This is a genomic window from Plantactinospora sp. KLBMP9567, from assembly GCF_033446045.1.
GTDB lineage: Bacteria > Actinomycetota > Actinomycetes > Mycobacteriales > Micromonosporaceae > Plantactinospora.
In genome coordinates, this window is the sequence record NZ_JAWQRR010000046.1 from 115,160 (window position 1) to 172,830 (window position 57,671).

At 69.8% G+C, this 57,671-nt stretch carries 41 protein-coding genes (2 of these 41 running past the window's edge); 26 read left to right on the plus strand and 15 right to left on the minus strand.

The features are described 5' to 3' along the window. Positions 1-131 carry the 5' portion of a CehA/McbA family metallohydrolase gene (locus tag R6Y94_RS35160; RefSeq protein WP_318400749.1) on the minus strand. It extends 1,102 nt beyond the left edge of the window, so 131 of the gene's 1,233 nt are visible here — the first part of the coding sequence; its start codon is at positions 129-131; its stop codon lies off the left edge, out of view. Between the two features lie 305 nt (positions 132-436). Here R6Y94_RS35160 and R6Y94_RS35165 point away from each other — a divergent pair, with 305 nt between their 5' ends. From R6Y94_RS35165 to gatB, 8 genes are all read left to right on the plus strand, one after another. Continuing rightward, positions 437-754, plus strand: a complete 318-nt coding sequence (locus R6Y94_RS35165; protein ID WP_318400750.1) for a hypothetical protein — start codon at positions 437-439, stop codon at positions 752-754. A gap of 60 nt (positions 755-814) precedes the next feature. Then, on the plus strand, positions 815-1,741 hold the full coding sequence (locus tag R6Y94_RS35170; RefSeq protein WP_318400751.1) for a WXG100 family type VII secretion target: 927 nt from the start codon (positions 815-817) through the stop codon (positions 1,739-1,741). Positions 1,742-1,803: 62 nt separating this feature from the next. Beyond that, on the plus strand, positions 1,804-2,133 hold the full coding sequence (locus R6Y94_RS35175; protein ID WP_318400752.1) for a YbaB/EbfC family nucleoid-associated protein: 330 nt from the start codon (positions 1,804-1,806) through the stop codon (positions 2,131-2,133). Between the two features lie 3 nt (positions 2,134-2,136). Beyond that, positions 2,137-2,754 carry a hypothetical protein gene (locus tag R6Y94_RS35180; RefSeq protein ID WP_318400754.1) on the plus strand — a complete coding sequence of 206 codons (618 nt, stop codon included), beginning with the start codon at positions 2,137-2,139 and terminating at the stop codon, positions 2,752-2,754. An 8-nt stretch (positions 2,755-2,762) separates the two neighbouring features. Next, positions 2,763-3,500 (plus strand): hypothetical protein, encoded by a 738-nt coding sequence (locus tag R6Y94_RS35185; protein ID WP_318400756.1) that lies wholly within the window; start codon positions 2,763-2,765, stop codon positions 3,498-3,500. Positions 3,501-3,870: 370 nt separating this feature from the next. After that, positions 3,871-5,139, plus strand: coding sequence for a sensor histidine kinase (locus R6Y94_RS35190; protein ID WP_318400758.1), 1,269 nt, complete (start codon positions 3,871-3,873; stop codon positions 5,137-5,139). After that, on the plus strand, positions 5,136-5,819 hold the full coding sequence (locus R6Y94_RS35195) for a response regulator transcription factor (RefSeq protein WP_318400760.1): 684 nt from the start codon (positions 5,136-5,138) through the stop codon (positions 5,817-5,819). The genes R6Y94_RS35190 and R6Y94_RS35195 overlap by 4 nt, the downstream gene beginning before the upstream one ends. Positions 5,820-5,944: 125 nt before the next feature. Beyond that, positions 5,945-7,462, plus strand: a complete 1,518-nt coding sequence (gene gatB, locus R6Y94_RS35200) for an Asp-tRNA(Asn)/Glu-tRNA(Gln) amidotransferase subunit GatB (protein ID WP_318400762.1) — start codon at positions 5,945-5,947, stop codon at positions 7,460-7,462. 25 nt (positions 7,463-7,487) lie between these two features. Here gatB and R6Y94_RS35205 read toward each other — a convergent pair whose 3' ends face one another. Together R6Y94_RS35205 and R6Y94_RS35210 are read right to left on the minus strand one after the other, a co-directional pair. Further along, on the minus strand, positions 7,488-9,143 hold the full coding sequence (locus R6Y94_RS35205) for a metallophosphoesterase (protein WP_318400763.1): 1,656 nt from the start codon (positions 9,141-9,143) through the stop codon (positions 7,488-7,490). A 200-nt stretch (positions 9,144-9,343) separates the two neighbouring features. Beyond that, positions 9,344-10,525: a PQQ-dependent sugar dehydrogenase gene (locus tag R6Y94_RS35210; protein ID WP_318400765.1), complete on the minus strand. Its 1,182-nt coding sequence runs from the start codon at positions 10,523-10,525 to the stop codon at positions 9,344-9,346. A gap of 404 nt (positions 10,526-10,929) precedes the next feature. Here R6Y94_RS35210 and R6Y94_RS35215 point away from each other — a divergent pair, with 404 nt between their 5' ends. Continuing rightward, a complete protein-coding gene (locus tag R6Y94_RS35215) occupies positions 10,930-12,600 on the plus strand; it encodes a hypothetical protein (protein WP_318400767.1) in 1,671 nt (556 codons plus the stop codon). A 93-nt stretch (positions 12,601-12,693) separates the two neighbouring features. Continuing rightward, complete coding sequence (locus R6Y94_RS35220; RefSeq protein WP_318400769.1) at positions 12,694-13,620, plus strand: 2-hydroxyacid dehydrogenase; 927 nt, start codon at positions 12,694-12,696, stop codon at positions 13,618-13,620. A 10-nt stretch (positions 13,621-13,630) separates the two neighbouring features. Here the strand turns inward: R6Y94_RS35220 and R6Y94_RS35225 are convergent, their stop codons facing one another. Beyond that, complete coding sequence (locus tag R6Y94_RS35225) at positions 13,631-14,029, minus strand: PH domain-containing protein (protein WP_318400771.1); 399 nt, start codon at positions 14,027-14,029, stop codon at positions 13,631-13,633. A gap of 364 nt (positions 14,030-14,393) precedes the next feature. Here R6Y94_RS35225 and R6Y94_RS35230 point away from each other — a divergent pair, with 364 nt between their 5' ends. Beyond that, on the plus strand, positions 14,394-17,039 hold the full coding sequence (locus tag R6Y94_RS35230) for an EAL domain-containing protein (RefSeq protein WP_318400773.1): 2,646 nt from the start codon (positions 14,394-14,396) through the stop codon (positions 17,037-17,039). A 115-nt stretch (positions 17,040-17,154) separates the two neighbouring features. Here the strand turns inward: R6Y94_RS35230 and glyA are convergent, their stop codons facing one another. Together glyA and R6Y94_RS35240 are read right to left on the minus strand one after the other, a co-directional pair. Further along, a complete protein-coding gene (gene glyA / locus R6Y94_RS35235) occupies positions 17,155-18,423 on the minus strand; it encodes a serine hydroxymethyltransferase (protein WP_318400775.1) in 1,269 nt (422 codons plus the stop codon). 195 nt (positions 18,424-18,618) lie between these two features. Then, a complete protein-coding gene (locus R6Y94_RS35240) occupies positions 18,619-19,638 on the minus strand; it encodes a LacI family DNA-binding transcriptional regulator (protein ID WP_318400777.1) in 1,020 nt (339 codons plus the stop codon). A gap of 465 nt (positions 19,639-20,103) precedes the next feature. On the opposite strand from R6Y94_RS35240, the gene R6Y94_RS35245 reads away from it, so the two are divergent. Both R6Y94_RS35245 and R6Y94_RS35250 read left to right on the plus strand, forming a co-directional pair. Next, positions 20,104-22,572, plus strand: coding sequence for a glycoside hydrolase family 2 protein (locus R6Y94_RS35245; protein ID WP_412102955.1), 2,469 nt, complete (start codon positions 20,104-20,106; stop codon positions 22,570-22,572). A gap of 74 nt (positions 22,573-22,646) precedes the next feature. Then, a complete protein-coding gene (locus tag R6Y94_RS35250) occupies positions 22,647-24,644 on the plus strand; it encodes a cellulase family glycosylhydrolase (protein ID WP_318400781.1) in 1,998 nt (665 codons plus the stop codon). Between the two features lie 79 nt (positions 24,645-24,723). Here R6Y94_RS35250 and R6Y94_RS35255 read toward each other — a convergent pair whose 3' ends face one another. Then, entirely contained in the window at positions 24,724-28,050 is a 3,327-nt protein-coding gene (locus tag R6Y94_RS35255; protein WP_318400782.1) for an endo-1,4-beta-xylanase, read from the minus strand. Between the two features lie 420 nt (positions 28,051-28,470). On the opposite strand from R6Y94_RS35255, the gene R6Y94_RS35260 reads away from it, so the two are divergent. Further along, a complete protein-coding gene (locus tag R6Y94_RS35260) occupies positions 28,471-28,938 on the plus strand; it encodes a hemerythrin domain-containing protein (protein ID WP_318400784.1) in 468 nt (155 codons plus the stop codon). Between the two features lie 31 nt (positions 28,939-28,969). On the opposite strand, the gene R6Y94_RS35265 is transcribed toward R6Y94_RS35260, so the two are convergent. Further along, positions 28,970-29,395, minus strand: coding sequence for a hypothetical protein (locus R6Y94_RS35265; RefSeq protein WP_318400786.1), 426 nt, complete (start codon positions 29,393-29,395; stop codon positions 28,970-28,972). A 346-nt stretch (positions 29,396-29,741) separates the two neighbouring features. On the opposite strand from R6Y94_RS35265, the gene R6Y94_RS35270 reads away from it, so the two are divergent. The 5 genes from R6Y94_RS35270 to R6Y94_RS35290 all read left to right on the plus strand — a co-directional run bounded on the left by R6Y94_RS35270 (position 29,742) and on the right by R6Y94_RS35290 (position 41,168). After that, positions 29,742-30,923 carry a hypothetical protein gene (locus R6Y94_RS35270; RefSeq protein ID WP_318400787.1) on the plus strand — a complete coding sequence of 394 codons (1,182 nt, stop codon included), beginning with the start codon at positions 29,742-29,744 and terminating at the stop codon, positions 30,921-30,923. Positions 30,924-30,972: 49 nt separating this feature from the next. Beyond that, positions 30,973-32,133 carry a serine/threonine-protein kinase gene (locus R6Y94_RS35275; RefSeq protein ID WP_318400789.1) on the plus strand — a complete coding sequence of 387 codons (1,161 nt, stop codon included), beginning with the start codon at positions 30,973-30,975 and terminating at the stop codon, positions 32,131-32,133. A gap of 69 nt (positions 32,134-32,202) precedes the next feature. Then, positions 32,203-35,019, plus strand: a complete 2,817-nt coding sequence (locus R6Y94_RS35280) for an SNF2-related protein (RefSeq protein WP_318400791.1) — start codon at positions 32,203-32,205, stop codon at positions 35,017-35,019. Then, complete coding sequence (locus tag R6Y94_RS35285; protein ID WP_318400793.1) at positions 35,016-39,953, plus strand: class I SAM-dependent DNA methyltransferase; 4,938 nt, start codon at positions 35,016-35,018, stop codon at positions 39,951-39,953. Before R6Y94_RS35280 ends, R6Y94_RS35285 begins: the two co-directional genes overlap by 4 nt. 537 nt (positions 39,954-40,490) lie before the next feature. Further along, positions 40,491-41,168, plus strand: a complete 678-nt coding sequence (locus R6Y94_RS35290) for an adenylate/guanylate cyclase domain-containing protein (protein ID WP_318400795.1) — start codon at positions 40,491-40,493, stop codon at positions 41,166-41,168. A gap of 113 nt (positions 41,169-41,281) precedes the next feature. Here the strand turns inward: R6Y94_RS35290 and R6Y94_RS35295 are convergent, their stop codons facing one another. Next, positions 41,282-41,647, minus strand: a complete 366-nt coding sequence (locus R6Y94_RS35295; RefSeq protein ID WP_318400797.1) for a hypothetical protein — start codon at positions 41,645-41,647, stop codon at positions 41,282-41,284. A gap of 855 nt (positions 41,648-42,502) precedes the next feature. After that, positions 42,503-42,724 (minus strand): winged helix-turn-helix domain-containing protein, encoded by a 222-nt coding sequence (locus R6Y94_RS35300; protein WP_318400798.1) that lies wholly within the window; start codon positions 42,722-42,724, stop codon positions 42,503-42,505. Between the two features lie 361 nt (positions 42,725-43,085). Here R6Y94_RS35300 and R6Y94_RS35305 point away from each other — a divergent pair, with 361 nt between their 5' ends. After that, on the plus strand, positions 43,086-43,418 hold the full coding sequence (locus R6Y94_RS35305) for a DivIVA domain-containing protein (protein ID WP_318400800.1): 333 nt from the start codon (positions 43,086-43,088) through the stop codon (positions 43,416-43,418). Beyond that, positions 43,370-45,634 carry a hypothetical protein gene (locus R6Y94_RS35310; protein WP_318400802.1) on the plus strand — a complete coding sequence of 755 codons (2,265 nt, stop codon included), beginning with the start codon at positions 43,370-43,372 and terminating at the stop codon, positions 45,632-45,634. The genes R6Y94_RS35305 and R6Y94_RS35310 overlap by 49 nt, the downstream gene beginning before the upstream one ends. Positions 45,635-45,793: 159 nt before the next feature. Here R6Y94_RS35310 and R6Y94_RS35315 read toward each other — a convergent pair whose 3' ends face one another. Together R6Y94_RS35315 and R6Y94_RS35320 are read right to left on the minus strand one after the other, a co-directional pair. Then, a complete protein-coding gene (locus R6Y94_RS35315; protein ID WP_318400804.1) occupies positions 45,794-46,201 on the minus strand; it encodes a hypothetical protein in 408 nt (135 codons plus the stop codon). A 49-nt stretch (positions 46,202-46,250) separates the two neighbouring features. Beyond that, the gene (locus tag R6Y94_RS35320; protein WP_318400806.1) at positions 46,251-46,820 is read right to left on the minus strand and encodes a hypothetical protein; all 570 of its coding nucleotides are present in this window, start codon (positions 46,818-46,820) and stop codon (positions 46,251-46,253) included. Positions 46,821-46,937: 117 nt separating this feature from the next. Here R6Y94_RS35320 and R6Y94_RS35325 point away from each other — a divergent pair, with 117 nt between their 5' ends. From R6Y94_RS35325 to R6Y94_RS35340, 4 genes are read left to right on the plus strand one after another with little or no spacing between them, the layout of a single operon-like run. Beyond that, a complete protein-coding gene (locus R6Y94_RS35325) occupies positions 46,938-47,291 on the plus strand; it encodes a hypothetical protein (RefSeq protein ID WP_318400808.1) in 354 nt (117 codons plus the stop codon). Then, positions 47,288-47,947 carry a hypothetical protein gene (locus R6Y94_RS35330; RefSeq protein ID WP_318400810.1) on the plus strand — a complete coding sequence of 220 codons (660 nt, stop codon included), beginning with the start codon at positions 47,288-47,290 and terminating at the stop codon, positions 47,945-47,947. The genes R6Y94_RS35325 and R6Y94_RS35330 overlap by 4 nt, the downstream gene beginning before the upstream one ends. Before the next feature lie 8 nt (positions 47,948-47,955). Further along, positions 47,956-48,339 (plus strand): YbaB/EbfC family nucleoid-associated protein, encoded by a 384-nt coding sequence (locus R6Y94_RS35335; protein WP_318400812.1) that lies wholly within the window; start codon positions 47,956-47,958, stop codon positions 48,337-48,339. Then, on the plus strand, positions 48,332-48,898 hold the full coding sequence (locus R6Y94_RS35340; protein ID WP_318400814.1) for a hypothetical protein: 567 nt from the start codon (positions 48,332-48,334) through the stop codon (positions 48,896-48,898). Before R6Y94_RS35335 ends, R6Y94_RS35340 begins: the two co-directional genes overlap by 8 nt. 24 nt (positions 48,899-48,922) lie before the next feature. On the opposite strand, the gene R6Y94_RS35345 is transcribed toward R6Y94_RS35340, so the two are convergent. The 3 genes from R6Y94_RS35345 to R6Y94_RS35355 all read right to left on the minus strand — a co-directional run bounded on the left by R6Y94_RS35345 (position 48,923) and on the right by R6Y94_RS35355 (position 52,307). Then, a complete protein-coding gene (locus R6Y94_RS35345; RefSeq protein WP_318400815.1) occupies positions 48,923-50,317 on the minus strand; it encodes a CBS domain-containing protein in 1,395 nt (464 codons plus the stop codon). A 101-nt stretch (positions 50,318-50,418) separates the two neighbouring features. Continuing rightward, positions 50,419-51,069, minus strand: coding sequence for a hypothetical protein (locus R6Y94_RS35350; RefSeq protein ID WP_318400817.1), 651 nt, complete (start codon positions 51,067-51,069; stop codon positions 50,419-50,421). After that, complete coding sequence (locus R6Y94_RS35355; protein ID WP_318400819.1) at positions 51,066-52,307, minus strand: AAA family ATPase; 1,242 nt, start codon at positions 52,305-52,307, stop codon at positions 51,066-51,068. The genes R6Y94_RS35350 and R6Y94_RS35355 overlap by 4 nt, the downstream gene beginning before the upstream one ends. 193 nt (positions 52,308-52,500) lie before the next feature. Between R6Y94_RS35355 and R6Y94_RS35360 the strand changes: the two genes are divergently transcribed. Further along, on the plus strand, positions 52,501-57,671 hold the 5' portion of the coding sequence (locus R6Y94_RS35360) for a DEAD/DEAH box helicase (protein WP_318400821.1). The gene runs 1,288 nt beyond the window's last position; 5,171 of the gene's 6,459 nt are visible here — the first part of the coding sequence; it begins with the start codon at positions 52,501-52,503; the stop codon falls past the right edge of the window.

Genomic DNA, 57,671 nt, shown 5'->3' on the forward strand with positions numbered 1-57,671 from the left:
CGGGAGGTGGTGGCGGCGTGTGCGGTGCCAGGAGCGGCGGCGAGGGTCAGCAGCCCGCCGGCGGCCGCGATCAGCGTACGCCGGCTGGTACCGGTCGGGGTGTGTCCGGTCTCCGCATGGGTGTGAGTCATGCGGGACAGTGCATACCGTGGCCGGCAACGCGACGGTAGCCGCAGTTGGCCGGACGGTTAAGTCTGTCGATCGCTCAGTGGACCCGAGTAGGTGACGTGGAACCGCGGAGGTGACGGTCACCGGCCCCCGGGGGTTCCCGGCGGTGCGGAGCCGGTCGCCGGGGCCGGCCCGGGCGGCTCCGACCACGCCCGGTGTCAGGCCGGCGCCGGCAGGTGCCGGTGGGCCGGAAGTCGCCCGAATTATTGCCCCTGATCAGCCGCAGGCGGACCAATGGCACCGAAGTGATCTATTAGGGTGCCTTGTCATGACTGGTGGTTCAGGTGACGGGTTCACGGTAGACCCGACAGCACTGGAGACCTTCTCCAAGACCAGCTACGGCCGGGCGGACGACTTCGACGAGGTCCGTGGCCGGCTCCGGGAGGGCGCCGTCGGGCGCTCCTCCTTCGGCATCATGCCCGCCTCGTTCACCCTCTACGACCAGTACGAGTCCTGCCTGGACGAGTGCCTCCAGGCCCTGGCGGACGGGGTCGAGGTGATGGAGGTGATCGCCGACGCGGTCACCGCCGAGCGGGACTCGTACCTGAACAGCGACGCCGCCGCGCAGGCACGGTTCGGCGCCTGACCGGGCACGGCCGCGCCGCCACGGCCGCGCGGCGCACCGAAGACCACGAAGGGGGGCGCAGTGTCGACCGTCGCGCTCGAACGCAGCAAAACCTATTTCGAGCAGTTCGTCGGCTCCGTACCGGAGCCGCTCCAGGGTTTCAGCCGGACCGTGCTGTCGCCATTCGAGCAACTCCTCGAACAGGTGGGCGGCGATCCTGACGACCTGATGCGGGGTGCGGAACGCTGCCTCGCCGCGTCGAACGACGTGCTGGGCATCGCGGCCCAACAGCAGACCGACCGGGCCCAGCTCCAGCCGCCGGCCTGGGGCGGCAGCGCCCAGGAGGCGTTCCAGACCGGGCTGGCCAACGTCGAGGAGACCATCCGGCAACTCGCCGAGGGACTGAACGCGGCCAAGGAGGTCCTGATCGAGGCGGCGAACGCGGCCGTCGACGCGTTCAACCTGCTCTGCGAGCTGATCTTCGAGTTCCTGACCGCCTTCCTGATCGAGGCGATCATCGCCGCCGCCGCGGCGTTCTTCAGCTTCGGCGCGTCGATCGCCGCCTTCGTCGTACGCTGGCTGGCCCGGCTGGCGCTGACACTGGGCCGGGGTGCCCGGATCGTCAGCAAGCTGGTCCGGGTGCTGGTGAAGCTGGCCCGCAAGCTGGACGACGTCAAGGCACTGCTCACCCGCTACCGCCGGCGGGTGATGGAACTGCGCAAGCTGAAGAAGGAATACGCCGTGTGGCGGCAACAGGGCCGTACCGCGCAGGGGCGGGCGATCCTGGCGGAGCACAGTCTCAAGGTCGGCGTGCCCCGGTTCGTCTTCAACCAGATCTCGCCGGTCAACCTGAGCGGGAAGGGCGGTGCGGTGCTGGACACCGCCGTCGGCATGCACGACATCTCGGACGGGACGAAGGACCGCAGCTACGCGACCGACGGCACCTACCGGGCGGACATCGGCCCGTACACCAAGAGCGCGCAGGATCTGATCGACTCGGTGGGCTGACCGGCCGCCCGGCGGACGGTGGCGCACCCGTACCGAAGCGGACGAGGGTAGGAGAGGACGACGTGGCGGAATATCCCGCGCTGGATCGGCTGGAGCAACTCGCGAACGGCCTGGACGGCCTGCAGTTCCAGATGAACCGGCGGATCGAGGAGCTCCAGGCGCAGCCGGTCGAGCTGGAGAGCGAGAGCGGTGCCGTACGGGTGGCGGTCGACCACGGCGGCCGGGTGGACCGGGTCGAGATAACCTCCCGGGGCATGCGGTACAGCCCGGACCAGCTCGGCGCGGAGATCACCGGCACCATCCGGCGGGCGCAGCGGGAGGCGACCCGGCGGTTGCAGGACTCCATGCGGGAGGTACTGGGCAACGCCGCCGACGACTATCCGCTGGGCTGAGCCGTGCCCACCGACTACCGCCATCTCTACGCCGACGCGGTCGCGACCAAGCTCGAACCGGGCGAGGCGATCCTGGCGCTGAGCGAGGCGAAGCGTCCGCACGGGCTGGCCCCGGACCCGCCGCCCCGACCGCCGGACCCCGCCCCGGGCGACGGGTCGGCCGTGGCCGGGATGGGGTTGGCCAACGTGGCGCTCAGCGGTGTCGAGGCGATCGACAACATCGGCGGCGGGGGTCCGACCGACTGGTTGATCCGGCTGTTCTTCGGCCGGGCCGCACGCGGCCGGCTCGACTCGGTCGCCGCCGACTACGTCCGGGCGGTACCCACCGACGCCAAGCTGCTGGCGGTGGTCACCGACCGGCGGCTCGTGGTGTTCCGGATCGGCCGCTCCACCGAGGTGCGGCCGTTCGGGGAGCGGCGTAAGCCTGTGGTGGCGGCGAAGCTGAAGCCCCTCTGGTCGGTGCGGCGGGCGGAGGTGACCGGGGCACGCCGGCGCTGGCACCGGCTGCACGGCGCTCGGCTCCGGGTGACCTTCCGGGACGGCTCCTGGCTGGAGCTGACCGGCCCGCTCTGCATGGGACGGCAGCGGGCCGGCGAACTGCGCGAAACGCTCGGCTGTTGAGCCCGACCATGTCCCGAAGTTCGCCGCTGGACGGCTGGCGTACGGCGTTCGTGGCCGAGGCCCGGCGGCGCGGGGTGCCCGGCGCGGAGATCCGGGCCGCGCTGGCCGAGGTCGACACGTACTGCGCCGATCCGGGGGCGGATCCGACCGAGGCGTTCGGCGAACCGACCGAGTATGCCGCAGCGCTCGCGCACGGGCTCCGCGCGGCGCAACCGGATCCGGACGGCCGGCGGAGATCGCCCTGGCTGGGCGCGTTCGTCGCCGCCAGCACCCTGGTCGGGGTGATGGCGCTGCTCGCCGGGGTGGAGGCGGTGACCGGGTACGGGACCGCCGAGGTCACCGTCGGCCAGCTCGTCTCGGCACTCGCCGGGGTGGCCGGAATCGTCCTCGGCGTCGCGCTGCTGTTCCGGCCGGGTGCGGCGTACCGGCCGGCTCCGGACTGGCGGTTCGGCCTGGTCGGGGCCGCCGCGATCGCGGTGACGACGGTACCGGTGCTGGCCTGGCCACGGGTGGCTGCCCGGCTGCCCGGCTGGCTGCTGCTCGGGGCCGGCGTACTGCTGCTGGTGGCCGCCTGGTGGCCGCTCGCCTCCGGCCGGCTGCTCGCCGGCCGGCCGGTCGGGGCGACCCCGGGAGCTGCGGCGCCCGGCCCGATCTGGCGTACCCGGATCGTCCGCTGGGGCCTGCCGGTCGCGCTGCTCTGCGTGCTGGTCGTCGCCGTCCTGCTCGACGGTGGCGTCACCTCCTGACAGGCCTGGCCGGTCCGTCGAGCCGGAGCCGGCGGTCCAGGTCGAGCCGGGCCCGGCCAGCCCGGTGGGACGAGCCGAGCGGGCGCACAGGCGGGGCAGCTCGACAGTCTCTGCCGCAGGCACCCTTTCTGCCGGAGGCATCCCTGAGCCACCTCTGACCGGGCCGACCGGCGTCCGGCTCCGTCCGAGGCGTGCCCGCCGCGCGGCCGTCACGGGCCCGTCCGGTACTCCGTCCGGTGTATGTGCTGCTCCACCCGCGCAGTCGCGGGTGTCGGCCGTAGGCTGACGCGCCGCCGGCCCGTGCCGCCTAGCGTCGATGCCGTCGACCTCGCGAAAGCGTGAGGCAGGCTTGCCGAAGGAGGAGGCCAGGATGACAACGACGGTCCCGCGATCACCGGACCCGGCCGGGGTGGCGGTCGAGGACGACCACACCGTGCCGGTGCGCGACGAGCATCGGGCCGGCGGCCTCACCGGCCGGCGCCGTCCCGCCTGGAACACCCTTTCCCTGGTCGCCCTGACCCTGCTGGGAGTGCCGGTCGGCACCGCCGTCGCCGGGGCGCCGATCACCTATGAGGGCACCCTGCCGTTGGCTACCTGGCTCGCCCTCTTCCTGCTGCTGCGCCGCCGCTGGCCGGTGGTGGTACTGCTGGCCAGCCTGGCGGCCGTCACCGCGTTCCGGGTCGCCGACCTGACCGGGGCCGGCTGGGTCTGGCCGGCGTCGGTGATCCTCTTCCTGCTGGCGGCTGACGACACACCCCGGCGCCACGGGCTGCGCTGGGCGGTCGGGGCCGGGCTGTTCCAACTGACCTTCGCGGTCAACTGGCAGTGGACGACCGAGGGTCAGGACGTGCAGCGGGCGATCGGCGAGGTGGGCGGTGAGGCGCTCGGCCTGGCCCTGACCATCGCGGTCGCGGTCGCGTTCCGGAACTGGCTTCGCTGGCGCGCCGAGCTGGCTGCCGGGCTGGCCCACGCCGAGCAGGAGCGACGGCTGGAGGCGGATCGCCGGGCCGCGGAGGAGCGGTTGCAGATCGCCCGTGAGCTGCACGACGTGGTGGCGCACACGCTGACCGTGGTGGGCGTGCAGTTGCGGGTGGTGGACGAGGCGCTGGAGGACTCGACCGACGAGGCGCGGGCCGCGCTGCGTACCGCCCAGGAGGTCCGGGCCAAGGCGGTGGGTGACCTGCGGTCGCTGATCGACGTGCTGCGTGCCCCGGGCGACCGGCCGGACGCGGAGAGCGTCCCGGCCCCGCAGGCCGACCTGGGCGACCTGGCCGAACTCACCGCCCGCACCCGGGCCAGCGGCCTGGAGGTCGTACTCGACGTCACCGGCGACCCCGGCACGGCCCCCGCCCCGGTGACGCTGGCCTGCTACCGGGTGATCCAGGAAGCCCTGACCAACACCGTGAAGCACGCGGGTGCGCGGAGGGCGACGGTAAGGTTGGCGATCACTCCCGAATCGGTGCTGGTCGAGGTGGTGGACGACGGCGGCGGCCCCGGCCCGGCGGCGGTGCCGGGGCACGGCATCAACGGGATGCGGGAACGGGTCGCCGCGCTCGGCGGCACCCTCACCGCCGGACCGGCCGACGGTGGCGGCTACGCGGTGCACGCCACGATTCCTGTGGCAGGCTTCCGACCGTGACGATCAGCGTGCTGCTCGCCGACGACCAGGTCCTGGTGCGGGCCGGATTCCGCAGCCTGCTGAGCCGGGGCCGGGACATCGAGGTGGTCGGCGAGGCGGCCAGTGGCGACGAGGCGGTCCGGCAGGCCCGTACCCTGCGCCCGGACGTCGTGCTGATGGACATCCGGATGCCGGGCCTGGACGGCCTCGCCGCCACCGAGCGGATCGTGACCGACCCGGCGATGTCCGGCTGCCGGGTCATCATCCTGACCACCTTCGAGACCGACGAGTACGTCTTCGCCGCCCTGCGGGCCGGAGCCAGCGGATTCCTCACCAAGGAGATCGAGCCGGCCCAGCTCCGCCAGGCGGTCGGGATCGTCGCCGCCGGTGAGGCGCTGCTGTCGCCGAGCGTCACCCGCCGGGTCATCGAGCAGTTCGCGCACCGGCCGGCGGCGGCCACCGACACCGGGGCGCGGCTGGCGGTGCTCACCGAACGGGAGCGCGAGGTGCTTCGGCTGGTCGCCACCGGGCTGTCCAACGAGCAGATCGCCGGGCGACTCTTCATCAGCCCGCTGACCGCCAAGACCCACATCACCCGGGCGATCGCCAAGCTCGGCGTCCGGGACCGGGTCCAGTTGGTGATCGTGGCGTACGAGACCGGCCTGGTCCGCCCCGGCACTCCGGCCGAGCCACCGGGCTGAACCGGGCGCCCGCCGGCTCGGCGGCGAAACCCGGGCGAGCCCGGGTCGGGCCAACGATTAGGCTTGCAGGGTTCTGTCCGGATGCCGCCGGGGGGCCGGCTGCCGCCCGAGAGCTGGGAGTCATGATGAGCACGACCGTCCTGCCCTCGTACGACGACGTCGTCGAGCGCTACGCCCCGGTGATCGGCCTGGAGACCCACGTCGAGCTGGGCACGAAGACCAAGATGTTCTGCGGCTGCCCGACCGACTTCGGCGGCGAGCCGAACACCCGGGTCTGCCCGGTCTGCCTCGGGCTGCCCGGCTCGCTGCCGGTGGCCAACAAGGCCGCGATCGAGGCGACCATCCGGATCGGCCTCGCGCTGAACTGCTCGATCGCGCCATGGAGCCGGTTCGCCCGGAAGAACTACTTCTATCCGGACATGCCGAAGAACTACCAGATCAGCCAGTACGACGAGCCGCTCTGCGTGGACGGCTGGCTCGATGTGGAGATCGTGGGCGAGGATGGCCAGCCCGAGCTGTTCCGGGTCGGCATCGAACGGGTGCACCTGGAGGAGGACACCGGCAAGACCCTGCACGTCGGTGGCGCCACCGGGCGGATCCACGGCGCGACCGAGTCGCTGGTCGACTACAACCGGGCCGGCATCCCGCTGGTCGAGATCGTCACCAAGCCGATCCCCGGTACCGGCGCCAAGGCCCCGATCGTGGCCCGGGCGTACGTCACCGAGCTGCGGGACGTGATCCGCTCGCTGGGCGTCTCCGACGTCCGGATGGAGGAGGGCTCGCTGCGCTGTGACGTGAACACGTCGCTGTCGCCGGCCGGCTCGGCGGAGTGGGGCACCCGTACCGAGACGAAGAACGTCAACTCGCTGCGCTCGGTCGAGCGGGCGGTCCGCTCGGAGATGCTGCGCCAGGCGGCCGTCCTCGACTCCGGCGGCCGGATCGTGCAGGAGACCCGGCACTTCCACGAGGACACCGGGGACACCACGTCGGGCCGGTCCAAGGAGACCGCCACCGACTACCGCTACTTCCCCGAGCCGGACCTGGTGCCGCTGGCCCCGGACCCGGCCTGGGTCGCCGAGCTGAAGGCGGCGCTACCGGAGCTGCCCCGGGTGCACCGGAGGCGGTTGCAGCAGGAGTGGGGGCTGAACGACCACGACATGCAGTCGGTGCTGAACGCCGGTGCGGTCGAGCTGATCGAGCAGACCGTGGCCGCCGGCACCACCCCGGCCGGCGCCCGGAAGTGGTGGCTCGGCGAACTGTCCCGGCGGGCCAACGAGGCCGGTGTCGAGCTGGCCGCCGTGGGCGCCACCCCGGCCCAGGTGGCCGAGCTACAGAAGCTGGTCGACGCGGGCAAGCTCAACGACAAGCTGGCCCGGACCGTGCTGGAGGGCGTGGTGGCCGGCGAGGGCTCGCCGAGCGAGATCATGGCCGCGCGGGGTCTGGAGGTGGTCTCCGACACCGGGGCGCTGACCGCGGCCGTGGACGAGGCGATCGCCGCCAACCCGGACATCGCGGCCAAGGTGCGGGACGGCAAGGTGGCCGCGGCCGGAGCCCTGGTCGGGGCTGTCATGAAGAGCACCCGGGGGGCGGACGCCAAGACCGTCCGCTCGCTGATCCTGTCCCGGCTCGGCGTCGAGGGCTGACCGTTCCGGCGGGGCTTCGTCGGCGTCAGCCGGTGGGGGTCGGGTCCGGCGGCGGCGCACCGGCCGGCGGGACCGGGCTGGCCGGAGTGGGCGTACCGGGGGTCGGGGTGGCCGGGACAGGTGGCTCCGGCTCCTCGACCACGTGCCGTTCCAGGTTGACCTGCGCCTCGCCGGTGCCACCGAGCAGGATGTCGTCGTACGCCTGGAGCGCCCGCTGCTGGTCGAAGTAGAGCACCGACATCGCCAGCGGGGTCGGCTTGTCACCCTCCAGGCCGCGCAGCCCCGCCCCGCCGGTGGAGCCCTGCACCTGGAGCTGGGTCGGCATCGCGTCCGGCACCCGCGGCAGTTCGCGTACCTCGCGGTGGTGGGTGTGCCCGGCCAGCACCAGCGGTACGACGCCGGAGAGCGCGTCGGCCGACGCCGGATCGTGCACCAGGGCGATGTCGACCGGCTTGCCGGAGGCCCGGATCGTCGAGGCGAGCTTCTCGCCGGTCCCGGTCACCTGGTCGACTGTCTGCGGCAGGCTGCCGGATCCGGCCGGCGAGGTCTCCTTGTCCGGGGTGAACCGAGGGTCTCCGATGCCGGCGATAGTCAACCCGCCGACGTTGACGATCGAGTTGTCCAGCACGATCGCGTTCGGCTGCCGGCCGACGGCGGCGGCGGTGGCCGGCGAGTCGTGGTTGCCCCGGATGAAGACGTACGGGACCTTCAGCAGGCCGATGGAGCCGACGAAGGACGCCTCCGGCTCGCTGCCCCAGTCGGTGATGTCCCCGGTGTCGATCACCATGTCGATCTTGAATTGCTCCACCACCGTCCGGACCACCTGCCAGGCGGTCGGATTCAGGTGCAGGTCCGAGACGTGCAGCACCCGTACGGTGCCCTGCTCCTGGTCGAAGACCGGCAGGGTGGAGACGGTGGTGTAGAGCTGGCTGACGTTGCCGACCATCCGCTGGAGCTGGTCGGCGTACCGGCCGTAGTCGTTGGCGATCCTCCGGGCGTCGCCGACGATCGCCGGGGCGTTGACCAGCAACCCCTCGTAGCGGGGCTCCTCGATCGAGTCCGGCCGGAAGGTCAGCGCGGCGATGCCCAGGCTGCCGCCGGTGATCACCAGTGCCAGCCCGCCGGCCCAGGCCACCCGACGGGTACGCCGGAAGACCAGCGCCGCCAGGATCATGGTGGCCAGTACGGAGACCGCGACCGTGCGTACGCCGACCCGGATCACCCCGTTGGTCACGTCGCTGACGGCGGACTGGCTGGCCCGGCTGATGCTGGCCGGATCGTCGATCAGCGCCTCGGTGCGCCGCTGGTCCAGCGAGCCGAGCCGGACCGAGAGGTGCGCCGGGCCGGCATGGCTGCTGAGTTGGAGCGCGCCGAGCGGCGGAATGGTGACCGTGGTGCCGCCGTCGACCGAGGGCGTGATCGCCATCTCCGCCCGGAACGGCCCGATGTCGGTCTGCATCCGCCCCCCGAGCAGGGCTCCGACCACGATCCCGACCACCGTGACACCGATGATCGACAGGGCGAGTCCGGCCCGGCGGCTCGGTTTCGAGGTCAGGACGGCGCGGCCACCCCGTACGGCGGTACGCCCCCAGCGCAGCAGCGCCGCCGGGAGCAGCACACGCCGAACCGCCGGGGGTGGTGTGCCCCCGGCGGTTCGGGTGTCATTCCTCCGCCTGTCCATGCTCCATCATCACCTGCCCAAAGCGACATCTTCAAAACCCGCCGCAGGTCCCGCCCCATTTCCACCGCGGGTATGAGCTAGCTCTCCCACCCGTGCCGCCCCGCCGGGCCGGACGCGCTGGACGCGGCGGCCCGACCGGGGACGGCACGGACATCTCCGGGACCGTGCCGGCGTGCTGTCCACCCCGTCCGCCGGGGATGTCAGCTCTTTCCCGCCGCGCCACCGGAGAAGACCAGCCGGAAGATCCGGTCGTCCTCAGGAGCGGGGTCGCGCTTGCCGTCGTGGTTGGAGGTGGAGATCCACAACGAGCCGTCCGGTGCGGCGACCGCCGTACGGAGCCGGCCGTACTCGCCAACCAGCAGCGGGCGGGGCTGGCCCAGTACGGTGCCGTTGGCGGTGAGTTCCACCAGCCAGAGCCGTTCGCCCCGCAGGCAGGCCGCCACGAAGACCCGGTCGATCATCGCCGCGCCGGAACAGGACGCCTCGGCGGTGGTCCAGGTGACCAGCGGATCGACGTACTTCTCGGCGTCCGCGCCGCCTCCACCGCGCCCCTCGACCTCGGGCCAGCCGTAGTTCTTGCCCGGCGTGATCAGGTTGATCTCGTCCCACTGGTTCTGGCCGAACTCGGTGGCATAGAGCCGCTTGTTGGCGTCCCAGGCGATGCCCTGCACGTTGCGGTGCCCGTACGACCAGACCAGGGAGTTCGGGAACGGGTTGCCCGGGGCCGGCTTACCGGCCGGGGTCATCCGGAGGATCTTGCCGCCGAGGCTCTTGAGATCCTGCGAGAGCCCACGCTCCGAGGCGTCCCCGGTGGTCGCGTAGAGAAAGCCGTCCGGGCCGAAGCCGAGCCGTCCGCCGTTGTGGATGCCGGAGAGCGGGATGCCGGTGACGATCGGTGTCGGCCTGGCGCCCAGGGTCAGCTTGGCGATCCGGTTGTCCTCGGACGTCGAGTAGTAGATGAAGACCGTCTTGTCCCGCTGGTAGGCCGGGGAGACGGCGATGCCGAGCAGTCCGCCCTCGCCGGCCGCGTCGACCTCGTCGACGGTCTGCACGGTGCTGACCTTGAGCCCGTTCGTGTCGGACTCCGGGCCGACCTTGAGGATCTTGGCGGTGTCCCGTTCGGTCACCAGCGCCCCGCCGTCGGGTAGGAACGCGATGCCCCAGGGGATCTGCAGCCTGCTCGCGAGTACGGTGGCCGCGACCTGCTGCCCGGCCCCGTTCTGGCTGGGCGAGACGGACGGGGTGGGGAACTTCGGCGGTTCACCGGCCGGATCCGGTTCCGGCTCGCCAAAGGCACAGCCACTGGTGAGGAGTACGGCCGCCGCACAGAGCGCGACCGCCGCGCGTCGACGGCTGAGTCTGGGGTACGGACGAGCGCTCACCCGGACCAGGGTAGTCCGATCCCGCCGCGTGCCGTCGGTCCGCTCGATCATTGAACCTTTTTCAACCTCCCCGTGCGGTCCGTGGTGTCCACCGGTGGAAGTCGGGGCGAACGCGTCGCGCTGTCCGGGTTGAAGAAGTTTCATTCCACCGATCTTCCGGAGTCGTCGCTGGTCGGGGCGCCGGCCGGGTGATCGTGCCGGCCCGGCGCCGTCCGTCGGGTCGTCAGGACCGGTCGACCCGGCACCGTGACGAGTCGCGGCGGCCGGGGCGGGTTCCCGGAACGGCCGGGCTGAGGGCCCCCAGACCGGATCAATAACCCCGGTAACGCGCGAACGGTGCCGATAAGAAGAATCGGGCATGTCGCCGCGCGGATCGCCGGTCCGGCCGTGCGAAACTGCCCGGCATGGCGCTCGCCACCACATCGGAGCTGACGGAGCCGCCATCCCGGTCCACCCGATGGCGACCCGCTCCCGGGCGGGTCGCCGGCGTCCTCGGCGTGCTCGGCGTCGGCTACCGGCTGGGGCTGCTGCTCGCCGAGGTACCACCGAGCAACAGCGACGAGGCGGTCACCGGGCTGGTGGCCCGGCACGTCGCGCAGGGGCGGGAGTTCCCGCTCTTCTTCTACGGCCAGTACTACATGGGCGCCCTGGAGTCCTATCTCGCCGCGCCGCTGTTCGCGGTCCTCGACTCGTCCACCTTCGTGCTGCGGTTGCCCAACCTGCTGCTCTACGCCGCCTTCCTGGCGCTGATGTGGCAGCTCACCCGCCGGCTCTACACCCCCTGGCTGGCGGCGGCCACCGTCGGCCTGCTCGCCCTCGGCTCGGACCGGATCGTGAAGAACCAACTCATCGCGGGTGGCGGCTATCCGGAGATGAATCCGGCCGGCGCGCTGCTGGTGCTGCTGGCGGTCAACCTCGGACTCGGCGTCGTACGCCGGCCCGGCCCGGCGTACGCGGGTTTCGGGCTGGTCGCCGGACTCACCCTCTGGGACGACTGGCTGATCCTGCCGTACGTCGGCGCGGCCGCCGCGGTGCTGCTCGGGTTCGGGTGGCGGTCGCTGGTCAGCCCGGCCGGCGTGGCGCTCGGCGCCGGGCTGGCGGTCGGACTCGTCCCGATCGTGGCGCACAACCTGACCGCCGCACCCGAACACCGTTCGCTGGCCGTCTACGCCGGACTCGGCGGCGGTGCCGGTTCGTTGCCGGAGCGGCTCTACGGCGCTGTCCTCCTCGGACTGCCGATGGGCACCGGGCTCTGCCCACCCGGCCGGTGCGCGCCCTGGCAGTTGTGGTGGGGAGTCGGCTATCCGGTACTGCTGGCGGTCGCCGCCGCGCTGGCCTGGCGGGCGCTGCGCCGGGCAACCGATCGGGCGAACCGGGTCCGGCGGGCCGGCCGACTGGCGCTGCTGGCCGGCGCGGCGCTCAGCCTGCTGGCGTACGCCGGCAGCGGTGCCGCCGCGACGACTCCGGTGGAGAGCGCCCGCTATCTCTCGGTACTGCTGGTCTCGACGCCGGCCGTGCTCTGGCCGCTCTGGTCGGTGCTGGCCCGGTCGGCCGGAGCGGGGCCATCGCGGCCGGCGACATCCACCAGGCCGGATGGTCCCAACCGGCCGAACCTGGCCAGGGCGGCGCCGGCTGTCCGGCTGGCGGCGGCGGCCCCGCTCGCCGGGCTCGCGGCCAGCATGGTGCTGGCCAACGCCGCCCTGGTCGCGGCCGGCCCCGAGCTGGCCCGGAAGGCCGCCCAGCGCCGCGACCTGGTCGCCGGGCTCGACCGGCTGGGCGTGCAACGGTTCTACGCCGACTACTGGACCTGCAACAACATCATCTTCCTCAGCCGGGAACGGATCGTCTGCGGAGTGCTCGGTGCCGACCTGCGGGCCGGCTGGGACCGCCATCCCCGCTATCCGAGACTGGTCGCCGAGGCGCACCGGCCGGCGTTCGTGCTCGCCGAGCGGTCCACGCTGGACGCGGCGGTCCGGGCCCACCTGGGCGACAGCGGCCTGCCGGTCACCATGACCACCGTCGCCGGACACCACGTCTACCAGCCGGCCGGGCCGGTCGGCCTACCGAGGCGCTGACGCCGCCGGGACGGCTCCCGGCACCGGCAGCGGCAGCGGGGGAGCCGAGGGCGACCGCCGGTTCCCGGTCGCCGGGGACTATCGTCGGGGTCCGTGAAGGTGTGGATTCCCCATTCCGAGGGGCTGGAACTGCTCGGCCAGATCCCCGACGGCGTCACCGTGGAGATCGCCCCGGCGCCGGACCGGCTCCCCTCGGACCCGGCCGGAGTCCGGTTCTGGGTGCCGCCGTTCCTCGCCCAGGCCGCCGCGGTGCCGATCGCGGCCAAGCTGTCCGACCTGCGGGTGGTGCAGTTGCTCTCGGCGGGGGCGGACATCTGGGCCGGCCGGCTGCCCGAGCACGTCACCCTCTGCGACGCACGCGGGGTGCACGACTCGTCCACCGCGGAGTGGGTGGTCACGGCGATCCTGTCGTACCTGCGGTCGTTCCCGGTCTTCGCGCGTGCCCAGGCCCGGCACGAGTGGTCGTACGACCAGGTCAACCCCACGGACGAGCTGGCCGGCAAGCAGGTACTCGTCGTCGGCGCGGGTTCGATCGGCGCGGCCACCGGGGCCCGGCTGGCGCCGTTCGAGGTCGGCCTGACCATGGTCGCCCGGACCGCCCGCCCCGCCGAAGGGGTGTACGGAGTCGACGACCTGCCGGCGCTGCTGCCCGAGGCGGACGTGGTGGTGCTGCTGGTGCCGCTCACCGACGCCACCCGTGGATTGGTCGACGCCGGGTTCCTTGCCGCCATGCGGGACGGCGCCCTGCTGGTCAACGCCGCCCGTGGACCGGTGGCCGACACCGACGCCCTGGTCGCCGAGCTGGCGACCGGCCGGATCGCGGCGGCGCTGGACGTCACCGAGCCCGAGCCGCTGCCGGCCGGGCACCCGCTCTGGGACCTGCCCAACGTGCTGCTCACCCCGCACGTCGCCGGCTCGGTACGCGGGCTGCTGCCCCGCGGCTATCGGCTGGCCGGCGCGCAACTGCGCCGGTTCGTGGCCGGAACCCCGCTGATCAACGAGGTGGTCGACGGGTACTGACCCGGGCGGGTCAGTCGCCGGGCTGGTCCGGGGTCGGGCGGGGCTCGCCGAGCGGCTGGCCGCTGGCGGCGACCAGGCCGGGCAGGTCCGCGGCCCGGACCGCCGGCAGTGCCGCCGTACGGCCGTCCCGGAGGAGTGCCACCGCCTGGCCGCGCGGGTCGGACGCCAGCTCCACGATCTCCGACCAGGCGATCCTGCGCTCGCCCAGCAGCGCCCGGATCCGTACGCCGGCCCGGTCGGCGTCGGTGCCGGCCCGCCAGGCCCACACCCCGACCGCCGCCGGCACCAGCAGCAGCGGGAGGAGATACCAGCGGGAGGTGGCCAGTGGCAGGGCGCCGAGGAACGCGATGACGGCGGCCACCCAGATCGCCTGGCTGTGCCGGAAGCGGAGTGTGCCGGTCTTACCCACCTGGCGATTTTCGCACCCCGGCCCGTCCGACCCGGCGCGGGCCCCGGCCGGCCGGGCCGGGTGGGGTGGCCCGAACCGCTGGCCGGGCCGGGTAGAGCGGGCTTGACCGGCTGGGGGAAGATTCTCCGAGCAACCCGGAGTGGGAGACCCTACCGTTGAACCTTTTCAACCTGGACGGCGGTGCACACGTGCCTCGACAGGCACCTGCGGCCACGACCGGCCACGGGGCGAGGCTGAAAAGGGTTCAATACGTAACCACGCCCCCTGCCGATCGTTGGGGGTTGATAGGACTGGTTTCGGCCGTTCGGCCGGACCAGACCTGACCTGCACCACGTCCGTGCCCCCTCTGCGAAGGCATCCCGCCATGTTCGTGGCGCACATCGCGGACGGCTCAGCCCGCCGGCTGGTCGTCCGGGTCACCGAGACCGGTGCCCCTCTGCTCTCCGTGGGCGTCCTGATCGCCGCTCACCTCGGCGCGCTGCCGCCCTATGCCGCGGTCGCGGTGACCGTCGGCGCGGTCGCCGCCGTGGCCGCCGCCCGGCTGGTCCGGCTGGCCATCCGACTACACCGGGGCGGCACCGGCTTCGGCCCGTGCCGGGGCGCCGGCTTCCTCGGCTTCGGCCTGGTCGCCAGTGTGCTCTCCGCGCTGGCCCTCTTTCTTTCGCCGGCCGAGGCCCGGTCGACGGTGGCGCTCGGCGGCCTGGTGTTGACGTTCACCCTCTACCTGTTCGGCATGGTGATGCTGCCCGGCGCCGCGAGCACGGTGCCGGTACGGCTGCGCCGGGCCTTCGACGGGCTGAGTCTCGGCATCAGTCTCGCCTTCTCGGCCTGGGTGATCCCGCCGGACACGCTGCCTCCGCTCGCCATGATCGCCGCGCTCTTCGCCGTCGTCGGTCTGCCGGTGGTCACCATCACCACGCTGCGGGCGTACGAGTACCGGCGCTCCGCCGCGCTCTGCGGCATCGGCGCCGGACTGGCGGTCTTCGGGCATTCGCTGATCGCGGTACTGGTCACCTACGGCGCACCGGCGACGGCGCTGCCGCTGGCCGCCATCTCGCTGGTCGCCGGCCCGGCGCTGATCGCCGCCGGTGCCCGGCGGGCCAATCCGGTGGCCCAGCCGAGCACCGCACCGACCGAGCCGCAGACCACCCTGACCGCCTATCCCCTGCTGACGATTCCGGCGATCCTGGCGACGCTCTCCGCGCTCTGGCATCTGGTCACCGTCGGCGAGTTCGACCACACCTCGATCCTGCTCGGCCTGGCCGTGATCCCGACCCTGGTGGTCCGGGAGGTGCTGGTGATGCTGGACATCCGCCGGTACGCCAAGCGGCTGAGGGACCAGGAGGCGCACTTCCGCTCGCTGGTCTCCGGGGCCAACGACCTGACCATGATCGTCGGCGAGGACCTGCTCATCCGCTGGCAGTCGCCGACCGCGGCCCGGCTCTTCGGGCTCGCCGACGCCGACGTGCGGGGTCAGGCGTTCCCCAATCTGATGCATCCGGACGACGCCGCCGACGTCACCCAGGTGCTCACCGACGTGCTCGCCGGGCGTGACGTGCCGACCGGGCGCCCGCAACTGGTCACCGCCCGGCTGCTGGACGGGCACGGCGCCTGGCGGGACACCGAGTCCACCGTCAGCGACCAGCGGGCGGTGCCCGAGGTGGCCGCGCTGGTGGTGCACGTCCGGGACGTCAGCGACCGGCAACGGCTGGAGCGCAAGCTCAACGAGCTGGCCTTCACCGACGAGCTCACCGGGCTGGCCAACCGCCGCGAACTGATGCGGACCATCGTCACCCAGCGGGCGGTGCCGGGGCACACCGGCGCGCTGCTCGTGATCGACCTGCACGGCATGTCCGGGATCAACGACGTGCACGGGCGGCAGATGGGCGACGCCGTACTGGCCGAGGCGGGGCGGCGGCTGAAGAGCGGGGTGGGTGCCGCCGACGTGGTAGCCCGGCTGGGCGGGGACGAGTTCGCGGTGGTGACGGTGGACCGGCCGGTGCTGGCGTACGCGATGGGCACCCGGCTGCTGACCGTGCTGACCGAGCCGTACCCGATGCCCGGCGCGGTGTTGCACCTCGGCACCAGCATCGGCCTCGCCGACCTGTCCGGCGGGGACGGTGTCGACGACGTACTCCGCCGGGCGGACCTGGCCAGGCTGCGGGCCCGGCAGCTCGGTCGCAACCGCGTCGAGTGGTACGACGACGAGCTGGAGGAGCAGTTCACCCGGCGGCTCGACCTGGAGCGCGAGCTGCCCGGTGCGGTGCAGCGGGGCGAGCTGGACCTGGTCTACCAGCCGGTGCTCGACCTCGACGACCAGCAGCCGGTGGGGACCGAGGCGTTGCTGCGCTGGCGGAGCCCGGCGCTCGGCACCGTGTTGCCGGCCGAACTCCTGCCGGTGGCCGAGGACCTGATGCTGGTCGAGGAGCTGGGCCGCTGGGTGCTGGACACCGCCTGCCGGCAGCTTGCCGCCTGGTCGCAGCGGCCCCGACGGCTCTGGATGTCGGTCAACATCTCGTCCCGCGAACTGACCGCGTCCGACTTCGTCCGCTGGGTGAGCACCTCGCTGGCCGAGCACCGGGTCGAGCCGGACCGGCTGGTGCTGGAGATCGCGGAGCCCCGGGGCGGGGTCGACGTGCCGGCGGTGGTGACCCAACTCGCCGGGTTGCGGGCGCTCGGCGTACGGACCGCGTTGGACGACTTCGGCAGCGGGCAGGCTTCGCTGGCACAGCTCCGCCGGCTGCCGGTCGACTTCCTCAAGGTCGACCGGACCCTGGTGACGGAGGGCGGCAACCGGGACGGCGGCGGCAAGCCCTTCATCGACGTACTGGTCAGCCTCGGCAAGCGGTTCGGCTTGGAGATCATCGCCGAGGGGCTGGAGTCGCCGGGGCAGGTGGAGCAGGCCCGCAAGGCGGGCTGCAAGCTCGGCCAGGGGTACGCGCTGTCCCGACCCGCTCCGGCAGAGCGGGTCGAGGCGTATCTGGAGGAGTTCCCGAGCCCGTCCCGCTGACGACCGCGCGGCCGTCCGGCGACCGACCGCCCGGTCGGCCCGCTGACGACCGCGCGGCTGCCCGGCGACCGACCGCCCGGTCGGCCGACCGCCCGGTCGGCCCGACGACCGCCGGTCAGCCGGCTGCGTAGCCCGGCATCGGGTACGCCGCCAGCAGGTCCCGGACCTCGCCGGCGATCCGGTCGAGGGCGGCCTCGTCGTCCTTGATCGCCGCGGTGACCGCCTCGTCCATCCAGGCCGCGATTTGCGGCATCTGCTCCTCGGTCAGGCCTCGGGTGGTCAGCGCCGGGGTGCCGAGCCGGATGCCGGAGGGGTCGAACGGCTTGCGCGGGTCGTACGGGACGGTGTTGTAGTTCAGCTCGATGCCGGCCCGGTCCAGCGCCTGGGCGGCCGGCTTGCCGGCGATGCCCTTGCTGGTCAGGTCGGCGAGGATCAGGTGGTTGTCGGTGCCGCCGGAGGAGAGCGTGAAGCCCCGCTCGACCAGCGCCGCCGCCAGCGCGCTGGCGTTGGCGACGACCTGGTGGGCGTACCGGCGGAAGTCGTCGGTGCCGGCCTCCCGCAGCGCGACCGCGATGCCGGCGGTGGTGTGGTTGTGCGGGCCGCCCTGCAGGCCGGGGAAGACGGCCTTGTCGACGGCGGCGGCGTGCTCGGCGGTCGTCATGATCATGGCGCCGCGCGGTCCCCGCAGGGTCTTGTGCGTGGTGGTGGTGATCACGTCGGCGTACCCGACCGGCGACGGGTGGGCACCGCCGGCGACCAGGCCGGCGATGTGCGCGATGTCGGCCACCAGCACCGCACCGACCTCACGGGCGATCTCGGCGAAGCCGGCGAAGTCGATGGTGCGCGGTACGGCCGTGCCGCCGCAGAAGATCAGCTTGGGGCGTTCCCGGCGGGCCAGGTCGCGTACCTCGTCCAGGTCGATCCGGCCCGTCTCGGCCGAGACGCCGTACCGGGCCGGGTGGAACCACTTTCCGGTGGCCGAGACCGACCAGCCGTGCGTGAGGTGGCCGCCCATCGGCAGCGCCATCCCCAGCACCGTGTCACCGGGGGAGAGGAACGCCAGGTAGACCGCCAGGTTGGCCGGGGAGCCCGAGTACGGCTGCACGTTGGCGTGCGCGACACCGAAGAGTTCCCGGGCCCGGGTCACCGCCAGCGTCTCGATCGGATCGACGAACTGCTGGCCCTCGTAGTAGCGGCGGCCGGGGTAGCCCTCGGAGTATTTGTTGGTCAGCACCGTGCCGCTGGCCTCGAGGACGGCGGTCGAGACGTAGTTCTCGGAGGCGATCATCCGCAGCTTGTCGTGCTGCCGGGTCGCCTCGGACTCGATCAGCGTCGCCAACTCCGGGTCGGCGGCGGTCAGGCTGGGAATCGGTGGTACGTGCACGGTGGTCGTCCTCCTGGCTGGTCTCCGCCTCGCCGCCGATGCTATCGGTTGCCGGGCGGGTGGCCGCAGCCGATGCCCCGCGCGGGGCTGCCGGTATCGAGGCTCGGGCTGCCGGTGCCCCCGGACGCTCGGGCTGCCGGTGCCGGGCACCCGGGCTGCCGGTGCCAGACGCTCCTCGGTTGCCTGTGGCGGCGTTCAGGGCTGCCGGGGCGGTGCGGTGCTGCCGCGCGGGATGAGGTGCGCGGTCTCGTCCTGGAAGTCACCGAGCGGTTGCCCGGCGATGGCGGCGAGGAGCCGGCCGGCGGCGTGCGCCCCGTGTGCCGGGATGTCCCGGTGCAGCGCGGTCAGCGGCGGGTGGACGAGCTGGCAGAGCGGCGAGTCGTCCCAGGCCACGATGGAGACGTCGGACGGCACGGCCAGCCCCATCTCCTGGGCCACCGACAGCCCGGCGATCGCCATCACGTCGTTGTCGTACACGATCGCGGTCGGCCGGTCGGCGGAGCTGAGCAGGCGTCGGGTGGCCCGGGCGCCCTCCTCGCCGCTGTAGTCGGACGAGACGGTGGCCGTACGGTCGAGGCCGAGCCGGCGGCAGGCGGTGCCGAAGGTCTCGGTGCGGATCTCGGTGTGCAGCAGTCCGGGCAGGCCGCCGACCCGGGCGATCCGGCGGTGGCCGAGCGCGACCAGGTATTCGAGCACCTCGGTCAGGGCCACGGCCTCGTCGGACCAGACGTGGTCGAGCCCGCCGCTGTGCCTCGGCACGCCGATCACCACCGCAGGCAGGCGCAACTCCTCCAGCACCGGTACCCGGCGGTCGTCGACCCGCAGGTCGCAGACGAGTACGCCGTCCACCCGCCGCTCGCCCCACCAGCGCCGGTAGACCGCGATCTCGGCCTCCGGGCTCGCCACCACCTGGAGGGTCAGTGCGTACGACCGGGCGGAGAGTTCCGCCTCGACCCCGCTGATCAGCTCCATGAAGAACGGCTCGATGCCGAGGATCCGGGCGGGTCGGCAGAGCGCCAGCCCGACCGCGTTGGCGTTGGCGCCGGAGAGTGCCCGGGCCGCGCTGTTCGGGTTGAAGCCGATCTCCTGGGCGATGGCGAGAATGCGTTGCCGGGTGGCGTCCGAGACGCCGGGCTGTCCATTCAGGGCGTAGGAGACGGCACCCTTGGAAACCCCGGCCCGCCGGGCCACATCCGCGATTGTCGGCCGCTTCACCCGGCGCTCCTTCGTCTGCGACGACCCGGGTACCGGGTGGGCCGGTCGGGTCACCTGCACGCTTGCGTCGTGCTGCCGCGCGAGCCGGTGCAGCTCGCGCAAGCCACGGGAGTGAACTTTTCCGGTTAAGGATAGCGATGCGGCAATCTTGCCGACAGTGCCGATCGGCCGGCACGAGCTCCGGAGAGCCCCCGGATTTCGAGGTAGAGAACGGCGGGTAAGGGCTTACCTGAGCCACACCGCCATCGATTGTCGGCCATTCGTGGCCGAATTGGGGGCCGTTGACAGGGCGCAGGGGCGCCCGTACGGTAACTTTACTTATCCGGTTCAGTCGACATCTCTCGATGTCTTGGCCGGGCCTCCCGGTCCGGCGACGGTGCCCTCCACCAGGGAAGGCGCGCCGAGGTCGCGACCGGCCGGGACCCGAGAAATGGTCGGTCGCGACCCGAGGAAGTTGAGGTGCCCGTGACGTCCTGGCAGAGCCTGCACGACGGTTGGTCGCTGACCGCGATCGGCAACCCGGACGTCCCGGAGGCGGTGGCGTCCGCCCCGGTCCCGGCCACCGTGCCCGGCTGCGTGCACACCGACCTGCTCGCCGCCGGACTGATCCCGGACCCCTACCTCGACGAGCACGAACTCACGTTGGGCTGGATCGGCCGTACCGACTGGTGCTACCAGACCACCTTCCGGTGGGACGGCGGCGACGGCGACCCGGTGGACCTGGTCTGCGCCGGTCTCGACACGGTGGCGACGGTCACCCTCAACGACGTCGAACTCGGTCGCACCGCCAACATGCACCGGAGCTACTCCTTCGACGTCCGCCAGGTGCTGCGGGTCGGCGACAACGTGCTGCGGGTGCGGTTCGACTCGGCGTACCGCTATGTCGAGGCGGAGGAGCGGCGGCTGGGTGCCCGGCCGAAGTCGTACCCGACACCGTTCAACTTCATCCGCAAGATGGCCTGCAACTTCGGCTGGGACTGGGGCCCCGAGCTGGTCACCGCCGGGATCTGGCAGGAGATCGGGTTGCGCACCTGGCGGACGGCCCGGCTGGCCGAGGTCCGCCCGCAGGTCACCGTCGCCGGTGCCGAGGGCCGGGTCGGGGTACGCGTCGAGGTCGACCGGGCCGACGACGGCGACGGCGCCGAACCGCTCACCGTCCGGGCTACCGTGGCCGGCGAGGTCGCCGAAACGGTGCTCGGGCCGGGGCAGCGCGGCGCAGAGCTGACCGTCACCGTCGCCGACCCCGAGCTGTGGTGGCCCCGGGGGTACGGCGCGCAGCCGCGCTATCCGCTGGCCGTCACACTGCACGCCGGGGAGCGCGAGCTGGACGGCTGGCAGCGGCAGATCGGCTTCCGCTCGGTACGCCTTTCCACCGCCGCCGACGAGCACGGCTCGGCGTTCACCGTCGTCGTCAACGACCTGCCGGTCTTCGCCCGGGGCGTGAACTGGATTCCGGACGACTGCTTCCCGCACCGGGTGACCCGGCAGCGCTACGCCGAACGCCTCCGCCAGGCCTGCGACGCCAACATCAACTTCCTGCGGATCTGGGGCGGCGGCCGGTACGAGTCCGAGGACTTCTACGACCTCGCCGACGAGCTGGGCCTGCTGGTCGGGCAGGACTTCCTCTTCTCCTGCGCCGCGTACCCGGAGGAGGAGCCGCTCCGCACCGAGATCCGGGCCGAGGCGGCCGAGCAGATAGTCCGGCTGGCCAGCCATCCGAGTCTGGTGCTCTGGTTCGGTAACAACGAGAACATCTGGGGCTGGCACGACTGGGGCTGGCAGGAGGATCTGGCCGACCGGACCTGGGGCGCCGGCTACTACTTCGACCTGCTGCCCGGCCTGCTGGCCGAGCTGGACCCGAGCCGGCCGTACTGGCCGGGCAGCCCGTGGTCGGGGCGGCCGGATATCCACCCGAACGACCCAGCGCACGGCAGCATGCACATCTGGTCGGTCTGGAACCAGCTCGACTACACCCACTACCGGGACTACCTGCCCCGGTTCGTCGCCGAGTTCGGCTGGCAGGGTCCGGCGAGCTACGCCACGCTGCGTCGGGCGATCTCGGACCCGCAACAACTGGCCGAGGACTCGCCCGCGATGGCGCATCGGCAGAAGGCCGGGGACGGCCAGCTCAAGCTGGCCCGAGGGCTCGACGCGCACCTGCCGGCACCACGCGACTTCGACGACTGGCACTACCTCACCCAGCTCAACCAGGCCCGGGCGGTCAGCGTCGGGGTGGAGCACCTGCGGTCGTACCGGCCGGTCTGCATGGGCACCGTTCTGTGGCAGCTCAACGACTGCTGGCCGGTCACCTCCTGGGCCGTCGTCGACGGTGACGGCCGCCGCAAACCCCTCTGGTACGCGCTGCGCCGCGCGTACGCCGACCGGCTGCTCACCATCCAGCCGAGGCAGGGCGGGCTGGCCCTGGTCGCGGTCAACGACGGCGGTACCCCGTGGACCGGGCGGGTGGACGTGACCCGGCTGACCCTGGCCGGCGAGCCGAGGGGCAAGGCGTCGGTCGAACTGTCCGTGCCGCCGTACTCGGAATACACCTGGCCACTGCCGGCGGACGTCGCCAGCCCGGACGACCCGCGCGGCGAACTGCTGGTCGCCGATCCCGGCGGGGACGGCGAGCGGAGCTTCTGGTTCTTCGCCGAGGACCGCGAACTGGCCTACCCGCCGGCCCGGTACGAGGCCACGGTCGAGCCGTCGCCGGACGGCGTGCGGGTGCGGGTGACCGCCCGGACGATCCTGCGCGACCTGGTGCTCGCCCCGGATCGGCTCGATCCGGCGGCAGAGGTCGACGAGGCGCTGGTCACGCTGCTGCCGGGGGAGTCGGCCACCTTCACCGTACGGTCCGCGGCACCGCTGGACCCGGCGGCGCTCACCGCCCGTCCGGTGCTCCGCTGCGTCAACGACATGGTGTCGCAGCACTGATCCGTCGCTCTGGTTCGTCTCCGTGATCCGCACCCTGTTCCCGGACACCGCTCCCGGAAGGATCACCACCGCCCATGAAGCGCCATGTCCCGCTGCTGCTGGCGCTGGCCGGGCTGCTGCTCGCGGCCTCGCCGGCACCCGCCTCCGCCGCCCCGCTCTCACCGGCAACCGCCGGACAGTCCACGGCCGGCTTCGTCGTCCGCAAGGGCGACCAGCTCGTGCTCGACGGCAAGCGGTTCCGGTTCGCCGGGACCAACAACTACTACCTGATGTACAAGTCCCGGGCGATGGTCGACGACGTCTTCGCCGACGCGAAGGCCGCCGGGTTCACCGTGCTGCGGCACTGGGGCTTCCTGGACATCGGCACCCCGGGCGGGACGGACTCGGTCGCCGGCCCCGCCGACGGCGTCTACTTCCAGTACTGGGACGGGGCGAAGCCGGCGTACCACGACGGGCCGGACGGGCTGGAACGCCTCGACTACGTCCTCTACGCCGCCCGGCAGGCCGGGATCAAACTGGTGATCCCGCTGACCAACAACTGGCGCGACTTCGGCGGCATGGACCAGTACGTCCGCTGGCGCGGCGGCCAGTACCACGACGACTTCTACACCGACCCGGTGATCAGGGGCTGGTACAAGGACTGGATCTCGCACGTACTCAACCGGACCAACACGCTGACCGGGGTGGCGTACAAGGACGATCCGACGGTGATGACCTGGGAGCTGGGCAACGAGCCGAGGTGCAAGGGCTCCGGCGTCTACCCGATGTCGCCGACCTGCACCCCCGCCGTGCTGACAAGCTGGGCCGACGAGATGACCCGGCACGTCAAGTCGGTCGACCGCCGGCACCTGGCCAGCGTCGGCGACGAGGGCTTCTACTGCGACGACCCGGCCAGCTCCGACTGGACCGTCAACTGCGGCGAGGGCGTCGACTCGGTCGCACTGACCAGGCTGCCGGCGGTGGACGTGGTGTCGTACCACCTCTATCCGGACCACTGGGGCAAGGACGCGGCCTGGGGCGTCGAGTGGATCAAGCGGCACAACCGGGACGCCCGCCGGCTCGGCAAGCCGGTGATGCTCGGCGAGTTCGGCTACGTCGACAAGGCGACCCGGAACCCGGTCTACCAACAGTGGACGGACGCGTTCGCCAGCAGCGGCGGCACCGGTTTCCTCTACTGGATCCTCTCCGGCATCCAGGACGACGGCACGCCCTATCCGGACTACGACGGTTACACCGTCTACTGCCCGAGCCCGGTCTGCACCACGCTGGGCAACGCCGGGAACGAACTCGTCCGGGGCCAGCGCTCCCGGCCGCCGGTCGCCGACCACGACACCGGGGTCACCGAGTCGGGTACGCCGGTGACGCTGACCCCGGCCACGAACGACATCGCGTACCGGACGACGGTGCGGGCCGCCAGCATCGACCTGGATCCGGCGGCCCCCGGCCAGCAGCGCTCGGTGACCGGCCCCGGTGGCGGCTTCGCCCTCGACCCGGCGGCCGGAACGGTCAGGTTCGTCCCGGCAGACGGCTTCCAGGGCCGGGCGGTCGCCTCGTACACCATCCGCGACCAGGCCGGACGTGTCTCGAACGTCGCCGACCTGACGGTGACGGTCAAGCCGGCACCGGGTGACCCGATCCTGATCGCCTCCTGGGAGAGCGGGGTCGAGGGTTGGGCGCCGGGCGACTGGCAGACCGACGCCGGGACCGTTGCCCAGACCACCGACTTCCACACCCACGGCTCGGCCGGGCTGCGGGTCGCCGCGACCGGTGGTGGCTGGTTCGGGGTGACCCTGCCCGAGCCGGTGGACCTGTCGGCGAAGGCGACGCTGAAGTACGACCTGCGGGTGGACCCCACGATCGGCACGTCGAGTTCCATCGCGGTGCAGACCGGGGAGGGATGGGCCTGGTGCCAGTCCACCTTCGGCTGGGTGTCCCAGGGCACCGAGACGACGGTGACGGTCGACCTGCTCACCGAGATGTCCTGCGACGCGGCGGCACTGGCCGACGTACGCGGGATCCTGATCTGGGTCAGCCCGGGAACCCACGACCTGGACCACCTGCGCGCGGAATGAGCTGAACGGCGGGGGCCCTTCCTGTCGCATTCTGGATAGGAAGGGCCCCCGCCTCACCACCTTCGCCGAACAAGCGATGTCAGCGGTTGGCGCAGTAGCCCACGCTGAAGGTGCTGGCGCCCGGCTTCAGGGTCTTGTTCCAGTCCTCGCCGTGGATCCGGTAGCTGCCGTCACCTTGGATTTGCCGGGCGAAGTTCCAGGCCGTGTAGATCTGGCCGCCGAGCGCGACATAGCCGTACCAGTCGACGGGCTTGTCGGTCCTGTTCGTGGCGACGATGGTCGCGCAGTAGCCGCCGCCGTCGTCCGAGTTCCACTGGGTGAAGTTCTTGACCACGATGTCGACGTTGCCGTCGGCCGGGCCGACCAACCGACCCACTCCCCAGCGGGAGGTGGTCTGGTAACCGGTGCCCAACTGGTCGGCCCAGTTCCGGATCGCGGTACGGGTCCCGCCGGTGGCGTCGTTGACCTGGAAGTCCAGGCCGTGGAACGTGCCGAGGCCGCCGTACTCCAGGAGGCTGATCGCCGCCTCGATGGTGTACCCGGTTTCGGTGCGGACCGCCGCGCTGGTCAGCCGGCCCCGCTGGAACGTCTCGTCACCGGTGCCGAACGAGACGCCGTTGTCCGCGTTGATCCGGATCTGGGTGTCGTCGTAGCGGTAGGGGCCGTTCTTGACATTGCCCCCGTCGACGTAGATCTCCACCGAGTCCCGGGTCCAGGGGTCGGAGCCGGAGACGTCCACGACCGGGTCGGCGACCTCGGCGAGCACGTAGAGCGTCTGGTCCCGCCACAGGGTACGGACCGTGGCGATCGCGCCGTCCGCGCCCGAGACCGCCTTCGCGGTGGTGACCGCGCGGGCGTCGGCCCAGGCGGTGTCCACCGCGCCGTCGACCACCGGCGCCGTACGGGCCTGGGTGACCTCCAGGTACGACAGCTCCTCGACCAGGCCCAGGGTGCCCAGCGCGCCCGGGGCGTTCCAGGCGGCCGTACGACCGTCGTTGCCGACCCGGACGTCCAGGGTGAGCGTGTCGCCCTCGGCCGCACCGGTCAACGGCAGGTGGGCGACGATGTCGTAGCCACCGCTGCGCTCCTTCGCCACGGCGGGCACGTTGCCGCTGCCGTCCCGCGCCACCGTGTACGTCTGGTCGCCCAGCACGAAGCTGACCTGGTCGCCGGCCGAGGCGGCGGCGTCGGAGACGGTGACGAAGGCCGTCAGATGGTCCGGAGCCCAGCGAAGCTGGAACCTTGCCAGGTCCTCCACCGGGTGCAGCGGAAGCTTGCTCCAGGTCAGGTCGGAGGTGGCGGTGCCGGAGAGGGCGACGTCGCCGGCGAAGACGTTCGCCGTACGCAGCCGGGCCGGCAGCTCACCGTCCACCGCGCCGTGGTACGCGGGCTTGGCCCGGAGGTTGTCGTCGAAGACGAGCGGGGCACCGTTGCCGACCCGCCAGGACCGGCCGTCGGTAAGACCCCAGACGGTGACCACGAACAGGTCGTCCGCGTACGTCCGGAAGATGCGGAACGCGTCCCGGAAGTAGTAGCCCTGCTCGATCAGGTTCGCCCTCGTCACCGGGGTACCCGTGGTGACGTCGAGTTCGGTGACGGCCTGGATCACCGGCAGGTCCTCGAACGCGGCCAGCGCGGCCCCGAGGTTGGCGGTCGGGGTGGACAGCGAGACGTGGAACTGGTGGCCCACCCCGTCGACCGGTACCCCACGCGAGATCAGCCGCTGCACCAGCGCCTTGTACCGCCCCTGCTTGCCGCTCTGCTCGGTGTTGTAGTCGTTGATGAACAGGGTGACCGGGTCGGCGCCGGCGACCGCGTGGACGTCGTTGAACGCCTGGTCCGCGTACCGGAACGCGAGGTCGATGTACTCCTCGCCGAGGATCCGGTACCACTCGCTGCGGCGCAGGCCGTCGCTGAACTCGCCGCTGTCGGCGACGACCTCGTTGACGACGTCGAAGGCCCGTAGTGGGTTGGTGGCGGAGCCGAACGGACCGTACCGGTCACCCAGCGACTCGGCGACGGCGAAGACGTGCGTACGCAGCCGGTCGCGGAGGACCTGCTGGTGCGCCGCTGACGTGCTGAGCGGGGCGCCGGCCTCGTCCTGGAAGAACCAGGCCGGAGTCTGGCTGTGCCAGACGAGTACGTGCCCGTAGACGCCCAGGTTGTTGGCTCGGGCGAAGTCCATCAGCGCGACCGCCTGGTCGTGCGGGCGGAAGTTGCGCTCCTCGTCGTACCACGCCTCCGGCTTCATGTGGTTCTCCGGCGTGATGTTGTTGAAGTGCCGGGTCAGCAGTTGGGCGGCGGCGCCCACCGTCTCGCGGCTGTCGATCGCGACGCCGATCGGGAAGTCGGTGGTCTCGTGGATCGGCGGAAGATCCTCGATGACCGGCGGCTGCGGCACCCGTACCACGACGTCGTCGACGAGGAAGTCGCTGGTGTTTCCGGTCTCGCCGTCCTGCCACCGGGACTCGAAGTAGAGCAGCGCGCTGTCGGCCGCCGGCATCGTGAAGCTCGCGGTCACCTCGGTCCAGCCGGTGTTCGTGATCCCGTCGAACTGGGCAAGCGTGCTGAACGACTGGCTGCCGCCGCTCGTGCTGGCCAGGCTGAACCAGATCTGGTCGGTCGGCTGTCCCTCGGCGAACCGCAGCCACGCGCTGAACTCGTAGGTCACGCCGGTCTCGAAAAGGGTGCTCACGTCGCGACCGATGCCGGCGCCCTGGTTCACCCGATTGCTGACCAGGGCCGCCGCCTCGCCGCCGTGCGCGATGTCGGTCAGCCCGACCGTCGGGGCGCCCGGTCCGCCGTCCCGCGGCCCCCAACCGTCGAGCCCGTCCTCGAAGTCGGTGTCGATCACGACCGTGCCGGGTTCCGGCCCGCCCTCCGGGGTGGTGATGCTGATGTCGTCCAAGAGGTACGGAGTGGTGCCCTCGGCCTCGACGTAGAGGGTGGCCGCGGCCAGGCCCGCGGGCATGGTGTAGCTGCCGCCGATCCGTACCCAGTTCTCCGCGGTGGTGGGGACGTTGTCGCCGACCCAGGTGTAGGTGTTGTCACCGCCGCCGGCCTGGGTGGCCTCCATGGTGAAGTGGACGCCCGCCGACCCGGTGGTACCGGCCGGAAGTTTCGCCCATGCGCTGATAACGTACGTCGCGCCGGGCTCGAATCTCGCGGCCGCGTCGATCGCCGCACCCTGCCAGTTCGCGGTACGGCCGGTGACCGAAAGGCTATTCGCGCTCTCGTTCCCCTCCGCCGTTGTCCCGAGCGTGACTGCTCCGCGCGGCCCCCACGGGGCGTAGGAACCCGACTCGAAATCGTTGGCCAGGACGACCCGGTCCGCAGCCCGGGCGGGGGCGGCGAGCGCGACCGACCCGGCTATGGTGAGCAGTAATGATGTGACAAAAGCGGTCATTTTTCGAGATGGTTTTGCCGGTCTACGTCCGATGCGCATCAAGGGCTCCCTATCCGGGCGGGACGACGCGATGGCGATATCGCCGAATCGCTCTCGCGAATCCAGTCGCGCGAATGTTAGCCGCGTGACGCGAGCTAGTCGAGATGCTCTGTCCGACCGGGCGCTACCTCTCCACCGGACGGTCGACGGACCGAAAGTTTCGGCGAGTCGGCCGCCGATGTTTCGGAGTCAGGCCGTGGTCGACGGGTGACCGTCCCGGCCGCCGGACGGTGGCGTACCCGAGCGGCGGCGGCTCGGTCCGGGCAGGCTTCGTGGTAGCTTCGCTCCCAGCGTCGCGTGCCGGTGGCAGACCGTGTCAGGCATGGAGGCGCCGGACCGAAGGGATCACGATGATGCTTGTCGTCCCTTCGCCCTCCACCTGTGGGTGAGGGCGAGCAGACCAGGCTGGTGGCCTGGAGTCGAGAGTTGCGCCGCGTCCACGGAAGGCTCCGCGAAGCACTGGCCGTCACCCGACAGGCCGTGGCCGACGGCGAACCGGCGGAGCCGGCGACCAGAGACCTGTTGCTCCTCTGCCACGGGTTCTGTACCGCGCTGACCGCGCACCACGAGGGCGAGGACCGGGACCTGTTCCCGGCGATTGCCGAGCAGCATCCCGAACTGCGGGCGACGCTGCGCTACCTGCGGCAGGACCACTCGATGATCGGGTACCTGCTGACCGGCCTACAGGCCGCCGTGGCTCGGGGCGCTCCGCCGTCGGAGCTGGATCGCCACCTGGAGGGCGTGGCGGCGATCATGGAGTCCCATTTCCGGTACGAGGAACGCCAGCTTCTGACGGTGCTGGAGACGCTGGCGCTGGACGCGGATCCCGCGGTGCTGGGGCCGCTGTGACCGTACGCCAGCGTCGTCAGCGGTACAGCGGCTAGTCGTCGTCGACCTGGGTGAAGGTGACGGTGTCGGGGAGGTAATTCGGGAAGCTGAGGGTGATGACGAGGACGTCGTCGACCGTGTCCGGGTCCTGCACGCTCCCCAGCCCGTATCCCTGCCAGTTGCTCCAGTTCGTCGGGGTGAACCGGAGCATCACCGGCTGGCTGATCCACCCGCCGCTGCCCCGCATCGTCATCTGGAGAAAGGCCGCCTCGGCCGGCGGGTGACTCAGGCGTACCCGGAACCCGGCGCCAGTGCCCTCTGGGACCGAGGTCGAGGCGGGGTCGGCGATCACTCGCGGAAAGTCGTCATCGAGGGTGATCGCGGCCTGCGCCGGTCCGGCGGGGGCGACCATCGCGACGGCGGCGAGCGCGAGCGCGCTGACCGCACCGGACAAGCGGCGTACGGGAATGACGGGCATCGGAGACCTTTCTGGCAGGAGTGGACGGCACGGCGGCACCACCGAAGCCACCGGCGACGCTGATCTGCGTGCTCTGCCTCGCGCGGAGCCATTGAAATAATTCCATGTTTCGGGGTCGACCGGAACGTCGGCGGTCGATCCTGCTGCTCGACGGCGAGCCTGGCAGCACGGCGTGCGGAACCTGATCGACCTGCCCACTTGGCGACCTGGCACGACCATGCGGCGCTGGGTGGGGCGACGGTGATCGGGCCGCTACCACCAGCTTCTGCGATCGAAACCCTGCCCGAGGCGGTCGACGACCGTGCTCGATCGCGCTAGGTTACAGGTCAGGCACTCAGTGTCGTCGATGGGAGACGACGTGGTGTACAACGAGACGCGACTGTTCCGTCCTCCGCTAGCGACCATCGACCAATCCGACCGGACACTGTTCGCGCAGTGCGGAGTCACCGATGTCGACGCCGTCCGGGAAATCGTCATCCAACCTGGCACCGGTCTGGTCATCACCGCGCGCCAGGGCAACCTGCGGAGCCTCTACCAGTCAGCACGCCACCTGGTGGAGACCGGTTACCCTCGACCCCTACTGCTGGACGCCAACCGGTACGGCGGCAACTGCCGCGTCCCCGCCGCAGCACCGTTCAGCCGGGACTGGCTCTCCCGACAGCGGGATCTGGGCCTGCTGGTGCTGACCGACTCCGGATACGTCGAAGATGGAGACATCGTCGGGCTCACCAGGATCCTGAGCCGGGCGGCAAAGCTCGGTGATGTCGTCGCGCTGCTGCCATTGCACCTGTCCTGGTTCACCGTGCCGCAGGCTCGACGGACATTACTTCGCCTGGTTCGCACCTTCGCTGCTCCCGTGGCGATAGTGATCGAGCATCCGCGGGACCCGATTGGGGTCCGGGGCACAGTCGACGGGCTCTTTGAGCTGATCGAGTGTGAGGTGCCGGTGATGCTGCTGCGTTGTGATGTCTCTGCGTTGGGGGCCCTCTGCTGTGGAGCTGTCGCGGCGGCCGTCGGAACCCGCGCCGCGCTCCGGCACCTCTATCCGAGATACCGACCGTCGGTGCGCCGCCGCCCGTCGCCACCGATGCCGTCCGTCGTGGTGCCTCGGTGCCTGTCATACAAGCGGCTGTCCGTGGTGGCCAGGACAAAGCGGCGGCATCCGGGGACGGACATCTGGCGATGCGTCTGTCCGACCTGCGACGGAAGCGACCTCGACTGGATCTTCCATCGTCCCGAGCATGTGCGGGAGCGGTTGGCCTTCCAGCACTCGCTGGGCGCGCTCATCGAGTTGCGGCACGAGCTGACCGGGCCCGACCTCCGACAAGACCGGCTGTCCTGGCGGTCGCGTTGCGCCAGCGCCGCCTATTGGCGGCGGGAGGTCGGCTGGGAGTCGCTCGCTGCCCTTGACCGGTGGCAGGAGGCGATCGGGTCACCGCCATCGGATGATCTGCCGTCCCGGCAGCACCGTCCAGGCCGGACTATTCCGCCGCAACGGGGGAGCGGAGACAGGAGAGCGGAAGGGTGATCGCCGGTAATGTGCGGAGAGCCCGTCGTTAGGGGAGGCGATCCGGCGAGTGAGTGTGCTAGCCACGTTGAAGCAGCTCGGCGATTACCGACTCATCCGCCCGCTCGGGTCGGGCGGGATGGGTGATGTCTACTTCGGAGTGTCCCCGACGGCGGACCGCGTCGCGGTGAAGGTCATCCGACAGCACCTGCTCACCAATCCGAAGATCCGGGAACGGTTCGCGACCGAGGTGGAGAGCCTGCGGGTCGTTTGGGGGTCCCGGGTCGCCCGGCTTGAGGCGGCTGATCCGCTCGGCGACCCCGCATGGCTGGCGGTGGAGTACGTGCCCGGCTCGACGCTGTCACAGTATGTCGAGCAGCGCGGCCCGCTGCCATTACCACTGGTGGCGATGATCGGGGCGATGCTCGCCGACGGTCTGGACCGGGTGCACCAGGCCGGTCTGCTGCACCGGGACCTGAAGCCGCAGAACATCATCCTCGGCCGGGACGGGCCCGTCCTGATCGACTTCGGCCTGGCGGTGCTCACCGAGCGCGACGACTACCTGACCGACCCGGGCGCGGTGGTCGGGAGTCCGCACTACATGTCACCGGAGCGAATCGAGGGCGAGCGGGACCAGGGCGCCGGCTCGGACGTCTACGGGCTCGCCGCGACACTGGTCTTCGCGCTCACCGGGCACCAGCTCTATGCCGCTGCCGGCGGGCTGCCCGGCCTACTGCTCCAGATCGTCGACCCGGACGTGCTGCCGAACCTCTCCGGCGTGCCGAATGAGGTGGCCCCGGTGCTCGGCGCGATGCTCGCACACGATCCGTCCGCCCGGCCCAGCCTGCCGGTGGTACGGACCCGGCTGCTCGCGATCGCGACCTCCGGCGGCGTACCCGTGATCGAGATGCGACGTCGGGTGGGCGAGCTGACCTTCGACGGCAGCACCGAGATCGTGGTGCCGCCGGAGTTCACCGACCCGCTCCAGGACCCGGAGGACGTGGCCGCGGGCGACGGCGGCAGCGACGACGGTGACAGCGACGACGGTGACAGCGACGACAACACCGGCAGCCGGGTTGACGGCGGACCGGACACCCAGGTCGACCCGGATCCGCCCCGGCGACGGCCGACGACGCTGGTGGACCCCGAGCCACCGGACAGGCCACGGGCCGAGGTGGGCTGGCTGACCGACCGGCTCCGCCAGCAGTACGCCCGCCGCAACACCCTCTGACCGCACCGCCACGGCGGCCGAATCCCCTCCACAACAGAAAATCTCTCCCGCGAAGGACGCCCCCACCCCATGACGCCTCCGCACGCTCCTTCCGCCACCCCGCAGTACGCGCCCGGTTCGCGCATCCTGGTCCGGGACGAGGAGTGGCTGGTCCGAAACGCCAGACCGGTCCGGGACGGCACGATGGTCAAGGCCGTCGGAGTCTCCGAGTTCGTCCAGGATGTCGAGGCGACGTTCCTCACCGAACTGGACGAGATCCGGGCGATGGTGCCGGAGGAGACCAAGCTGGTCCAGGACACCTCGGCACGGTTCCGGCGCAGCAGACTGTTCCTGGAGGCGGTGCTCCGGCGTACCCCGTTGCCGCAGTCGGAGCGCGGGCTGGCGCTGGCCGACCGGTTCCTGCTGGATCCGTTGACCTACCAGCAGCGGCCGGCGGAGCTGGCGCTGGCCGGGTTGCGTCCGCGGATCCTGCTGGCCGACGTGGTCGGGCTCGGCAAGACCCTGGAGGTCGGGCTGATCCTGGCCGAGCTGATCCGGCGCGGCCGGGGTGACCGGATCCTGGTGGTCTCGCCGCAGCAGGTGCTGGAGCAGTTCCAGCGCGAGTTGTGGACCCGGTTCGCCATCCCGCTGGTCCGGCTCGACTCGACCGGCATCCAGCGGATCCAGCAGGAGATCCCGGCCGGACGGAACCCGTTCACCTACTTCAAGCGGGCGATCATCTCGGTCGACACCCTCAAGGACGCCGGGCAGTTCGGTCACCACCTCGACGCGATCGACTGGGACGCGGTGGTGATCGACGAGTCGCACAACCTGATCAACAAGGGGACCCAGCGCAACGAACTGGCCCGGCGGCTCGCCGCCCGGACCGACGCGCTGCTGCTGGCCAGTGCCACGCCGCACAACGGTGACAAGCGCTCGTTCGCCGAGCTGATCTCGCTGCTCGACCCGACCGCGATCACCGACCCCGACGACTACTCGGCGGAGGACATCGCCCATCTCTACCTGCGCCGGACGAAGATCAGCCCGGAGGTACGGGACCAGATCGGCAACCGCTGGGCCGACCGTGGGCCGTCCCGGGCCCTGCACTGCCCGGCCACCGATGCCGAGGAGCGGATCTTCGCCGAGCTGACCGAGGTGTGGTTGGCCGGCGAGTGGACCGACGGGCCGATCCGGGGGCAGGAGCGGCTCTTCCCGTACACCCTGGTGAAGTCCTTCCTCTCCTCGCACGTCGCGCTGGCGGCGACGGTGCGGAGCCGGTCGGCGAAGGCGGTGGGCCGGGAACGGGCGGCGCTGGAGCGGCTCGCGGAGCTGACGGCGGCGATGACCGACGACGACTCCAGCAAGCTGGACCGGCTGGTCGAGCTGCTGCGGCACGAGATCAGGGTCGGTCCGGGCAGTCCCGTCCGGGCGGTGGTCTTCTCCGAGCGGGTACCGACGCTGAAGTGGCTGGCCGAGGTGGTGCCGCGCCGGCTCGGCCTCAAACCCTCGGCGGTACGCGTCCTGCACGGCGGGCTGACCGACGCCGAGGAGCAGCAGGTGTTGCAGGAGTTCGAGTTGGCCGGCAGCGACGTGCGGCTGCTCTTCACCGGCGACGTCGCCTCGGAGGGGGTGAACCTGCACCAGCAGTGTCACCAGCTTGTGCACTACGACATCCCGTGGAGCCTGATCCGGATCGAGCAGCGCAACGGTCGGATCGACCGGTACGGCCAGCGGCACGAGCCGCAGTTCCGGGCGCTGATCCTCACCTCGAACGTGCCGGACGCCAAGGACGACCGGACGGTGGCGGAGAAGCTGCTCGACCGCGAGGAGGCGGCGCACCGCAGCCTCGGCAGTGTGGAGGCGATGACCGGCCTCTACGACGCCAAGCTGGAGGAGGACCGGCTGGTCCGGGACCTGCTGGAGGGCAAGACGGTCGACGAGTCGTACGCGGGCGGTGTCGAGGTCGACGTGCTCGCCGACCTGATGGCGTCGGTGGGCGAGGCGCCGGTCGGTGCGGAACCGCAGCGGGTGCAGGTGCCGAGGCTCTTCGCCGCGACCAGTGACTTCGTGGACACCGCGCTGGCCGAACTCTACGACGACCGGCCCGACGACCGGATCGGGCTGCGCCGCGAGGAGGAGCTGATGTCGTTCCTCGCCCCGGCCGACCTGGTGCACCGGCTCGGCGACCTGCCCCGGTCATATCTGCGGGCGCACGCCGAGGGGGAGGAGCTGCGGTTGAAGGTGACCTTCGACCGGCGGCTTGCCCAGCGGAAACTGGACGAGGCCCGGGAGTCGACAAAGCCGACCTGGCCGGAGATCGCCTTCCTCAGCGACGTACATCCGATGGTGGAGTGGCTGGTCGACAAGGTGCTGTCCCGGCTGGGCCGGCAGCAGGCGCTGGTGCTGACGGCGGCCGTACCGGAACCGGTTTTCCTGGTCCAGGGCGTCTACTGCAACCGGCTCGGCCAGCCGACGGTGGTGGAGTGGATGGCGGTTTCCGGGCTGCCGGACGCGCCCCGGGTCGGCCCGATGCTCGACGCGCTGGCCGACGCGAAGGTCGGGCCGCAGCTAGCGAACCCGGGCCGGCGCGTCCCGCTCGACCGGCTCGAAGCGCTGGTCCCGGCCGCCGTCGAGGCGGCCCGGGTCGACCTGGCCGCCCGGCGGGCCGAATGGGACGCCGAGATCGCGGCGCCACTGCGTGAGCACCGCCGCAAGCTGGACCGGTTCGCGCAGGACAGCCTCTTCGGCGAGCTGGCGCCGGCCCAGCGGGAGCGCCGCCGGCAGCGGGTGCACCGCACCGTACGGGAGCAGACCGACCTGGTCACCCGGTTGGAAACGGCCGGCGAGCCGCTGCTGCGGCTGCTCGCCGTCCTGGTGGCCGACGACGCCCGGGAGGGGCTGGCATGAGTTTCGAGTCACTGACCAACCGGGGCGAGTACCTTTCCGCGCACTACCTGGCCGAGGTGCTGCCGACCACCCTCAAAGGTGGCCTGGTCAAGCGCTGGTCGGAGGAGGAGCGCGGCGGCCGGGTGACGCCGAGGGCCGGCCTGCGCGGCTTCCGGCGCGACTACTTCGACCGGAAAATCGAGCTGGCCGACCCGGAGCTGTTCGACCCGGAACGGCTGCGCAAACTGCACTTCGAGCTGTTGAAGGTGCTCGGCTTCGGCGACCCGCAACGGCAGACCATCACGGTCGAGCGGGCCGGGCAGGAGCAGGAGATCCCGGTCGCGCACGCCGAGCTGCTGGCCGGTGCCGGGCACGGCATCGTCGCGTTGGACTGCGGCTGGGCCGTCGACACCGACGCCGCCCAGGACCCGACCGAGGCGGGCCGGCTGCTCGACCCGGTCGAGCTGGCCGGCGGGGAGCGAGTGGAGACCGGCGCCAAACTCGCCTCCTGGCTCTTCGCCGCCGAGGACCCGCCGAGATACGTACTCATCATGAGCGGTGGCGTGATCACCCTCGCCGACCGGAGCGTCTGGGGCGAGGGCCGCTACCTTGCGGTCAGCCTCGACGTGACGTACGGCCGGAACGACGAACGGGAGCTGGACGTCGTCGCGGCGCTCTTCGGCGCGGACTCGCTGCGCCCGCCCGCCGAGGGCGGCAGCGAGCCGCTGGCCGACCTGGTCGCCGGCTCCCGACAGCACGCGGTCGGGGTCAGCGGCGAGCTGCGCGAAGGGCTGCGTACCTCGGTCGAGCTGATCGCCAACGAGGTGCTGGACCGGATCCGCCAGGCCGGCTACCGGCCGGAGCAGGTCGCCGACCTGGACGAGCTGGCCCGCGACCTGGGCCGGGAGGCGCTGCGCTACCTCTACCGGATCCTCTTCCTGCTCTACGCCGAGGCCCGGCCCGAGCTGGGCGTGCTGCCGGTCAACGATCCGGAGTACGTCTCCGGCTACAGCCTGGCCCGGCTCGGTGACCTGATCTCGCGGCGGCTGCCACCCTCGGCCGAGGAGGGCTTCCACCTCTACGAGTCGCTGGACCTGCTGTGCCGGATGGTCAACGAGGGCCACCGGCCGCGCGGGGCGGGCGAGGAGGTCAGCGAGCAGACGAGTGAGGACGTGGGGCTGCGGTTCGAGCCGATGCGGTCCGACCTGTTCCTGCCGGAGGCGATCCGGCTGATCGGCCGGCAGATCCCGCAGCCGGGCAGCGACGAGGACGACCCGGATGATCCGTATGGGCCGAAGCTGGACACCCGGCTGCGGAATCGGACCCTCTACCAGGTGCTGCGCCGGCTGATGATCACCAAGGGCGGCAGGCGGAAGCGTGGCGGCTTCATCTCGTACGCCCAGTTGGGGATCAACCAGCTCGGCGCGGTCTACGAGGGGCTGATGTCGTACACCGGATTCGTCGCCACCGAGCGACTCTACGAGGTGGCCAAGCACGGCGACCCGAAGGACGGCTCGTGGATGATCCCCGAGTCGAAGGTGGACGACTACGACGACGAAGTCTTCGTGCTGAAGGAGAACCCGGTCACCGGGGCGAAGAGCCGGATCCCGTACGAGCCGGGGTCGTTCGTCTACCGGCTCGCCGGGCGGGACCGGCAGACCAGCGCCTCCTACTACACCCCACAATCGTTGACCGAGGTCACCGTCCAGCTCGCGCTGAAATACCGGATCGAGGAAGCTGGCGACGGGCTGCGCGCCCGGGACCTGCTGGACTGGACGATCTGTGAGCCGGCGCTCGGCTCCGGCGCCTTCCTCAACGAGGCGATCAACCAGGTGGCCGCCGAATACCTGCGGCGGCGCCAGGAGGAGCTGGAGACCGCCCTCGAACCGGAGGACTATCACCTGGAGTTGCAGCGGGTGAAGGCGTACATCGCGCTGCACAACTGCTATGGCGTCGACCTGAACCGGACTGCGGTCGAGCTGGCCGAGGTATCGCTGTGGTTGAACGTGATGCATGTCGGGTTGCAGGCGCCGTGGTTCGGGCTGCACCTCAAGCGGGGCAACTCGTTGATCGGTGGTGGGCGGCGGCTCTACCGGCCGGAGCAGCTTGCCGACAAGTCGTGGCTGCACACGGCACCGGAGGACCGGCCGTTCCGGGACGGGGCCATCGAGCCGGGCACCATCCACCACTTCCTGCTCCCGGCCGACGGCTGGGGTGCGGTCGCGGGGGAGAAGGAGGCCCGCGAGCTGGCGCCGGCCGAAACCGAAAAACTCAAGAAATGGCGTACGGCGATGCGCCGTACGCCATCCACGAAGGGGAAGAAGTCGCAGGTCAAACGTCTACAGGGGTTGGCCCGACGGGTTGAGTTCCTGTGGAATCTGGTGCAACAGCGCCTGGCCATCTCCGAGCGAGATATCCGCCGCGATATCAAGGTCTGGGGAGCCGACGACCTACCCGAGGTGACCGAGGCGGTGGCCCGGGAGAAGATTCTCACCGACTTGACCGCGCCCGGCACGCCGTACTGGCGGCTGAAGACGCTGATGGACGTCTGGTGTTCGCTCTGGTGCTGGCCGTTGGAGAAGGTCGGCCTGCTTGACAGCTCAGATTCAGCCGCGTATCCGGCCACTCCGGTCGAGGTCACCCATGTTCGCGACGAGCCAGCGTACGACGAACCGGCGGTCTACGAGGTCGCGGACTTCTTCGGCCAGGTGCAGGCGCAGCAGCTCAAAATACCGACGAAGCTGACCGTTGGCACCCGGCGTACGACAGTGGCCGAACAGCTCCGCCAACAGGTGCCACTGGCCAACCTCGACGACTGGCTCGCCTTCACCGAGGCCCTAGTCGGCCGACGTGACCTGGATGAGGACTCCGAGCGGCTCTGGGGCCGGAGTTTCACGACGTTGAGTGAGATGAACGAGTTCGAGGGAAAGCTAGACGGTCTGATCGGGGTCGACTCGCCCTGGACCCTCTCAGACCGGTTCCCCTGGCTACTCACCGCCGAACGGGTAGCCGACCAGCAAGGCTTCTTCCACTGGGAGCTGACCTTCGCCCAGGCGTTCGCCAAGGGTGGCTTCGACCTCCAAGTCGGCAACCCGCCGTGGGTGCGTCTGGACTGGCGAGAAGACGTCGTGTTGGCTGAACGCAATCCCTGGTTCCGCATGACCACAAATGCGTCAACTGCGACGTGGAATGCGAGGAAGCTATCCCTATTCGAAGATGTAGCCAGTCGAGCATATCTCCTTAATGAACTGACGGGAAACGCGGGCATCGTTGGCATGCTCGGTCATCCATCTAAATATCCACTATTGGCTGGAACGCGTCCGGACCTCTATCGCGCATTCATGTGTCAGACGTGGCGTCACATATCCATGAGTGGGACTGTCGGGTTAGTTCATCCGGACACACACTTCAGTGGCGCAAAGGAGGGCCCGCTTCGCGCCGCCGCCTACCGTGCTCTTAGGATGCATGCCCACTTTCAGAATATGCGCCTAATTTTCGCGGAGATCGACTGGAAGATCCAGTTTGGGATTCACGTCTATGGCAAACCGCGTAATCGTGCAACCTTTACGCACGTAAGTTGGCTTTTCGCTCCAGAAACGCTGCGCGAATCGCTCGTTCACAATGGAAAAGGGGAGCTTCCGGGAATCAAGCAAGACGGATCATGGGACTTGCGGCCCCATGCGGCGAGGCTCGTTCAGGTCGACGATCAAGTCTTGTCTGAGTGGCAGATGCTTGTGGCGGATGCTGACGTTCCCCCAGGACAAACGAGGCTACTCTATCCTGTTACTGTCGCCGAACAAGGTGCAATCTCTGCCTTGGCGGCATCTGGTAGACGTCTTGCTGATCTAAGGCCTTTCATTAGTAGTGGATACAACGAGAAGAATGCGAGGTCGGATGGCCTAATTAAGTGGGACGGGTTCGAGCCTGACGATTGGTCCGAAGTGATCCTGCAAGGTCCCCATCTGGGTGTGGCCACGCCCTTATTTAAGAACCCGCGTATTCCAAGCAGGAGCAACAAAGATTACGATAGCTGGTCGCTTGTCGGCTGTCCTACTAATGCAGTGCCCCGTAGCAACTACAGAAGGTCAGTAGATCGGGCAACGTACGAGAAGGCCCAGGACACGTGGGATGGGCGAAGGTACACAGAGTACTACCGCTTGGCGTGGCGAGAAATGATACCCCTTGGTAACGAGCGAAGTCTGTTTGCCGCACTAGTACCGCCGGGGCCGACTCACATCCATGCTGTTCGCTCAATGGCGCTGCGTACCAACCGGGAAACCGCCTTGCAGTCGGGGTTCTGGGCTTCGTTGCCATTCGATTATGCGTTGCGAATATCCGGACGTGGGCATCTCGACGTGAACGATGCCTGCCTGATGCCCGCACCTAGCGTAGATCATGCACTTGCCGGGGCATTGCTGCTCCGCGCGCTGCGTCTCAACTGCCTTACCTCAGCATACTCATCCCTTTGGACCGAACTGTTCGATCCAGGCTGGGTAGATCGGGAGGGCTGGGCCGTGAATTGGAGGGATTTAAGTGGCGTCGCTCCCCTGAGCGAGGTATCACCGAAGTGGAACTACAGGACGCCCCTACGGACTGAACGTTCACGACGGGCGGCACTCGTTGAGATTGATGCACTTGTTTCGGCCTGGCTCGGCGTGGATGCCGAGGAGCTAATATCGATCTATCGTTCAAGATTCGCTGTGCTGGCGGGGTATGAATCTGCAATGTGGTTTGATGGTGCGGGCCGCAAGATCACCCGCGACTATTACGCCCAGGGTGTGGGGCAACCGAATGACGCCTATGCGAAGTTGATCCGCCACTTAGACGACCCAGAGCGGAATCCTGTTCCGGAGGGGTATGAGCCGCCGTTCTATAAGGCGGATCGTGAGAATGAGTACCGGCAAGCGCACGCTGAGTTCTGTCGGCGACTCGCCGAACATGCGCTCACAGCATAAGAATTATGTTGGCAAGGCGAGTATCAGCGACGCGATGTTTGTCTATGCTGGACACAGCAAGCCCCAGGGGGTGGCTATTTTTCGGCGCGCCCATTGTTGATCTTGCTTGCGTTGAATCTTGCGGAGGATCCGGTTGGCCCCATGCTGTACGCGGCGCTGCTCGCGGTAGTCGCACGCTCGCGGAAATTGCGCTGCGGTTTGTTTGGCTTGACGTCGGTGTTTGCGGCGGGTGGGTGCTCGAACTGAAGGCGGATGGTGACGTGCAAGCTGACGGTTCGGGGCGAACGGAGGTCGGGCCCATGAGTCTTGTCGTACCCAGCAAGTACGCTTGGCGAGCGACGTCCGGCTGTGATGTGAGGCGAGTGGAGGGCTGTAGGAGTGAGAGGCGAACCATTCGACAGTCGGGTCTTCGCGAGTCGGGTGTTAGGAAACGTAGATCGACTTAGAAGCTTCCAAGTTTCAGCGAAAGAAAGCGTTGAGCACTCACGGCAGCAACCGGCAGGAGTGAGTTTAGTAACGACAGGTCATCCAGATTTCATGACGCTCTCGCTGGGCGAATCCGGATTCTGCGAAGCTGTCGCGCTCTTCATTGATTTGGAGCAGTTCACGCAGCGCACTTTCTGGGACCCGCCACACGAGATGGTGCTGCTCGCGCATGCTGTGCTAGCCGAGGTCTCCCGAACAGTGGTCCAGAACGGCGGTCATGTACTTGGGCTGCGCGGCGATGGCCTCTTTGCATGCTTCGGCTGCGCAGAAAGCAATCCAGCGATAGACGCCACCATTGCCCTTGCCTCCGGAGCGCAAATCATGGACGCTGCGAAATCCGTTCTCAACCCCATGTTGCGCGAGCGCGGTATCGAACCAGTGCAAGTTCGAGCCGGTGCCGACTTCGGGCGGCTGGACTTTGTGCGCATTGGCGCGGACGATATTAGTGAGATAAACGTGGTGGGATTCGCCGCAAACTTCGCTGCAAAATGTGAGAAGTATGCGAACTCCTGGGAGTATGTTGTTGGGGAGAAATTTAGAGAGCTCCTGATGCAAGAGAATGTTGGTCTATTTTCGGAGCACGTCGAGTCGCCGAAGCGGTATACGCGAAATTACGAGACGAAACAGTACCGCTTTTATGATGTCAGTTGGCGTAGACTGCTATCGGAGCTTGACGGAGTATCTGAGCATATCGCCGGTAATCCTACGTCCGCAATTAAGATTTTCTAGGGGGCAACGTGACACTTCCGTCGCTGTTTCGGAAGGTAGGAATACACGTTCCGCGTGGAGTTACGGTCGATGGCACCGTAGTGTTAGGTGACCGCCAGATGCGGTCGGCCAGTTCAGTCTCCGCCCTTACGGCGATGGCTCCTCATCGATTTCATGGCGGCGACGATCCCGCTCCGGCCCAGATGGATAAACAAAACGCTTGGTGGGTCCGGTCTCCGGAGAGCAAGGCCGACGACGTTGCCGATGTACGGGAGCACTTTGCAAACGTAATCGTGCTTGACGACGATGACGACCTTGCGTATGGCGTCACTCATGATACCCGTCGCGGCAGATTCGAGGTTCTTGTTCTTCCTCAGGTTGACGGCTCCCTCCCTCGTGTTTTTGCCGTCAAGCCCAAAAGGCTTGGCCGGAACGAGGGTGGGAAATTCCGAACCGCTCCGCATCTTTACCTTAGTGGCGCGCTTTGTGTTGCCGCCCATTCTGACTGGGCAGGAAAGGGTTACAAGACCAGTGTGGCAGTCGCGTGGACAGCCCATTGGTTAGCTTGCTATACCGCCTGGCGGATGAACGGAATCTGGCCCACGGAAGGCTACGAGCCCCGTGACCATTAGGCGGCGGTCAGATGCGCCGAAGGCGCAGCCCGACCGTAATGATGGACTCGCTGCGATCACGATATACGGCCACTGGATAGCTAACGCCGACACCAAGATCGGATTTTTGGCGACGGGTCTGACCGTGCTTGGTGCGGCGGCATTCGCTCAGATGCGAAGATTCTTTGCGAGCGCTCCCTATAGTGGGTGGCGTGATTTACTCGCGGGGGTCTTTCTCTTCGTCGCGATTTCTGGGATTGCGTCTGGTGCTGCTTTCTTGATGTCAGCTCTTACTCCTCGCACGGGCGCACCAATGCGATTCAGTCGATACGCGTACCCGTCGCTTGTGGCCCAACCTCCAGGATTTGTCCCGGTTCTCAATGCCGAGAAGCAGCGGGAGGAAGCCTGGATCCAGGCGCGGGCGTTATCGCTAATCGCGGCCAAGAAGTTCACATTCTTTCGGAGGGGACTTCTTGCTTTCGCGATGTCTGCACCAATCCTTGGAACGGCCGCGATATTGATTCGGTGACTTCGGGTTGCGCGCCAAGTACAGTTGGTCGAAGGGTTCGTCCTCGTCCCCTCTGGTGGACTTGGAGGTCGGAGCCGGGCTGCATGGTCTTGGACCTTTGCCAGTGCGGTCGGACGCCGCCGGTATCACCTCTGCGTCGATGCCGAACACAATCCGTGATGCTCGAAGGATACGGTCCGGCCAATCGCTTGCCCGGTGTCGAGTTGTGGCAACCGCTACTTCGCCTCGGTTACGAAGACGCCCTTGCCCTGGTGGCCCTCCAAGAGGCCCTCCGCTTGCAGGATCAGCAGGGCAGAGCGGACGGGTTCGGCGGACACGTCGTAGATCGCGATCAGCTCGCGGAGCGACGGTAGCTTGTCGCCAGGCTTGTACTCACCCGACGCGATCTTGTTGCGGATGTCCTGGGCGATGCGTTGGCGATCTGAGATTCGGGGCATGGCAACTTCCTGGTAGGCCCCTGCATCTTCTCATGATCGCCAACGAAGCCTCAAGACTTTGCCTGCTTTGCATGCTTAGCTCTTGCCCCTCGCATGCTTTGCATTGTAAGTTGCTGCTGCGGGACGCCTGGCAACGGAAAGCCTGGTAGGCAACCGGCCCTCCGGTTGGGCATCCGCTGCTGGCACGGCTGGTGATCGCCCTACCAGCCGTGCCAGCCCTGATTACGCCCTTCCGCCGTACGTGTTGCCCGTGCTTGCGGCGGTGGAGCGGGGTGGCCCCGGCTTGGGGTAGGGCAAGCCGAAAGGTTCGGGCCGGGGCCACCGTCCACGTCCCTGTTCTCCGAGAGGCTGGTGAGAGGTCATGCGTGCTCTGCTCCGGTGGTTGTTCCGGCAGGAGGGGCGGGAGGAGTATCCGCTGCGGCGGCTCGGCTCGGCGTACCCGTACCGGTCGGCGACGCGCCGGCCGTTGTTGCCGTCGCAGGTGCGGTTGCGCCGGTTCACCCCGGTCGGCTTCGGTCGGCGGGGAGTCGATCCGGACGAGGTGACCGAGTTCCTGGAGCAGGTCGCCGCTGACCTGGCCAGGGCGTACGCCGAATTGGCCGGTGTCCGGGAGCAGAACGCCCGGATCAAGGACGCGTTGCGGCGGTGGCAGTCCCGGCAGGTGTCGACGGCGCACGGGTTGGCGCGGCGCTGATGGCCGGGCCTGCGGTGGTGCAGTGCCGGTCGTGTGACGGCCTCTCCTTCACCCTCGACCCGTGCCGCTGTACCTACGGCGGCAACCGCATCCTGGTCAACGAAAGCGACAGCGAGGCGGTTCGGCGGGCGGCGGGGGAGGCGTACCAGGACTGCCTGGAGTGTCAGGGGGTCGGCACGGTCGGCCGGCCCTGCCACGATTGTGGGCAGACCGGGCGGCGCCGCGCCCAACTCGTCCTCACGATGGCAAACCTGGACACCGGGGCGGTGGCCTCGGCGAACGTCGTACCCGGGGTGGTGGAACCGGCGCCGTGGCCGGACGACGGCGGTGGGAGCTGGTACCTCCCGCTCGCCCCGCTGCTCCGCGACCTGGCCGCCGCCGTCGGTGTCGGCGCCGGCTCGTGGACGGACGTCCGCCAGCCCGGTGATCCGGACGGCCCGCTCGTCTTCCTGCCCCGCGCCTGGCGGCCGGAGCACTCGGCGCCGATCCGGGAGGTGCTGGAGGCCGAAGCGATCGCCGGGGAGAGCGCCGACTCGTGGCGGCTCTATCTCGGCCGGGCCGAGGTCGCGCCGCCCAGGGAGGCGGCGGCCGATCTGGGCCGGCTCTGCCGGCTGGCCGATCTGCTCTGTCTGGACCTGGTGGTCGAGGCCCGCCGCCTGCTCGCCACCACCGGGCTGACCTGGGCGATCCGGTTCGAGGTGCCGGGTGGGCCGGTGCCGTCCGAGGCCCGGGGGTATGCCGACGACCTGACCGAAGCGCTCACCGCCACGACCGTGCTCGACGCCTGCGACGGGCTGGAGGAACGCGGCCTGACCGCCCCCGCCCACCACCTCACCATCGGGCAGCCACCACCCGACCCACCCACGGTCGACCTGGACCAGCTCGAACGGCGGATCCTCGCCGACTGTCTCGACCTCATCACCGGCGCCCCGACCGCCGGGGCGCAGGCGATCTGGCGGAACGGCCGCTGGTGGCACACCAGCCTGCGTACCGCCGGGACGACGGAAACTCTCACCGAGTGGTCGACCGGGCAGATCTACAGCCGGCGTGCGACGAAACTGCGCCGGGGATGGCAGCCGCCGGCACCGTCGTGGCAGGACTCGCCCATCCCGTACGTCGACTGCCCCGACTGCGACCCGCACAGCCGACTCCGACGCTGCGACTGCCGACTCGGCACCGACCGCGCCGACCCCGACTGCCCGAAGTGTGCCGGCTCCGGCCGCAGCCCGTCACTGCTGCGCTGCCACACCTGCCGGGGCACCCGCCGACTCCACTGCGAGGCGGCCATCACGATCACCGACCTTGCCGGCCGGGTCGTGCACCTCAGTTGGCGCACCGACGCGTCAAGCTGGCGTACCGGTGAATTCGCCTGGCAGGACGACCCCGCCGGCCACCAGGCCGATCGTGCCGGACCCGGCGGCGACGGGCGGGCCGGGCCGGCGGGTGAGCAGACCTGGCGGACCGGCCAGCGGGTGCCGGCGCCGCACGTGGCAACCCACCCCGGCGGCAAGCCGCTGCACCAGCTTCCCGACCACTTCCGGCTCGCAAGCTGGGCCGACCACTTCGGCGTACGCCCGGAGGACCTGGTCGAACTCGACGGCGGCGGCAGCCTCGACCACGACCTCCGGGACGGCACCGTCACCCTGCACCGGCCCGACGCCGACCCGCTGACCGAGTATCTGCGCTGGGCCGCCCGGGGCCGACCCGGCGGGCGGCTCTTCGTGCTGGCCCGCCGACCCGACGTGCCGCCCCTGGCCGACCTGGTCCGGCTCGTCCTCGGGCTGCGCCTGACGGTCACGATCACCCTCGTCGACCACCTCCGCAATGCCGGCGATCTCCGCCTCGTCCAGGGCGAGAGCTGGGACGTCACCGTCAACCGCCTCGGCGACCTGCCCGCCCCGGCCGATCCGCCCACCCGATCCACCCCGGAAGCCGCGATCGCGTACTGCCTCGAATACTTCGAACTCGCCATCGCCGGCAACGTCCCCGCCAACCCCGACCAGCCGATCCCGGTGCCCCAGACCCCGACCCCGATCGTGGTCGACGACCCCGTACCCCTGCTCCGCCGGCTCGCCCGCCACCACCCCGGCCAACCCGTCGCCGTGCACTACGACGGCGTCACCTGCCAGGTCTGGCTCCGCGAGCGCGACGACGTACGCCAGCTCGCCACCGCGCCCACCCTCCCCGCCGCCATCGGCACCCTCGGCCTTTCATGATCGACCTGATACAGAGATCTCAAGATTCTTGGCGATCTATGGTTGGCCGGTCGCGAAAAGTCGCCGAGAATCATGACGACTGGTCCACAAGATGGGCGCTTCGATGCGGCAGACCCCGGCTCGGGCCCTGCCCGCCGATAGATGGACGCGCTCGGCTGGCTAGACCGGTGGCGGTGCCGGAGCCTGTAGTGCCTCGCGGGGTGGGCTGGGCGCCGCCTCGGTCTTGCCCGTGATGAAGAGCGCGGTGATGGGTACGGAGCCGACCAGCAGGATCACCATGCCCTGCACCGGTGCCTGCTGGTTGAGGAACTCCACGGCCACCTGGACGAAGAGGACGAGCGCGCCGAACCCCAACAGGACCCGGACGAGTCTCAACCACCAGTTAGCCCACTGCCGGCGCCGCGCGGATCGTTCCTGGCTGTGCCGATGATCCATGTCGCAGCGGACGAGATCCATCAGGGCGTCCATCGCCTTTGCCGGATCAGGGTGCTGCTTGGAGATCCGCTCCCAGACCTGTTCGGTCTGGAACCAAGACGCGCCGTCGGACGCGCGCACCTGCTCTGTCACCCGGCCGGGTCCTTTCCGATGCCAAAGAGGGGGAGGCGCATCGATCGGGCTAGCTGGCCCGCCGCTGCCGAGGTGGCGCTGTCTGTGGCGCGCGAGCCCGCGCATGCCGGTCGATCGAGGTCAGCGTCTCGCCGAGGAGCTGTCCCACCCGGTCGACGCTCTGGTGCACGCGCTCCACGGACTGGTCACGCGAGATCTGCACGGCCGCCGGACGTGGGAGTTGGAGGTCGAGTGCCCGCACGAGGAATCGCCACGCCCGCCTGACGAACTGTGCCACGGCCTTGAAGGCGCTGAGAAACAACAGAACGGGATATGTCAGCAGGATCAGGCCGGTGCCGAGAATCTGGCTGGGGCGTGCCCGTTCGAGGCGTACATCAACGGAGCCGCTGATCACCGGAAGCTGCAACTCGACCACTGTCGACCGTTCGGCGGACTGGGGGCGCTGATCGATTTGCGGGCGCTCGCCGGTGAAGTCGATATACCAGGACGGTAGTGCGGCGGTGATCGCCACGTGCCTGCCCATCCGGTACTCCACGTCGCCTCCGATCGATTGGAGGCGCCAGAGTACCGCACGAAAATGATCGACTTCGACACCCGAGAAGTGTCCGATGTTCGCCATCTGCATGACCAAATACATGTCAGACTCGCGAGTGCCGAGTAGATCGACGACTGCGGCCAGACTTGATCGATAGATTGACTGCTATCGTCGGGCGCGGGATAGCGGGGAGGGGCCGGGATGTTGAATCCGGATGGATTCGGTACCGACACGGATGTCCTGCGCAACTACGCGAACCATCTGGATCAGGTTGCGGATGATCTCAAGCCGTTGCAGGAGAGGTTTGCCATCGGGGGTCCAGCCACGATCCGGATCGACGCGTTCAGCAGCCGTACCGGATGGCTTCATCTGATGGCCGAGGAGCTTGGCGCCTTCCGGGACGCCTACACGGACGCGCAGTCCGGGACGGAGTGGCGACTTCGCCGGATCCGGGATGCCATCAGGGAAGCCGGTCGCCTGCTCCGCGAGGCGGCTGACGAGTACGACCGCAGCGACCGGGGAGCTGCCGGCCGGACCGGGGCGGCTGGCCGATGACCCTCGCACTGCCGGAGGCGGCACACGTCCTCAGTGGGGTCGCCCGACTGGTCGGCGTCGACGATCCGATCAAGATGCTCAAGGAGTTCCAGCAGTTCGTCGACACGGACGAGCTCCGACGCGCGGCCACCGAGGTCTGGGGCACCAGCCCTACCTCCTCGCCGACCTCAGCGGCGCTGGACGACCACGCCGAGCGGCTGGTGGACGAGTTCCTGCGCACCGTCGAAGACCGTTGGCAGGGCACCGCCAGCGAGGCGTACGAACGCTACCTCGGCGAGGTCAGGGCAGCGCTGCACCAGGAGGCCGACAGCATCCCGATCGTCGGTGGCGCCCTCGTGATGGTGGCGGACGGGATCGAACTCACCTGGCTGGAGATGGTCGGTGCGGTGCTGACGGCCGTCGGCCTGATCCTGAGCGTGGTGAGCCTGGTCGGAGCCGGCAACATCATCGTGTCGTTGCTCGGGCTGATCGGCGGGCTCGCGTCCGGAGTTATCACCTACCTGTCCATGTCGAGACCGCGCGTCGAGCTGCTCGCGAAGCACGAGAGCACGCTCGACGGCAAGGGTCGGCACTCCACCTCTCCCGTCGACGCGCTGCCCAGCATCGACGGTCGCGCGTGGGGCTGGACCCCGAAGACTGCGGATCCGAACACCTAGGAGCAGTTGTGCGCGAGGACCTTGCCGCCCGGCTCGACGAGATGGTGAACAACTTCGAGGCGACCCGAGCCCGCATTCTGGAGGCCGGCGATGCCGTCTCGCGCCTTCGGGTGACGCGACAGAGCGACGATCGGTTGATCGAGGTCACGATCGGTCCCGACCGGGAGGTGGTCGACCTCCACATCGCCGACTCGGCCCTCCGCCGGGGAGACGGTCGGGCCATCGCCCAGACGGTCCTGTCGCTGATCGCCGAGGCGCAGGCCGAGTTCAGCCGGACCGCCCAGGCGGAATACCAACGGATCACCGGTCTCAGCATCGACCCCGCTGCCCTGGACGGCCGGGACGGCCCGGCCGTGCTCGGCCGGCTCTCCCGCGAGTTGTTCGGTGGCTGACGGCCAGGTCTTCCGGAGTGCGCCGAGCATCCCGGACGAGGGTCAACCGTTCGTCCTGCGTCGCAGGGCGCTCGTGTGGCTACTCGCCCTGCAACCGGTCGTGTGGCTGGGCATCCTGTCGCCGCTGTGCATCCCGGCTGTGAGCCCGTCCGGGGTGCCGTGGACGCTGCTGGTGCTGGTCCTGCCCTTCATGATCGTGGTGCTCTTCGCCATCGTCCGCGTCATGTCCAGGGTGACCGGGATCTGGCTCGCCGCTGACCCGGGCGGGGTCTGGGTGCGGGCACGGAGTCGTACCGGTACGGACGCCTTCGCGATCCGGGTGCCGTGGGACCACGTCGAGTCGATTTTCGCGATCCAGACCAGTCGTACGGGCATCTCCGGCGGACCCTGGACGCTGGTGGTCCGGGTGAAGGACCTGCCCGCCACGCTGCGACCACCCGATGAGCGGGAGGCCCAGCGCTGGACGTTCACGGTGAGCATGTGGCTGTCGAACTACTCGGCCCGCGAGGCGATCGACGTGCTCACCCGGCTTGCCGCGGGGCGGGCCGCGTTCGGTTGAGCACGCGCTGGGGCGTCGCACCGGTCAGGTGTTGAAGGTGCGGATCAGGTCCAGAAAGTAGCGGAGCCGGTGCACGTCGGCCGGCTTCACCGGGTCGGGATTGAAGTGCATGACCCTGTTGCGGATCTGTCGTATCTCGTCGAGTCGCTTGATGAAGACGGCCCGGTCGAGAGGCCACCCGAGCGTCTGCCAGCACTCAGGGTTGCTGATGATGGCCTGGTACTGGCCCATGGTCATGCGGTCGAACGATTTGGGACTCTTCTTACCTCCGCATGCCTGCTGGGCTGTCTCCAGGTCGAAGGTGTTCTGGATCAGGCGGCGTAGTTCCTGGTCGATCTCGCCGATCAGCAGGAACGGCGTGGCGGTCTCGTCGTACTTCTGCACGACATCCGCTGCGGTGATGATCCCGGAGATCTCGCCCTTGAAGTCCCGGACGAAGACGAACTCCTCCCGCCACAGGATGTCGATCACGTCGAGTAGCCGCACGTCGTAGTCGAACGCCTTGGCTGGGCTGATCATCCTGCCCAGGGGCGCGTCCGGGGCGGCGTGCTGGGCCTGGGCGATCGACTTCCAGCTCACCGCGCCGTGCAACTCGTCCGGGGCCGTGAGTACGGCGAGTTGGGAGAAATCGTTCAGCCGCATGATGGTGATCGCCTCCTGCACGAGAGCCGAGGGGGAGACCGAGACCAGGCGCTCGTCGTTGGAGAGCAGATTGCCCAGGGTCACACCAATGTCCGCGGACGCCTCGTCGGTCAGCTCCGCCTGAAGAGTGCCGGAGTCATGCCCCCCGGTAGCGCCGCTTCGGCCCTCGTCGCCGGGAGCCGGCAGAGCCACCAGCGTGACAGTGTGCTCGAGATTGACCGCCCGGAAGTCCGGCGCGCTGACAAGGCCGTGGTTGGCCAGGTCGGCGTCTATCTGCTGGCTCGTGTCGCGGTCCCGTTCCTCGAAGCCCCAATGCCGGATGAGTTCCCGTACGGTCAGGCTCACCGGATCGCCGTTCTCGGCCCGCCGGGAAGCCTCGTTCAACATGCCGAACCGCCGGCGTACCGCCTCCCGATCGACGGCGTCCTCGGACTCGTCTGCGCCTGATGTCTCGTCGGCTACGGCTTGCAGCAGCAATCGCCGTAGCTCGTGCAGGAACGGCCCGTCCGTATCGAGCCGCCAGGCGTACCAGCCGTGGACGGCTCGGGCGGAGTTGACCGCGGTAGCAGCACCGGACGGCGTACTGAACTCGCGACCATCGGAGAGCCTGATCCGTCCCCGGCTGGTGATCAAAGCCCTGTGCACCAGGTCGGAATGCGGGGGTCGGTAGGATATGGCCTGGTCCGGGTTCACCATGCCCGCGTCGAGTAGATCCGAGACCCGTACCCTCCGGCCGTTGATCAGCGGATGCCTGCGGCGGGGCGGCTCAGTCGTCATTCCAGTCTGCTCCAGGGGTGAGCGCTCGATCGAGGTCGATGGGCGGAATGAGGGTCTTGATCAGAGCGCAGGGCGATATTGCTGAGCGGACCGTGCAATGTCTAGGCTTCGGTCACTTTCCTGACGAAGGCCAGCCAACTGGCGCTCCTGGCGAACCAGGGCGGCGCCAGCAGCTCGAGGGCTACGATCTTCTCCGCGATCAGGACGCTGTCGGCCTCGGCGTACGTCTTGAAGGTGGCGGGCTTCGATCCGGTCGGGAGCAGCGCCTTCTTCAACTCTTCCTTGGCGTTGCGAAGCTTGCCGAGGTCACGGCCGGCGTACTCCGTCGGCATTCGCCACGAGGGGCGTGCCGCCTTGAGGGCCTTGGGGAAGAGGAACCACCAGGTCTCGGTCTCCCAGGCCGGCACGACGGCGTGGACCGGCCAGGGGAGACCCGAGTAGCACTCCTCGATCTTCGTGATCAGGCGCTCGTGCGCGGGCTCGACGGCGTCGGCGTCCTCGTGCATGAAGACGCACCGGATCGGTCTCCGCGCGTGGACGGCGCGTAGTAGAGCGCCGCCGCGCTGGGCCTTGTTCGGCAACCGCTCCGGGGGGACGTTCTTGACCAACGTCATCGGCTTGCGAAGGGTTTGAATGCCGGTCCCGAGATCGGGGCGGAGCGCTGCAACGAGGATCTTGATTGCCTGGCGGTCGTGGTCGTCTTCACCCAGGATCACCACCGCGCGCTGAGGGGCGCCGCGTTTGCCCGTCATTCAGGGCAGCCTCCCAACGCGCCGGTGAACCAGAGCTCGCCGAGCCCGATCTCCCCGTGCAGTTCCGCTTCCATCCGCCGGACGACCTCGGGCTCGATCGCCGGTATCCGGGAAGCAGCATCCTCGTCGCGCTCGCAGACGATCAACTCGTTGGGTCTCAACCGGTTGACCAGGGCCGGCGAGTGGGTGGCGATCAGGAACTGCGTACGCTCCGAAGCCTCCCGAAGCAGCTCCACCAGCCGGTCCAGGACGTGCGGATGCAATCCGTGATCGATTTCCTCGATGCAGGTCAGCCGTGGCGGCGCTGGGTCGTACAGCAAGGCGAGCAGGGCCAGTGCGCGAATCGACCCGTACGAGGCCTCCTGGAGAGTTGTCGATCCCGGTAGGCCTTCCTCGAGCAGGTTGAGCACGGTGCCCTCGCCCGCGCCGCCGATCGTCTCGAAATCCAGATCTGCGAGGCCCGGAATGAAGCGCCGGGCGTCCTGGACCAGGGCCTCGAAGCGCTCGGGATGAGAATCCGCCATGTAGGCCAGGAAGGACGCCAGATTCGTCCCGTCGTTGTCCAGGCGTTGGCTCAACCGCTGGGCAGCCGGTCGACGGGCCGCAGCGACATCGACATCGAAGACCCGGAAGCTGGCGAACAGGTCCGCCAGTGCCTCTACCTGCTCGCCGCCATCCTCCGGGCTCAGCTTCGGAAGTGTCGCCAGCCCGAGCGACCCTTCACGAAGGCTGGCGGTGCTCTCCTTGCCGCCGACATTGAAGGTGATTTCGCTTCCCTTGACCTCGATCCTCCGCCCCGGGCCGGCTGTGCGCTTGAACATGAACGCCTCGGAGCGGCGGAGATAGAATCTGTCCCGGACATGCTCCCGTAAGCCTGGGTTCCGGGGGATCCGCTTGGTGCGGAGCCGGCCGAGCGAGAATTCCAGCGAGTAGTTGTCCGTCGTGCGCGTATTGCTGTTCTTGGTAACTGCCGCCTCGACCTCGATGGATATGGCACTACCAGGCTTCGTCCCCCGGAACAGGATCCGCTCGAAGCCGCCGCGACGGTCAAGTGCCGGCCCGAGGTCATCCCTGATCGCATCTCCCAGGAACGCGATAACGTCCAGGAGATTGGACTTTCCGGCGCCGTTCGGACCCACCAGGACGTTCAACGCGGCGAGGCGCACCTCCACGGCGCGGAGGCTCCGGAAGTTGCTCACCTTGAGCCTGAGCAGGTACGGCGGACGCTTGACAGCCACGACGGGAGCCTACTGGGTCATTCGTTCCCACGGCGGCAGGTCCGCTGCGAAGGTGCCGAGTGCGATCGCGCAAGGCCTCGATCGAGCTGCACCATCGGCAGCCCGCAGCACGCCGTTCGGTCGTCCACCGTAGACGGAATCACGACAGATTGATCTAGAGATAGACGAGTAGCATGCCTGCGGTGAGTTGCTCATGAAGCCGACGATCGCTGCCGACACCCTTCGCAGGACGCTCACCCAGTACCTCACCACCACCTTCGGGCTGACCGACGAGCCGGTCCGGCGCGGGCTGGAGGCGTTTCTCACCCATCCTGAGCAGGGCATTTTCCGAGGGCCGTACCTGCGGATCCGCACACCGTTCCGGCCGGCGACCGGCGACTGGCGCGCCACACTCGACTGGGCACCGGCCGGCTTCACGCCGTACCTGCATCAGGCGAAGGCGTTCGCGCGACTGTCCACACTGGGCAAGGCCGCCGAGCCGACACTGATCACCACAGGTACCGGCTCCGGCAAGACCGAGGCGTTCCTGATCCCGCTGCTCGACCACTGCCGGCGGGCCCGGCGACAGTACGGGCCCGGGATCAAGGCGATCCTGCTGTATCCGATGAACGCGCTCGCCACCGACCAGACCAAACGGCTCAACGAATTGCTGGTCGACAATGCCGACCTGCACCAGGTCACCGCCGGGCTCTACATCGGCGACGTGGCCGCCGTCGAGTACCCCCGGGTGCTCACCAAGCGCTCCGAGATGCGGCGTACCCCACCGGACATCCTGATCACCAACTACAAGATGCTCGACCTGCTGCTGCAACGCGCCGACGACGTGCCGCTGTGGGAGGGGGCCCAGCCGGCGTACGTCGTACTCGACGAGTTCCACACCTACGACGGCGCGCAGGGCACGGACGTGGCGATCCTGCTGCGCCGGCTCGCCGCCGCGCTCGGCCGGTCGACCCCGGACCGTCCACTCGGCCCGATCTGCCCGGTCGCCACCTCCGCCACCCTCGGCTCTGGCGGTGGCCGGGACGGCCGGACCGCGATCCGCGAGGTCGCCGAGCAGGTCTTCGGGGTGCCGTTCGAGCCGGACTCGCTGATCGGCGAGGACCGCTACGAGCCGGCCGAGTTCATCGCCGAGCAGGACTTCAGCCTGCCGCTGCCTGAGCCGGACACCCTCGCCGCACTCGACGGGCGCGACGCCGGGCAGCTCACCGCGCGCGTCGCCGAACTGGTCCTCGGCGAGGCGCCGACCGACCCGGCCCGGCTCGGCGCGCTGCTGCGCCGGCACCCGCTGACCAAGGCGGTGCTCGACTCGCTCGGCACCGACCCGCGCACCTCCGCCGAGGTCATCGAGGTGCTGCCGCGCAAGAACGCCACCGGCTGGGGCAGCGCGATGAAGACCCGGCCCGAGGTCACCGCGCAGGCGCTGGCCCGGTTCGTCGGCCTGCTGGCCCGGGCCGAGAACCCGGACGCGCCGGGCCGCCCGCTGCTCAACATCGAAACCCACCTCTGGGTACGCGCGGTCTCCCGGCTGCTGCGCGGGGTCGGCCCGGAGACCACCTTCGGCTGGTACGGCGAGCCGGAGCGCGACGCCGACCCGTTCGCCCCGGAAGTCGACCAGGTGGTGGCGGACAACCGGTACCAGCGGCTGCCGGCGATCTACTGCCGGCACTGCGGGCGCTCCGGCTGGGCGGCACTCTCGCCGGAGAAGGATCCGCAGGAACTGGAGACCGACCCGGACAAGATCTACCGGGGCTCGGTCGGCCGGGACAAGCGCCGGGTCCGGGCGTTCGTCGCGGCCACCGACGACGAGATCCAGCACCGCGACCGGGGACTGCTGGTCCTGGAGTACGGCCGACGGGTCCGCCCGTTCGACCCGGCCCGGGACCGGGACGCCCGGCTCGGCGACGAGTCGATCGTCGTCCTCGGCGACCTGCTCGGGCTCGACGCCGCCGAGAAGGACCGCTGCCCCTCCTGCGAGCTCGACCACGGCATCCGCTACCTCGGCGCCGGCCTGGCCACCCTCGCCTCGGTGGCGATCACCCAGCTCTTCACCGGCGGCGAACTGGTCGGCGCCGAACGCAAGACCCTGCTGTTCAACGACTCCGTGCAGGACGCCGCCCACCGGGCCGGCTTCGTGGCCAACCGGTCCTACGCCTTCTCGCTCCGTTCCCTACTGGCGCGGCAACTCCGCCCCGGCGAGCCGGTCGGGCTGGACGAGCTGATCGTCGACATGATCGGCGCCGCCGTCGAGCCCGAGATCCTCTCCACCGTCGTCCCGCCCGACCTGCACGACCAGCCCGGAGTGGACAGCCTGCTGGCCGGGGAGAACCTGCGGGACCGGAAGGCGTGGACGCTGGTCGGGGAGCGGCTCGCCTTCGCCGCCGTCCTGGAGACCGGACTGCGTGCCCGGCAGGGGCGGACGCTGGAGTTGACCCGTACCGTCGCCGTCGAGGTCGGACTTGACGACCCGGCCGCAGCGGCGGCGCTGTGCCGGGACGTACACCTGACCGGGCCCGGTGCCGACGGCGGCCCGCTGCCGGACCACGCCCGCTACCTCGCCTTCCTGCGCGGCCTGTTGGCACGGCTGCGCATCCGGGGCGCGATCTACCACGAGTGGCTGGTGCCTTACCTGCGACGCGGTGGTGCCCGCTGGCAGATCTGGGGCGGTCGCCCGGAGGGAATGCCGGCGTTTCCGCGCGGGCTCTCCGGGCCGGCGTTCCTGCTCGCCAACTCCAAGGCGCGATCCGAGTTCGACGCGATCAGTGCCAAAGGTAACTGGTACCAGGACTGGGCCGGCCGATGCCTCGGCCTCGACGCGTCCGGTGCCGCCGGCTATCTCGGCCGGCTGCTGCCGGCGCTGGCCGCCGCCGGCATCGTCGCGGCCCGGGACACCGAGGACGGCAACCGGGTGTACGGGCTGCTGCCCGGCCATCTCCGGGTCACCCTGCTGGACGACGCCGCCGCGGTGGCCGCCGGGGTCGGCTGCGACACCTGCCACTGGCAGCAGACCGAGCACCCGGACCGGGTCGCCGACTGGATCGGGCAGCCGTGCCGGCAGTACCGCTGCGCCGGGCGGCTGCGACCGGCCCCGGACGACACCGCGCCGGACGACTACTACCGGCGGCTCTACCTGGAGAGCCCGGTGTTCCGGGTGGTCACCGGCGAACACACCGGCATGCTGACCCGAGCCCAGCGGGAGACCGTGGAGGAGCGGTTCCGGGCCGGTGACCGGTACACGGATCCGAACGTGCTCTCCTGCACCCCGACCCTGGAGATGGGAATCGACATCGGCGCGCTCTCCGCGGTGGTGCTGGCCTCGCTGCCGACCGGGCCGGCGAACTACGTCCAGCGGGCCGGGCGGGCAGGCCGGAAGAGTGGCAACGCCCTCGTGCTCACCCTGGTCGGCCGATCCGAGCGGGACCGCTACTACCTGACCGAACCGCGCGACATGATCGCCGGCCAGATCGTTCCGCCCGGCTGCTTCCTCTCCGCCGTGGAGATCCTGCGCCGGCAGTACCTGGCACACCTGATCGACCTCGCCGCCCGGGGACGGCTGCCCGGCGTACTGCCGCTGCCCCGGCGGGCGCACCTGCTGTTCGGGACCACCGGCTGGCTGGCAACGCTCGCCGACGCCGGACAACGGGACGGAGCCCGGCTGGTCGAGGGGTTCCTCCGGCTGTTCGGCGACAAGATCTCGGACGTCGCCGCCGATCAGCTCCGGCACTTCGCCGACGCCGGGCTGACCGACCGGGTGAAGCGGGCCGACGCGGCCTGGGAGGACCGCCGGGGCGACCTGCAACGGCGGCTCGCCGGCATCGACGCCGTCGCGGGAACGCTGGTGAGAAGCGATCCGGACCACGCCCGCGAGCTGAAGATGCTCAAGTCGGAGGCCCGCGAGGTACGCAAGCTGCTGCACCGGATCGCCGGCGCCGCCGCGCACGGCACACTTGTCGAGTTCGGACTGCTGCCCAACTACGCCCTGATCGACAACCGCACGCTGCTGGACGCCACCCTCACCTGGGAAGACAAGATGCCGGACGGCAGCCGGCGGTTCCACACCGAACTGCGCGAGTACGACCGCCCGGCCCGGCAGGCCCTGGTCGAGATCGCCCCCGGTAACGCGTACTACGTGCGCGGCTACAAGCACGAGATCTCCGGCCTGGACCTCGGCCCGGCGAACCGGCCGGCGTACGAACGCTGGCGGATCTGTGCCCGGTGCGGCTACGCCCGTACCCACCTCGCCCAGGAGGACACCAGCGGATGCCCGCGCTGCGGCGACGAAGGGCTCGCCGACCAGAGCCGGCTCTTCAACGTGCTGCAACCGACCCGGGTGCTCACCCGGGACCGCCGCGACGACGCGCGGATCCGGGACGACAGCGACGACCGGGAACGGCGCTTCTACGCCACCCGGATCACCGTCGACGTCGACCCTGGCCAGATCGACTCGTCCTGGCGGCACACCGGGGACACCTTCGGCGTCGACTACACCCGGCAGGCCACGATCCGGCACTACAACCTCGGCGCGCAGCGCTACGACCGGGCCAGCGAGTTCTTTGCCGGCGACGAGGTGCGGATCAACCCGTTCCACACCTGCGACTCCTGCGGCGGTACGACGATCGACGGGCAGCCCATGGTGAGCCAGGAGGTCGCCGCGCACCTCGCCGGCTCGGCCGTCGCCAAGGAGGCCGAACACCACCGGCCCTGGTGCCCGCACCGCCGATCGCCCGGCACGGCCAACCACGTACCGCTGATCCTGGCCCACGAGCTGCGGACCGAGGCACTGCGGATCCTGATCCCGGCGGTCACCGCGCTGGTGGAGGAGCGCGTCGTGTCGTTCGCCGCGGCCGTGCGACTCGGCATCGCCGCCGAGTACGGCGGGGACCCGGCCCACCTCCGGGTGCTCTCCGCGACCATGCCGGACGCGCAGAGCGGCGGCACCCGCAACTACGTGGTCGTGTACGACACGCAGCCGCAGGGCACCGGCTATCTGCACCGGCTCGCCGACCCGGAGCAGTTCCGGCAGATCCTCGCCCGGGCCCGGCAGATCATCGGCAACTGCGTCTGCCGGCACGAGGGGCGGGCCGCCTGCCACCGGTGCCTGCTGCGGTACGCCCGGGACAGCGAGTTCAACCTGATGAGCCGGGACGAGGCACTGGGCATGCTGAGCCGGCTCCTGGACACCTGGGCGGTGCGAGCCGGCACCCGGACCGACGACATCTCGCTGATCCACCAGGTGGAGAGCGAGTTGGAGATGCGGTTCCTCAACAAGCTGCTGGCGTGGGCCGGCGAGCCGGGGTCCGGCGTACGCATCGAGCGGCGAACCGACCACGACGGCGCCCGGATCGCCGACCTGCGGTTCACCGCCCC

What these genes read in the sequence shown, in the direction of transcription:
- R6Y94_RS35320 (WP_318400806.1), bottom strand. Translation starts at nt 46,820, where the DNA reads ATGGCGAACATCGGACACTTCTCGGGTGTCGAAGTCGATCATTTTCGT.
- R6Y94_RS35265 (WP_318400786.1), bottom strand. Translation starts at nt 29,395, where the DNA reads ATGCCCGTCATTCCCGTACGCCGCTTGTCCGGTGCGGTCAGCGCGCTC.
- R6Y94_RS35350 (WP_318400817.1), bottom strand. Translation starts at nt 51,069, where the DNA reads ATGACGGGCAAACGCGGCGCCCCTCAGCGCGCGGTGGTGATCCTGGGT.
- R6Y94_RS35280 (WP_318400791.1), top strand. Translation starts at nt 32,203, where the DNA reads ATGACGCCTCCGCACGCTCCTTCCGCCACCCCGCAGTACGCGCCCGGT.
- R6Y94_RS35295 (WP_318400797.1), bottom strand. Translation starts at nt 41,647, where the DNA reads ATGGGCGGCAACACAAAGCGCGCCACTAAGGTAAAGATGCGGAGCGGT.
- R6Y94_RS35270 (WP_318400787.1), top strand. Translation starts at nt 29,742, where the DNA reads ATGGGAGACGACGTGGTGTACAACGAGACGCGACTGTTCCGTCCTCCG.
- R6Y94_RS35185 (WP_318400756.1), top strand. Translation starts at nt 2,763, where the DNA reads ATGTCCCGAAGTTCGCCGCTGGACGGCTGGCGTACGGCGTTCGTGGCC.
- R6Y94_RS35325 (WP_318400808.1), top strand. Translation starts at nt 46,938, where the DNA reads ATGTTGAATCCGGATGGATTCGGTACCGACACGGATGTCCTGCGCAAC.
- R6Y94_RS35305 (WP_318400800.1), top strand. Translation starts at nt 43,086, where the DNA reads ATGCGTGCTCTGCTCCGGTGGTTGTTCCGGCAGGAGGGGCGGGAGGAG.
- R6Y94_RS35330 (WP_318400810.1), top strand. Translation starts at nt 47,288, where the DNA reads ATGACCCTCGCACTGCCGGAGGCGGCACACGTCCTCAGTGGGGTCGCC.
- R6Y94_RS35255 (WP_318400782.1), bottom strand. Translation starts at nt 28,050, where the DNA reads ATGACCGCTTTTGTCACATCATTACTGCTCACCATAGCCGGGTCGGTC.
- R6Y94_RS35205 (WP_318400763.1), bottom strand. Translation starts at nt 9,143, where the DNA reads ATGGACAGGCGGAGGAATGACACCCGAACCGCCGGGGGCACACCACCC.
- R6Y94_RS35300 (WP_318400798.1), bottom strand. Translation starts at nt 42,724, where the DNA reads ATGCCCCGAATCTCAGATCGCCAACGCATCGCCCAGGACATCCGCAAC.
- R6Y94_RS35345 (WP_318400815.1), bottom strand. Translation starts at nt 50,317, where the DNA reads ATGACGACTGAGCCGCCCCGCCGCAGGCATCCGCTGATCAACGGCCGG.
- R6Y94_RS35250 (WP_318400781.1), top strand. Translation starts at nt 22,647, where the DNA reads ATGAAGCGCCATGTCCCGCTGCTGCTGGCGCTGGCCGGGCTGCTGCTC.
- gatB (WP_318400762.1), top strand. Translation starts at nt 5,945, where the DNA reads ATGAGCACGACCGTCCTGCCCTCGTACGACGACGTCGTCGAGCGCTAC.
- R6Y94_RS35165 (WP_318400750.1), top strand. Translation starts at nt 437, where the DNA reads ATGACTGGTGGTTCAGGTGACGGGTTCACGGTAGACCCGACAGCACTG.
- R6Y94_RS35285 (WP_318400793.1), top strand. Translation starts at nt 35,016, where the DNA reads ATGAGTTTCGAGTCACTGACCAACCGGGGCGAGTACCTTTCCGCGCAC.
- R6Y94_RS35215 (WP_318400767.1), top strand. Translation starts at nt 10,930, where the DNA reads ATGGCGCTCGCCACCACATCGGAGCTGACGGAGCCGCCATCCCGGTCC.
- R6Y94_RS35190 (WP_318400758.1), top strand. Translation starts at nt 3,871, where the DNA reads ATGACAACGACGGTCCCGCGATCACCGGACCCGGCCGGGGTGGCGGTC.
- R6Y94_RS35290 (WP_318400795.1), top strand. Translation starts at nt 40,491, where the DNA reads ATGACGCTCTCGCTGGGCGAATCCGGATTCTGCGAAGCTGTCGCGCTC.
- R6Y94_RS35230 (WP_318400773.1), top strand. Translation starts at nt 14,394, where the DNA reads ATGTTCGTGGCGCACATCGCGGACGGCTCAGCCCGCCGGCTGGTCGTC.